Raw genomic sequence first — 57,671 nt, 5'->3', positions numbered from 1 at the left:
GGCGTGCAGCAGATCGAGAGCGCGCGGGAGGTCACGCGGGGAGATGAAGGCCACGAAGCGGCCTTCGTTGGCCACGTAGAGCGGGTCGAGGCCAAGAATTTCGCATGCTCCGCGCACTTCCTCCCTCACGGGCAGGGCGCTTTCGTCGATGTCCACCTGCACGCGGGCGGCAACGGCGATTTCGTTCAGCGCACTGGCGAGTCCGCCGCGAGTCAGGTCGCGCAGGCAGTGGATTTCAACACCTGCGTCGAGCAGCGCCAGCACCGGCGCGGTCAGCGGCGCACAATCGCTCTCAATCGTGCTCTCAAACTGGAGACCTTCGCGCACGGACATGATGGCCATGCCGTGCCGGCCCACGTCGCCACTCAACAGCACCACGTCGCCGGGCACCACACGAGCCGGTGCAATCACGACGTTGTGTCCGACCACGCCCAGCCCCGCAGTGTTGATGAACAGTCCGTCGCCTTTGCCCTTGTCCACCACCTTGGTGTCGCCCGTGACGAGTTCGACTCCCGCAGCAGCGGCGGCTTGCCGCATGGACTGCACCACCCGCCAGAGCGTTTCCATGGGTAAACCCTCTTCGATGATGAACCCGGCGCTGAGCCACTTCGGTCGCGCCCCGCACATGACCAGGTCGTTGACCGTGCCGTTGACCGCCAGCGTGCCGATGTCGCCGCCGGGGAAGAAGAGCGGACGCACGACGTAGGAATCGGTCGTGAAGGCGAGGCGCTGACCGCGCACGTCAATCACCGCGCCGTCGTGACGTTGGTTGAGCAGCGGGTTGCCAAACGCGGGCAGGAACAGCTTCTCGATGAGCTGGTTCATGAGCCGTCCGCCGCCGCCGTGGGCGAGCAGGACGTTTGGGTGGTCGGCCAATGGCAGCGGACAACTGGTGCTGAATTCAGGTTTCATGGCGTCAAGATTGAGCGGCTTGCACACGACGGTAACGATGGTAAGCCGCGCACGCGCCTTCGCTCGACACCATCGTTGCGCCGAGCGGATGCTCCGGCGTGCAGCGTGTGCCAAAGGCCGGGCATTCGTGCGGTTTCCTGATGCCTTGCAGTATCAGGCCGCTGATACATTCGGACGATTCCTCAGCGCACACGTCCGCCACGCCAAACCGCTGCTCCGCGTCGAACCCCGCGTAGGCTGCGCTCAAGCTGAGGCCGCTCTGCGGAATCTCGCCGACGCCGCGCCACTTGCGGGGCACTACGCGGAAAACTTCGCGGATGAGTTGCTGCGCCGGAGTGTTGCCCTCGCGGCGAACCGCGCGGGTGTATTGGTTCTCCACTCCGGCGCGGCCCGTTTCGAGTTGTTCCACACACATCAGCACGCCTTGCAGAATGTCCAGCGGCTCAAAGCCCGTGACCACGATGGGCACGCGATACCGGCGCGAGATGGGTTCATATTCGGTGAAGCCCATCACCGCGCAAACGTGCCCGGCGGCGAGGAAGCCCTGCACGCGGTTGGCCGCCGACGCAAGAATCGCCTCCATCGCGGGCGGCACGAGCACATGCGAGACCAGCAGCGAGAAGTTCTTCAAACCGAACTCGCGCGCCTGCGCCACGGCCATCGCATTGGCCGGCGCGGTGGTCTCGAAACCGACGGCGAAGAACACGACCTCGCGCGCTGGATTCTCCCTCGCCAGCTTCACAGCACCGAGCGGCGAATAAACGATGCGCACGTCGCCGCCGCGGGCTTTCACGGATAGCAGGTCCGCTTGCGTGCCCGGCACACGCAGCATGTCGCCGAACGAGCAGAAGATGACTTCAGGCCGCGCCGCGATTTCGAGCGCCTTGTCAATCAGCTCGACCGGCGTGACGCACACCGGACAACCCGGCCCATGCACGAGTTCGAGGCCCCGCGGCAACAGTTCATCGAGGCCGAACTTCACGATGGCGTGCGTCTGCCCGCCGCAAACCTCCATGAGCGTCCATGGGCGCGTGACGGTACGGGCAGTGGCCACGGCGAACTGCCGAGCGCGCGCGGCGTCGCGATATTCGTCGAGGAATTTCATGGCGCCGATTTGCCGGTTGAATCGGGCTGCAGCTCGGCCAGTTCGCCCATCTGGCCCAGGTAATCGAAAACGCGCTGCGCCTCCGCTCCGTCCACGCGGCTGATGGCCACGCCGACATGCACGATGACGTAATCGCCAACCTCCGCCTCCGGAACGAAGGCGAGGTTCACTTCCTTCAGGATGCCGCCGAAGCTCACGCGACCGGCGCGCTGCAACGCTTCGTCACCAGCGATGCTCAAGACTTTTCCGGGGATGGCTAAACACATGATGATTTCTCCGAAGCCAATGCCCCCACTGCGGCCAACACTTGCCCCAGGGCAATGCCGCCGTCATTGGGCGGCACGCGCTGATGCCAGCAGGGCCGGAAGCCTTCCTCGGCCAGACGTTTCACCGCGCGCTCGGTAAGATGCTTGTTCTGAAAGCAGCCGCCGGTGAGCGCCACGCGCTCCTCGCCCACCACGCGAGCGACGGCCACGATGCCTTCGACGAGCGCGTGATGAAACTTCGCCGCGATGTTCGCCGTCGGTATCTGTTCATAAATGTCGTGCAGGAGGTCGTGCATCATGGGTATCCAGTCCAACACCCCGTTAGACAAAGTGAGTTCGTAGGCTTCGTCCGAAGGGCCGGCGCCGGCGGCGAACTCGACTTCCATCGCGGCCTGGCCCTCGAAACCGGCCATCTGACGCAACCCAAGCAGCGACGCGACGGCATCGAACAAGCGGCCCGCGCTGGAGGTCAGCGGCGCGTTCACGCCGCGTACCAGCATTTGGCGCAACGTCCGCAATTCGGTTTCGGAGAACGCGCCGAGCGTCGGGAGTCGTTTCCGCGTGAATGCGTCTTCGCCTAGACATTCGTAAAGCAAACCCAGCGCGGACCGGCACGGCTCGCGCATGGCCTGTTCCCCGCCCGGCAGACGGAACGGGCGCAAGTGTGCGACGCGCTCGAAACCATTGGCAATCACGCGCAGGAACTCGCCACCCCAAATCGTGCCGTCCAGCCCGTAGCCCGTGCCGTCCCAGCACACGCCGAGTACGGGTGGTTCGAGTTCGTTCTCGGCCATGCACGACAGCACATGCGCGTAATGATGCTGCACGGGAACGAAACGTGCGCCCGGCGCTTGAACCGTGCGCGCCATGGCGAACTGCGTCGAGAGATAATCCGGGTGCGCGTCGGCGGCGATGACTTCCGGGTGAGCCTCGTAGAGTCGCGGCAAGTCGGCCGCGACCCGCCCAAAGGCGGCCAGCGCGGGCGCGGTTTCCAGATCGCCGATGTGCTGGCTGATAAACACCTGTCTCCCGACAGCCAACGCGACGGTGTTCTTCAGGTGCGCCCCGACGGCGAGAGTCGTCGGCAACTCGGTCTGCACGCAGACCGGCAGCGGTGCGAATCGGCGCGCCCGCCGCAGCACCAATTCGCGCCCGGCCATGACACGCAGGATGGAGTCATCCACGTGCCGCACAATGGGGCGGTTGTGGACGAGGAAAACGTCGGCGATGGCGCCGAGACCTTCGAGGGCTTCGCGTTCGTCGGTGCAAATAGGTTCGTCGCTTAAGTTGCCGCTCGTAGCTACGACCGCGAAGCGCAGTTCGGCCAGCAGCAAATGATGCAGTGGCGTGTAAGGCAGCATCACGCCGAGACATGGATTACCCGGCGCGATTGCCCCTGAGAGTTGAGATTTCGGATTTGTAATTTGAGATTCGCGGCGACGGCGCAGCAGCACAATGGGCGCTTCCGGCGAGCGGAGCAGGCGTGCTTCGAGCGGCGACACTTCACATGACTCGCGCACCGACTCCAGCGACGGAAACATCAGCGCGAACGGCTTTTCCTCGCGATGCTTTCGCTCGCGCAGCCGCCGCACCGCGCGTTCATCGTGCGCGGAAACGATGAGGTGAAAACCACCCACCCCTTTCACGGCGACAATCATTCCCCGTAGAATCGCCTCGACGGCGGCCCGCAGGGCCGTGTCGTGAGCCTCAAAGCATCGGCCGTGCGCGTCCCAAAGTTCCAGATACGGGCCGCAGGCCGGGCAGGCGTTTGGTTGAGCGTGGAAGCGGCGGTCGCGCGGGTCGTCGTATTCGGCCTGACACCGCGCGCACATCGTGAACGATTTCATCGCCGTGTTCGCTCGGTCGTAGGGCAGCGATTTGATAATGCTGAAGCGCGGGCCGCAGTGCGTGCAGTTGGTGAACGGGTAGTGGTAACGGCGGTTTTTCGGGTTAAAAATTTCGCGGCGGCAGTCCGCGCACGTCGCGATGTCGGGCAACACGAGCGCGCTCTTCCCGCCGTCGCCGTCGCTGGCGCGAATCTCGAATGAGCCGAACCCCGCCGCATTGAGCCACGCCGCCTCCAGACTCTGAATCGAACTGTGCGGCGGCTTCTCCACTTCGAGGCGCAACAGGAATTCTTCCGCGCGCGCTCGCAGACCCTCCACTTCTACGGCCACGCCCTGCGGCGAATTGTTGACCCAACCCGCCAGCTTCAACTCCGTCGCCAGCCGATAGACGAAGGGCCGAAATCCCACGCCTTGCACCGCGCCGCGAATCGTCATGCGCAGGCGTACGGGCGCTTCGCTTGTCGTCGTCACGGGGTTGGCCGGGGTGCTGGTCATTCACTCCTCCACATCCACACTGTCGAGCAGGATGTCCTGCGCGTGCGGGTCGTTGGGGTCGGGATTAATCACGACCTCAAGCTCCGCCCCGTCGGCCACCGTGGCGACGGCGGCTTCCTCGAAGTGCTCGCGGAAATGTTCGGGCGAGATGTGGCAGAGCGCGCCAAGCACCACGCGCACGCTCGCCACTTTCTTCGCCTGGTGCTGCGCCGCAATGTCTTTAATTTTTCGCATGAGGTCGATGATCAGGGAGAATTCGTGCACGGGATTCCTTTCAATGGTTGAAGTTCGCGAGGATACTTTGGATCTCCTGACGGACGCGGCCCAGCAGTTCGTCCATCGCCGCGGCGACTTCGGGTGAAATCCTTTCTCCGTCGCTGAAGTCTCTGCCCTCAATGCCGTAGAGGATGAGCCGGGGTGGAAGCTGGTTCAGCGCGCGCGCAAGTTCCACTGCCTCTGCCACGCTGAAGGCGTGCGTTGAGTAATGGAAGAAGTTCGCTGGGATGCTCTGCGCCCGCGCGTCGAGCCGATGAATCGTCCCCGGCGCGTCCCCGGATTGGACGGCATCAACGAGTATCACCGAGTCGGCATACTTCCACGCCTCCATCAAGGTGACCCCTTCGCCGCTCTCCTCGCGCACGGTCACACCTGGCCACTCAGTCTGAGCCAGACGCCGCGCAACCACTCGGCCCACACCGTCGTCACCCCGGAAATCGTTCCCTAGCCCGAGGAGAAGGATGCCCGAGCTCGGTTGCGTGAACATGGATCTGCCGTCGAGAGTGAGTGTCATGATGGATATTGTCCTCTCGATTGTGCGACTAACCGGGCGCTCACCTCCTGCACCGAACCCTCCGCAGCTATCTCCACTAGTCGGTCAGACTTCCGATAGAAATCCAGGACCGGACCGATCATCCGATGAAACACGGCGACCCGTCGCCGTATCGTGTCCGGCTCGTCGTCTTCGCGTCGGAACAGTTCTCCGCCACACACATCGCACACACCGGGCCGGACTGGCGGTTGGGCGATTGCATGACAGGTCCACCCGCACACCCTGCACGTCAAGCGACCCGCGAGCCGACGCAGCATTTCATCATCTGAAATGACGAGATGGAGGATCTGGGCGACGACGCAACCGAGCGACGACACAATCGCATCCAAGGCCTCCGCCTGTGCCAGGGAGCGCGGATAGCCATCTAAAACGAAACCCTTGGCGGAAGAATAGCTGCCGAGCATCGGCCTTACCGCCTCGCTCGCCACTTCGTCAGGGACCAACTGTCCCCTAGCAATGAATTCCCTGGCGCCACGACCCAACGGCGTCGCGCGCCGGATGTGGTCGCGGAGATGCTGGCCCAACGACAGATGCTGGTAGCGGAGCGCCGCCGCCAATGCCTGCCCATGGGTGCCCTTGCCCGATCCCGGTCCGCCCAGCAGAACGATGACGCTCCTCGGCGTCGGCAGTGGATCCAGCCGATCCCGTCCTTCAGAGCGGAGAATCCCGGTCGAGGGCTCTGTGCGGGCAGGCAGTCCGGCCTTCATGCTCGCAGACTCTTCGCTCTCACGCTCGATGCTGAGCTTCAGAAAGTGCGTTGCGCAGGAGATGCACGGGTCGTAATTGCGGACGGCCTGCTCGCATTGCCAGGTGAGTTGGTCAGTCGGCAGGCTCGCGCGCGGCGGCACGAAACGGCGGAGGTCGTCCTCGATGGTCTTTTGGTTTTGCGACGTGGGCGGCACGATTTGGGCGTCCAGAATATGCCCCTGCTCGTCCAGGCGGTAGCGATGGTAGAGCAAACCCCGTGGGGCCTCGGTCGCGCTGTAGCCCGTGGCGGCACGGGGCGGGACCTCGACCGAGGGCGCGTCCGGCGGCTCGTAATTCTCGATGATCCGCAGGGCTTCGTCGCAGGCCCAGAGCACTTCGACGGAGCGAACGATGATGCTCCGAAAAGGATTGCGGCACACCGAATCGAGACCAGCTTCGCGCGCGGCGTTCTGTGCGAGCGGCGAGAGCCGGTCGAAGTTGAGGCTGTAACGCGCCATCGGACCCACGAAATAGGCGCCTCGTTCCTTGAGCACCGAGTGCAGCGCGTTGGAGTGTTCGACGTGTTCCTCGGTGAAGTGCTCGTCGTAGTCGCGGGCGGCGATGTCCAGGCCGCGATTCGACGCGATGTGGCCTTCGTTGAACGGGTATTCGTCGGGATGCCGGAGCGCGACGAACTCGTAGTCCTGCTCGAAGTCGGGGAAGCCGAATTGCGCCGTCCAGCGAACGGTCTCGAGCGCGGCGTCGCGCGCCCATTTGAGCCGCTCGGCCAGCGGCGCGAGATCATGTTTGGTAGGCACGCGATAGAAGCCGCCGACGCGGACGTTGACCGGATGCACTTCGCGCCCGCCGACCGTGGACACGATTTGGTTGCCCACTTTCTTCAACTGCAAGCCGCGCTGCACGATGGCCGCGTGGTCTTTGGCCATGTGGATGGCGCTCTCGTAGCCGAGGAAATCCGGCGCGTGCAGCATGTAGATGTGGAGCGTGTGGCTTTCGATCCATTCCCCGCAATAGATGAGGCGACGGAGCGCGCGCAACGGGCCGCCCAGCGTCACGCCACACGCATCTTCCATCGCATGAACCCCGCTCATTTGATAGGCGATGGGACAGATGCCGCAGATCCGCGCGGTGATGTCGGGCACTTCGCGGAAATCGCGTCCGCGCAGGAACGCCTCGAAGAACCGCGGCGGCTCAAAAATCTTGAGCTTCACGTCGGTCACGACCCCGCCCTTGATTTTAATGAGCAGCGCTCCTTCGCCCTCCACGCGGGCGAGGTAATCCACTTTGATGGTTCTAGTGTTCTTCATGCGCCTCGCTTTCTTTGCGGAAGGCTTCCGCGCCGGCGTTATAGGTGCGGAAGGCGCGCACCAGGTCCGGCTCTGTGACGTGCAAGATGTGGCCCATCCATGTCGCAAGCGAACCGGTGTTCGGTGTCTCCTTCGGGCCAAAGCAGCCGTAGCAACCGCGGTTGTAGGCCGGGCAGAGCGCACCGCAACCCGCGTGCGTCACGGGGCCGAGACACGGGGTACCATGCGCGACCATCACGCAGACGATGCCGCGCCGCTTGCACTCCATGCAGACACTGTGCGGCGGAGTGTTCGGTTTGCGCCCGGAGAGAAAGGCGCTGATAACCTCGATTAACTGGTGCTTGTTCACCGGGCAGCCGCGCAGCTCGAAATCGACGAACACATGGTCGGCAATGGGCGTGGACTTCGCCAGCGTGGAGATGTAGTCAGGCCGCGCATAGACGATGGCGGTGAATTCCTTCACGTCCTTGAAATTGCGCAACGCCTGGATGCCGCCCGCCGTGGCGCACGCGCCGATGGTGACGAGGTGCTTCGAGACCCGGCGAATCTGGTGAATGCGCTCGGCGTCATGCGGGGTGGTGATGGAGCCTTCAACGAGAGACAGGTCGTAGGGGCCTTTGACGACTTCGCGCGAGGCTTCAACGAAGTTCGCGATGTGAACCTGTCCGGCGAGCGCGAGCAGTTCGTCCTCGCAATCGAGCAGACTCAACTGGCAGCCGTCGCACGAGGCGAACTTCCACACGGCGAGTTTGGGCTTGGGCGGCGCTTTCATGCTGGTCGGCTCACAGTTCCCGGACATTTAGCAGCGGCTTGACGCGGTCGTAGCGGAACACCGGGCCGCCCTTGCAAACAAACTCAGGCCCATACTGGCAATGGCCACAGAAGCCAATGGCGCATTTCATGTTTCGCTCCAACGAGACGAAGATGCGCTCCGGCGGTACGCCGCGCTTCTGCAATTCGAGCGCCGTGAAGCGCATCATCACTTCCGGCCCGCACAGCATCGCCACGGAGTTCGATGGGTCAAACGGCGCGTGCGGGATGAGCGTGGTGACGACGCCGACATTGCCGCGCCACTGGCCGACGGCGCGGTCCACGGTGACGTGAACATGCAGATCGCGTCGCGCGCCCCACCGCCGCAGTTCCGGGCGGAACAACAGGTCCTGCGGCGTGCGCGTGCCGTAGAGCAGGACGACTTTGCCGAAGTCTCCCCGACGCGCGAGCAGGTGGTAAAGCGCCGGGCGCAGCGGGGCCAACCCGAGTCCGCCTGCCACGAGCACCACATCGCGCCCCACCGCTTCGGCAACCGGCCAGCCTGAACCATACGGCCCGCGCACGCCGAGCGCGTCGCCGGGCTGGAGCTTCCACATAGCGCGCGTGACGGTGCCCACCGCGCGCGTCGTGTGCGTGAGCGGCGACGGCTCGACCGGGTTGCCGCTGATGGAAATGGGCACTTCGCCGACGCCAAAGACATAGAGCATGTTGAACTGGCCTGGCGCGAACGCGAGCGACGGAGTGTCCGCCAGCGGAGCGAGCGCGAGCGTGAACGTATCCGCAGTTTCCTTGCGCACCTGCTCGACGCGCCAAGGCGCGGGCAGCATCGCCTCGGCGGCTCCAGGCAGGACGGGAGTCTGTTCAAGGGTGCGTTCCATACACATCGAGCAATTGCAGGCGCGTGGCCTGGAGGCGTTGCATCATGACCCGGGCGACACGCTTCATCAGGTCGTAGCCCAGCGCGGAGTTTCGCTCGCAGGCGATAAGCAACCGCGCGCCGTCGAAGCAGATTGCTGTGGTCGGTTCAAGCGCCCGCGCGCCGAAATGCCAGACGAACGGCGGGAACAGCCACGACCAGCCGAGCGCGTCGGCGGGGCCGAGCGTTTGAATAGCCACGGCCTCACGGCCCGGCGCGTGTGCGTCCAACACGACCTTGCCGGTTTCAAGGAGGAAGAAATCGCCTGCGCAATCGCCCTCGCGGAAGATCACATCGTCGGCAGCGAACTTCACTTCGCGCGCAGCCTTGACCACGAGTTCGAGGTGCTCCGGCTTCATCCCGTGGAAGAACGGGTGTTCGTTGATGAGTGCCCTGAAGACTTTCATAAGGGTGGTGGGTTAGATGATTTCCTTTTTTGGCGGAGGCACGCGGCGTTCGGATTGGCGGATGACGCGGACTTCCTCGGTGAGGTCAATGGCCACCGGGCACCAGGTGATGCAACGCCCGCAGCCCACGCAGCCCGACGTGCCGAACTGGTCAATCCACGTCGCCAGTTTGTGCGTGAGCCATTGGCGGTAACGCGATTTAACGGACGAACGCACCGAACCGCCCGCGATGTACGAGAAGCCGACGGTGAAACACGAATCCCACTTACGCCAACGCTCGGCGTGTTCGCCGGTCAGGTCGGTCACGTCCTCGACATTCGCGCAGAAACAGGTCGGGCAGGCCAGCGTGCAGTTCGCGCACGAGAGACAGCGGCCTGCCACGCGATCCCACTGCGGATGTTCGAGGCTGCGATAGAGCAGTTCCTTGATTCCCGTGGTGTCAAGAGTGCGGCCCATCTGGGCCGTGGCTCGGGCGGTCGCTTCGGCGGCGGCGGAGAGTTCTGCGGTTTCGGCAGGACGATGGGGCAATTCCGCCAGCACTTGCGCGCCCGCGTCGCTGCCGGACTCGACGACGAAATAGTGGCGCTGGCCGTCGAGAATCTCCGTGAGCGCGAGGTCGAAACCGCTCGTCGCCTTCGGGCCGGTTTTCATCGAGACACAGAAGCAAGTGCCGCCCGCCTGGCCGCAGTTGACCGCGATGATGAAGACGTTTTGCCGCCGTGCCTGATACACTGCGTCAACGAACTGCCCACCGAGGAAGACTTTGTCCTGAATGGCAATGGCGTGCAGTTCGCAGGAACGGACGCCAAGAAAGGCGAGTTTGGGAGCGACGATGTTCTCCGGCAGAACCTCGAATCCTTCCGCCGTCTTGCGGGCGCGGAAGAGCCGTTGCTCCGGTGGAAAGAGATACTTCTTCCACGAATGTGGCCCGACGACGTAGCCGAAGAGCGCGGCGTCATTTCGCTTCTTCAAACGATACTTGCCGCCGTCCTGCTCGTCCGTCCAGCCGAACGGGAGTTGGTCGGAGTCGGCCAGTGTATCATAGACAATCGCTCCATCCCGGACGGTCGGTCCCACGATCTGATAGCCCCTGGCGTGCAGCGCCTCGAACAAGCGCGATAGGTCAGCGCGGTCCAGCGTGGCGGTCGATTCGTTGAGGTCGGCGTTTGGCATCGTTTGGAGTTCAGTTAAGGCGGCGAACTTCAGGCGAATTCCTTCTCCCATTCGCGCACAACGAGCACCGGACACGGGGCGTGGCGCACCACGCGTTCGGCGGTGCTGCCCAGTTGCAAGCGTTGCAGTCCGGTGCGTCCGTGCGTGGCAATGATGATGAGGTCGATGCTTCGCTCCTTGGCGGCGTCACAGATTTGGTGAAACGGTTTGCCGAACAACACGACCCGCTCGGTGCGAACCGTGCGCGGCCAGGCCAGTGACTCGCACGTCCGCTCCAACTGGGCACGCGCCTGCTCGAAGCGCCACTGGTTGGAGTCAATCGCGTCCTTGAGGCCGAACACATAATCGCCGGGATACAACTCGACGACGTGGGTGAGGATGAGTTTGGAGCCGAACTGCTCAGCGAAACGAACGGCGTAGTGCAGCGCCTTGAGCGAACAGTCGGAAAAATCCACCGGCACAAGGACTCTGCCAATTTTCAGCAGCGAAGGCACCAGTTCGATGACGGGCGCGTTTGCCGCCGGCATGGGCGTGAGTGCTTTGGTGAGGGTCGCGGAGGGCTTGCGGCGGACGAGACGTTTGGGCTTCTTGATGGTTGCTTTCATAGTTTGGCAGGATGCGGGGTTTGCGGGCGCGCGGGCGAACGAGCATTCCTGACGCCCGGAGCCAGATACCTTTGCAGTCCCCCCAGGAATCGCGTCGGCTCGTCAGGCGAAAGGACGACGACGCGGTTTTCACTCGGCACAGAACTGCGCTCGCGCCGATGCTGATGACCTTGAGTGTCGTTCCCCACGACGCCCCGAACTCCACGTCTTGGTTCATGCCGTTGGCGCTCCTCACGTCATCGCCTCCGTCTTTGCCTGCGGGCTGGCGCAGTTCTCGATTACAGCGGCAGTTTGCCCGGCCACCAGCACTGACTCATCCACGGCGACAACCCACGCCTGAAGGCGGGAAGTATCGTCGGAGATGCGAGCGTCGGCGGCTAGCGTGGCGAGGTTTCGTGAGGCGTCCAGACGCAGGCCGAACCAAGGGAGGCGTTCGCAGATGCGAGCGCGGACTTCGGGACTGTTCTCGCCGATGCCGCCGCCGAAAACGACCGCTTGCGCTCCGCCCAGCGCGGCCAGGAACGCACCCACGTATTTGCTCACGCGGTAGCAGAACATTTCCACGGCCAGTGCCGCGCGAGTGTCGTTAGGCGCGGTGGTGAGCAACTCGCGCATATCGGCGGAACGGCCGGACACACCGAGCAGCCCACATTGGCGGTTGAGCATTTCCTCCAGCGCCGCCGACGAAAGGTTTTCGTCGCGCAGCAGCGTCATCAGCGCTCCGGGGTCAATATCCCCGGCACGCGTGGCCATCATCAATCCTTCGAGCGGGGTGAAACCCATCGATGTATCCACCGAACGCCCCTCGCGAATGGCCGTGACGGAGCAGCCGCCGCCCAGTTGCACCGTGATGAGATTGCCCTGCGAGGTTGGACTGCCCGTCAGTTCCGAGTAGCGGCGCAGCATGGATTCGTGCGCAAGGCCGTGAAAACCGTAGCGACGGATGCCATGACGTCGCGCGAGTTCGGCCGGCAGCGCGTAGGTGGCGGCGTGTTCGGGCAGTGTGCGGTGAAACGCGGTGTCGAACACCGCCACCATCGGCATGTCCGGACCAAAGACGCCGCGCGCCGCGCGAATGCCGGCCATCGCCGGCGGATTATGCAGCGGCGCGAGGACGTGCAATGACTCCAACTCGAACAGCGTCTCCGGCGTGAGCAGCTTGGGTGAATTAAACTTAGGGCCACCATGCACCACGCGGTGACCGACAGCCGAGATGTCCAGCGCGGTGTCATTCTCGCGGCGCAACCAGCCAAGGAACAGTTGAAGCGCGGCGGTGTGGTCGGGAACTGTTCTCGTCTCCTTCAGCGTCCGCCCAGTATCAGCAGAGAAGTGGAGGCCCGCAGCGGAGCCGAGCTGCTCGAACCGCGCTTGGGCAAGACGTTGTGTTTGACCGCCCGCCGGTGCGATTTCCAGCGCGTCCAGCTTGAGCGTCGCACTGCCACTGTTGATGACGAGGATGTTCATTTACCAGCCCGGCGCGCCTTCCAGCGCCAATTGAGGATTTCCGGCGGGTCAATGCTCATCGTGCGGACGTAAGTGTAATGCTCGGTGAGCTTGCTCTCGTATTTGCGGATCAATTCCTCGGCGAGGGCCGACATGCGCGGGTTGCGCGCGGCCAGCTTCTGCGCAGCTTGAATGACCAGATGCCAGCGGCTGGTCTTGTTGCGCACCTGCATGTCGAACGGAGTGGTGGTCGTACCTTCCTCCCGATAGCCGTTCACGTCGAAGCGTTCGTTTTCGGGCCGCTCCCACAGCAGTTGTTTGATGGCGGCGGTGTAGCCGTGGAAATTGAAGACAACGGGACAGCCCAGCGGAAACAATCGTTGGAAGCGGTATTCGTCCAGTCCGTGCGGATATTTCTGCGGAATGCCGATCACCTGAAGGTCAGTCACGTTGACGACCCGCACTCGCCAGGCCGGTGCTTCTTCGCCGAGGATTTGTGCCGCGGCCATCACTTCCACGGTGAGATTGTCGCCGCAACCGGCGAGCACGACTTCCGGCTCCTCCTCCCCGTGCGTGCTGGCCCACCGCCACGCCGACGCGCCGACGCGGCAGTGTTCGTCCGCCTCGGCGGGACTCAGCCATTGGGGCAGCGGATGCTTGGCGGCGATAATTAGGTTAATGTAACCCGTCGAGCACAGGCAGTGGCGGACGGTGCTGAGCAACGTGTTGGCGTCGGGCGGCAGATAGATGCGGTAGGTATGACCCTTCTTGGTGAGCAGATTGTTGATGAAGCCCGGTCCTTGGTGCGAATAACCGTTGTGTTCCTGCCGCCATGTCTCCGAGGTGAGCAGGTAATTGAGCGACGAAACGGGCACCCGCCACGGGACTTCGCCCGCGGCTTTCAGGAACTTCGCATACTGGTTCATCATCCCGTCCACGATGGAGATGAACGCCTCGTAGCAGGGGAACAATCCGTGCCGGCCCGTGAGGAGGTAGCCTTGCAGCCAGCCCTGACAATTGTGCTCGCTCAACACTTCGAGCACCGCCCCGGAAGGTGCGATATTCTCGGAGTGACGCGGCACGGGCCAGGTGAACTGGCGCTGCGTCGCCTGAAACACCGCGCCCAGCTTGTTCGATTCCAATTCGTCCGGGCAAACGATGCGGAAATGGCGGCGCGGTTCGCTCCGGCGGATGACTTCGGCGAGGTATTTGCCCAGCGTCTCCATACCACTCACGCGCACCTCGCCATGATCACGAGCGTCCACGGCGAAATCCTTCAGCGGCGGAAGGTCGAGCGGGCGCCGCAATTTGCCGCCGTTGGCATGCGGATTCATGGCCATGCGCCGGTCGCCCCTGGGGCAAAGCGCGAGGAGGTCCGCTTGCGGGCGGCCTTGTTCATCCCACAGTTCTTCGGGCCGATACGAGCGCAGCCAGCGTTCGATGACCTTGAGATGGGTGCGGTTGGTTTTACATTCCTTGGCGGGCACCTGATGGGCGCGGTAGGAACCTTCCACCGCTTTTCCGTCCACCGCGACGGGACCGGTCCAGCCTTTGGGCGTGCGCAGAATAATCATGGGCCAGCGCGGGCGTTCCACCGCACTGCCTTCGCGGCTAGATTTCTGCAAGGAACGAATCGCGGCGTAAGCCCAGTCGCACGCCGCCGCCATGTCACGATGGGCGTCGGCGTCGGTCGAGACGATGCGCGCCTGCCAGCCGTTGCCGGCAAACAACGCGAGCAACTCGTCCTCAGTCATCGAAACGAACAGCGTGGGGTTGGCTATTTTGAATCCGTTCAACAGAAGGATGGGCAGCACCGCGCCATCCGTGGCCGGATTCAGGAACTTTCCGCTGTGCCAGGCACCGGCTGTCGGGCCGGTCTCCGCTTCTCCATCACCGACGATGCACGCGGCGATGAGGTCGGGGTTGTCGAACACGGCACCAAACGCCGTCGCCAGCGCGTAACCCAACTCGCCGCCCTCGTGAATGACGCCGGGCAGTTCGGGATTGAGGTGACTGGCGAAACCACCGGGCCATGAGAACCGCTTGACGAAGCGCTCCAATCCCGCGCGGTCGAGCGTGAGATCGGGATACACTTCCCGCAGTGAACCTTCGAGATAAGCGTTGGCCAGATTGGCCGCCGCGCCGTGCCCTGGCCCGGTCAGTAGCAACACACTCGCATCCGTGTTGCGGATGAGCCGGTTCAGGTGTGTGTAGATGAAGTTGATACCCGGACAAGTGCCCCAATGCCCCAGCAACCGTTCGCGGATGTGTTTGTGTCGGAGCGGTTTTTCTAGCAGCGGATTCCCCTGCAAATAGACCTGCGCGGCGGCCAGGTAATTCACCGCGCGCAGGTAGCGGTCGAGAGCATCGTGCGAAGTCGGGGACGCTAGTGTTGATTTAGATTGGACGGGAAGCGCGTTCGAGGGCCGCCGATTTCTTTTCAGCGTCGGACTAAGTTCTGTCAGTGTTGTCATGGAATCGCTTGTTCTCATCGAGCATTAGTTCAATTTTCAAAGCAGCCAGGCTGCGAGCGTGAAGTAAAACAAGACGGTGAAAATGTCCGTCAATGCCAGCGTTACTGGCCCGGCCGCAATCTTCGGGTCGAGCTTGAGCGCGTGCAGAATGGCCGGGATGCTCAGTCCCAGCACACAGGCCGTGCCCAGTGAAAGCACAATGCCACCACCGATCACCAGCGCCGGCAGGGCCGCGCCGCGCCACAGCCAGGCAATTGCCGTCACCGCCGCGCCGCACGTCACTCCCAAGAGCAGTGCGGTTCCGACCTCTCGCTGGAACGCTCGCACATACCAGCGCCAGGTGGGCTGCATGAACCGCAGCGCGTGAATCGTGACGGACATCGACTGCATGCTGACGCTCTCACCCAAGCCCAGAACCAGCGTCAGAAAAAAGGCGAGCACCAGGCTCTTGGCCAGCGTCAACTCGAACGCGCCCGCCAGGAACGCGCAAATCGTGCCGCTGGCGATGGTGGCCAACAACCAAGGGAAGCGAAACCGAAACGCACGCCAGGGTGACGCATCACGCACCTGTGAAACGTGAAAGCCAATCGCCTCAAACACCTCGTCTATTCGCTCTTGCTCAGTAAAGTTGAAAACCTCCCGCGTGAACAAATCGACATTGACCACCCCGACGACATGGCGCTGTTCATCCACCACCGGAAAGGCCAAAAAGCGGTGCAGAACAAATAACTCGCACGCTTCCAGCAATGTCGCCGTCTGGGGGATGGCCAGCACCCGCGATACCATGATTTCCGGCAACCGTTGCTCCAATGATGCCGTGAGCAAGCGACGAGTCGGCACGACGCCAACCAGGCGCTGGTCTGCGTCCACCACATAGAAATAGACAATCTTCTCTCCGATACCTCGCTGGCGAATCGCATCCAACGCTCCTGCGACGGTCATCTCAACCCCCAATACAGCGAAGTCCTTGCGCGCATGGCGCAGGACCGGTTCGGTCAAATGGGGTGCGTCGTGCTTCATGCAATTGCTTGCTAAGACAAACGGTTGGACGATGGACGCACGCCTGAAGCCATCCGGTGTTCGTCCAGATTTTGAGCGGAGCTGCTGTTCGCTTTCATGAAATCGTTCCCGCTTTGCGAGCCCGGCGGCGGGCGAAGAATTTCCGAATCTCCTCGACCCACAGCACGAGGCTGGCAACCGCACCGATGAGGAAGAAGTCTGTCATCGGAATCGGCACGGTGTGGAAGATGCGGTTCATCGGCTCGGTGTAGATGACGAGGAAGTGCAGCACGTTGCCCAAGGCCAGGCCGCCGAGCAGCCAGTAATTTTTGAAAAGGCTGAAGTTCAGTGCCGACTTTAGTTCACTCCTGCAGTTGAGCACGTTGAACCACTGGCAGACCGCCAGCACGGTGAAGGTCTCGCTGCGCACCAACTCGAAGGGCGCGCCGGTCGAAGTCCGCCACACATAGTAGCCGAACGCTGACAGCGCCATGACTGGTGTCATGAGCGCAACGCGCTTGAGCATCGTGCGGTTGAGTAACGGCTCGTCTTGCCGAATGGGCGGACGCTTCATCTCGTCGCCCTCCGGCGGTTCCATAATGAGATTTACCGTCACTGTCCCTTCGGTGACGATGTTAATCCACAGAATCTGCACGGCCGCCAGTGGCAGCGGGTAGCCGAGAAACAGCGCGCTCAACAGAACGAGAACCTCCGCCATCGACGTGGCGAAGAGGTAGAGAATCACCTTCTTGAGATTGCGGTAAACAAGCCGACCTTCCTGGACAGCGTTGACGATGGTCGCGAAGTTGTCATCGGTGATGACAATCTTGGCCGCGCCCTTGGCAACCTCGGTGCCAGTGATGCCCATCGCCACGCCCACGTCGGCGCTGGCCAGGGCCGGCGCGTCGTTCACGCCGTCGCCGGTCATGGCCACGACTTTGTTCTGCGATTGGAAAGCTTCGACGATGCGAAGCTTCTGCGCAGGATGCACGCGGGCGAACACCGAAATGCGGTCCAGGCTTGTTCGCAAATCTTGCTCCGGCATCAGCTCCAACTCGCGACCGTCCACGGCCAGGTCCCCGTCGCGAGCAATCCCGAGTGTGCGGGCGATGGCCAGGCCGGTGATTTTGTGGTCGCCCGTGACCATCACGGGCCGGATGCCGGCGTCGCGGCACTCGGCCACGGCGGCTTTTACTTCGTCGCGCGGCGGGTCCATCTGCCCGATGAGACCGAGAAAAGTGGCTCGGCCCTTGAAAGGCGCGAAACCCACGCCTTCCTCCAACCCCCAATCATCCACTTCGGCCACGGCCAGCAGGCGCAAGGCGCGGGCGCCCATCGCGCTGGAGGCGGCTTCCACATCGCGACGAAACGATTCGTCCACCGGTTCACGCTGGTCGTTTTGGCGCGCGGTGGAACAGAGGTCGAGCACCACTTCGGGCGCACCCTTGATGAAGACGCGACCACGCGGGCCGTGGCCGTGTTGGGTGGCCATCATCTTGGCAGCGGAATTGAAGGGAATTTCAGCGCGACGCGGCATCTGCTGGCGGAGCAGATCGAGCTCCACGCAGCCCTTGATGGCTAGCGTGAGCAACGCGGCTTCCGTGGGGTCGCCCAACGCGCGCCAGCGCGGGTCGCCATCGTCGGGTCGAACGAGCTGGGCGTCGTTGCACAAGGCGACGGCCTCCAGCAGAGCGCGCAGGGCCGCGTCGTCTTTGCAGGTGGTTTCATTTCCTGCGTCGAGCAGCTTGCCTTCGGGCGAGTAACCCGCGCCGGTTATTTCGATTTGCCGAGCACCCGGCAGCCAGAGCGTGGTGACCGTCATTTCGTTCTTCGTCAACGTGCCGGTCTTGTCGCTGCAGATCACACTGGTGGACCCGAGCGTTTCGACGGCGGCCAGACGACGGACAATCGCGCCACGTTTCGCCATGCGCTGCATCCCGACGGCCAGCGCAATCGTCATCGCCACCGGCAAACCCTCCGGCACCATGGAAACCATCTGGCTAATGGCGACCATGAGTATTTCCCCGAAGGGCAGACCGCGCAGCAGTCCAAACGCGATAATGATCGCAAAGAGGCCGCTGGCTGCGCCCACCAGGTAACGCCCAAACTGGTAGATACGCAGTTCCAGCGGGGTCCTTGGGTCCGCAGCGCCTGCGGTGAGTCTCGCAATCTTGCCTACTTCCGTCGCGAGGCCGGTCGCCACCACCACGGCCTTGCCGCGACCAGCGGCGATATGCGTGCCGGAATAGACCATGTTGCGGCGGTCGGCGAGGGACGTGTCTTCAGACAGAGGCTCGGGGTGCTTGGCGACCGGCAGCGACTCACCGGTGAGCGCTGCTTCGGCGGATTCCAGCGCCGCGGCTTCGAGCAGGCGCGCGTCCGCGCCCACGGCATCACCCGCCGAGAGGAGCACAAGGTCCCCAGGCACGAGGGTATGCGCTTCGATGGTTTCCTCATCGCCGCCGCGCAGCACGCGAACCTTCAGCGCGGACAAGCGACGCAATGCTTCCATCGACCGTTCGGCGCGGCCCTCCTGGACGGTGCCGATAACCGCGTTGATGATGACGACAATGAGGATAACGACGGAGTCGTTGCGATGGCCCATCGCGAAGGCGATGACCGCCGCGACGAATAGGATGTAGATAAGGGGGCTGGCGAACTGCCGGAGGAAGACGCTCAGCAGCGAGCGATGTTTCGCTTCAGGCAGAGCGTTTGGCCCATGCTCGGCGAGCCGGCGGGTGGCTTCCTCGCGGCCGAGACCGAGGTCTGCGTCAGTCTGAACAAGCTGAAGCACTTCCGGCGCGGCCAGCGCGTGCCAGTGACTGGGTCCGACCGTTGTCTCAGGTTCCTTCGTCATACCTTGATTCCGTTCAGGAGGCGTGCAGGATACACTCACCCTCAACGCCAGCGCGATGCGCCGACGACGTCCTTCGACCGCCGTTGAAGCATGTGCTTATATTGCTTGTGGAAACCAGGAGTGGCTTCGGGTTTCGCCATTCGATAGCGCAGCACATGCAGCGTCGCGTTCTGCCTCCTGGCCATGCGAGCCGCTTGTTGCAGGGCGGCTTTCGCGCACTCGGAAAATTCCACTCCGACCAGAGCTAAACTGGAACGATCCATCGCGCTTCAGTGTTGTTGGCTCATTTATTCCACCGGCGGGCGAACGACGAGTAACGGACGTTCGCTGTTTGTCATCACTTTCTGGGCAACCGAGCCCATCAGCGCCTTCGACAATCCAGACCCGCCGTGCGTGCCCAGGCAGATGATGTCCACTCCGAACCGTTCCGCCACCTGACCAATCGCCTCAGCAACATCACGGTGTTCGACCACCTCCACCTCTGTGATGACGCCTCGCAGTGCGGCCTCCGCCGGTATCAACGCGCGCAGCTTCCCGATCGCCGCCTGGATGTGTTTGGCATGTTGCCCTTCGAAGCGACGGTCTGAAGGGCCTTGCAAATACTCGCCCCCGGGTAGTTGCTGGGGATGCGCCACATGCACTAGGTAAACAGTGCCCCCGCCACGCACTAGGGAATAGGCGTGGGGAATCGCGTGGTTGGCCAGCTCCGAAAAATCCGTCGTTACGAGAACCCGCCGCACCGCTGGGGCCATGTCGGCTCCGCGTTTCTCAAGGGTGGAGAGCGGAACCACCGCCACGCTCATCGTCGCGCTGTGGAGCAATCCGCGCGACACCGAAGTGTGCCACAGCCTCTCGAAGCCGCGATATTGGTGTGAGCCGACCGCGATGACGTCGGACCCTTCCTCCTTGGCCATCTCAGCCAGCCGCGCATCGGGACGCCCCCAATTGGCCTCCACCCGCAACCGAAAGGGCATGTCACCCAGCAACTCGACCGCTCGCGTTCGCACATCTCGTTCCAATACAGCCTGCACATCGGGCAGATTGCCCACCAAGGGCAACGATCCAGAGCCACCAAGGCGCGTCCGTTGTTCCGGCGGCCAGTCCACGTAACCCACCACCACATCGCACGGGCCGATAGCTTGCAACTCCTTGACCCAGCGCATAGCGGCCTCGGATGTGACCGTGAAGTTGAACGCGACAAACACTTTCAACTGTCGTTGACCTCGCGTCCACGCTTCAAACGGAGCGGGGTCACGCACCACCAGCGTTGGTACAGTCGCCCGCTCAGCCGTCCGCTCCGAAACGCTGCCCAGCAGCCAACGTTCAGAACGCCGCTTACCCAGCGACGACACGACAATCAGCCGGCAAGATCCGAGCTGAGAGCGCTTGACCAACTCCTCATCGGCGTTGCCGTTAAGGAGCGTCTCATGGACCAACGCGCCTGACCGTCGCAGGCGCTCCGCCTCCTCACGCAACTTTCTGCGCAGCGGCGGATACGCCGGAATCACGCTCACGTGAACCAGATCGAGAGACCCGTCCAAGCGTTGCGCCAAGGCGGCGGCGACGTTCGCCGCCGCCTTGGCAGTGGAGGAAAAATCGGTACCAACAAGCAGCACCGGAGCTCTCGTCCCCGATTGTTTGGCTTTCGATGATTTGGTTTTGGTAGTCATGGCTTATGTAGGTGTTCAGTCGGTACCGGGTGATTTCAACACTCACGTTTAGGCATAGCTGGGAGAAGACGGCCATCGGCGAAATCAAGCTCGCACTCGCGCACAACCAGCACCGGACACGGCGCATGACGCACGACCCGCTCGGCGGTGCGCCCGGGGAGCAAAGGCTTTAGACCGGTGCGGCCGTGGGTCGAGATGATGATAGGATCGACACCGTACTCTTGGGGGCGGTGGTTATTTCGTGCCACGGCACGCCCACGCGCTCGCTGGCCTGGCAGAGACGCTTCGCGCCGAGTTACTGCTGGCACAGTTCTGCAAGTTTCTCCAAAGCGCTTCTCATCGCCGTCTACCCGGCGCTCTCTACTTCCGGCGACACGTAGCTGAGCTCCGTCGGCAATGCGCACCGTAAACCCGCTTGGGGGCGTGAACTCGATGAGAACGAGTTGCTGTTTCGACATTCTGGTCTCGCTTCGGCTCACGGATGTGAATTGCACTGACCTGGTTTTCATAGCGTCACTTCGGCTTTCGCGTGGTTCGACTCGATAGTGCAACAGCGACCGCACTTGGAGGACTCCCTGAATCTTGGTCACTCCTCGACATCTTTTGCTCGGCCCGGCTTGACTTGTCCCCGTCACCCCTCAGTCGTCCTGAAGCGGTTGGCAATCTCGGAGCCGCCTCAGGTTCTCAACTATCCAGGCCACTGAGGCGCACGCTCACTTCACCCGTCCGGACCCTGTCCCGCGTCCCCGCCTGCTTCCTGTATCGAGTCGGGTCACCCATCGCATCTCCAAGTTAGCGGGACCATGAACATTCGACCATTACAAGTAGTGTAGCCAACACTTCCATAAAATGGAATTGTTGATCTGACGCCAACTCTACGCGTGACGGTAGGAGTTGTCGGCCTGCCCTTTCAGCGAAAAAGAGACTTCTGTGCCTGCTCCGTCATCAAAATCACCGCCGGATGCGTGAGCCGCCGTTCGGCGGTGATGGCGTAGAACTGGTCAGTACATTTTTCCGTCGCGCCGATGACCCTGAACTTGTATCGCTCCACGGCTTCGTCTGCCACGACGGAGGCCACCGGGATGAATCCTCCCCCTCCCCTGGCCACCGACTTCATCAGCGAACCATCCTCAAACTCCGCCACAATGCGCGGGCGGATGTCGAGGGACTGGAACCATTTCTCCAATGACCGTCGGAGACTGGTATTCTGCGTCGGCAACAGCGCCGGAGCGCCGTTCAGAGATTTCGGAAAACCCTTCTGCAGTCGCTTCGCCAGCTCCGGCATCGCACAAAACGTCACGCCGCATGAACCCAGGAGGTGATTGAAGGTCTTGAACGGCAGCCCCGTCGAGGCAGGTTCATCGGACAGCACAATGTCGAGCCGCACCGCGGCCAGTTGCGAGAGCAAGTCCTCCACCTTGCCCTCGCGACACACCACATGCACCGGGATGGGCAGGTTGAACACCGGTTTGAGAATGGCGCTGGCCACCTGCTTCGGAACGGAATCGGCAACGCCCACGTTCAGCTTCAATGCGCGCTGGGCGGTGCCTTGCTTCACCGCGTTTAACAACTCGCTGCCGAGGGAAAAAATCTCCTCCGCATAACCGAAGACCAACTGCCCCGTCTCCGTCATCACCAGGTTACGTCCACTGCGCCGAAAAAGTTTTTCGCCCAACGCCTCCTCCAGAGATTTTAACTGTGCGCAGATGGAAGGCTGCGAGACGCGTAGCTTCTCGGACGCCATGAGGATGCTGCCTTCCCGGGCGACCTTCCAAAAATAGAGCAGGTGATGGTAGTTCAGCCATTCCATAGGCTTTGAGCCTATTCCAGTTTTCCTAAGAGTAAATTCGGAAATCAGTATTGGTCGAATTCCGCAGGTCCCTCCACGTTTTATCAAGAAACAAACCGTGACTCATAAAAATGAAAACTCAAATCACTTTGAAATCGTTTACCACCTTGTCCTTCGAACACATCGCGGCGACATCTCACCCGCATCCGGGACCGGAGCCTCCGCCGGACCTCAGCCTGCATTGCTCCGTCCGAGCCGGCAGCCTCGCGTTTGTGGATTCCTCAACTGCCGCGCGCGCCGAAACGACGAGGAACTTTCCGATCGCCAGTGAAAAGACCACGCGACTCGTCCGGCTGGGCCGTTGGCTGCTGGTCAGCCCGCCCCAACCTTGCCCAGGCTCAGATTGATTATGGTCAAGCGTATGAAAGGAAACGAAGCCATGAAAACCATCCTAAATGAACGGCTACTTTCCAACTCTTTTACTTTCGACCGCCCGACTACGCCACACGACTCGCGCGGGTTCGATGACCCCAGCAGCACTGAAGACACGCGCCTACAACTGCGTCGCATCCTCGTGCCGGTTGACTTCACGTCGGCGTCGCTGTCGGCGTTGCGCTACGCCACGCGGCTGGCGCGCCAGTTCGGCAGCCAAATTTACCTGCTGCATGTGCTGGAGCGGGGGATGTTCCTGAACGACCTCGACAGCCGACTCATTACGAAACCGGCTGACGAAGTCGCCTCCGACTCGGTGGAACAGTTGAGTCAGTTGGCGCGGCGCGAATTGCCCGCAGACCTGCCGGTCAAGCCGCTCGGGCGCTCGGGCAAACCGGGCCCTGAGATCGTTCACGCCGCCGAGACGCTGGACATCGACCTGATCCTTCTCGCTGCTCACAACCATAGCGCCCTCCGTCGCGCGCTGTTGGGGAGCACCGCCGACTACGTGGCCCGGCACGCAGCCTGCCCAGTCTTTCTCGCCCGGCCGGGCGACGACGACGACGAACTGGACCCCGTGCTGTGGCGAGACACCGAGTCAGACCACGAACCCTCACCAACCAACAGCCCTTTTGAGCGACCGGGCAACCAGTGAACAACGCACAACCGGAAAAAAACCCATGAAAAAAACTGCCTTGCTTGTCACTGAGAGCATTCAAACCCTCGAAAGCCTGGGAGCGCCTTTGCAACTGGCCAACTACGAAGTCCTCCTCGCCCGCAACGCTCGCGAAGCGTCCAACCAGTTTTCCGCGGCCCATATCGACCTCACGCTGGTGGACCTGGACTGGCCCACGGCCAATGGCTGGGACGCCCTCAAGTTGCTGCATGAGGTAATCGGCGGGCGGCCCTATCTGCCCGTCATTCTTATCACGAGTCGCTCGGGTCTGGGTGATGAGGCACAAGCCTATGGCGCACGCGCGCTGGCCGAGAAGCCTCTGGATGTGCCGGCTCTGCTCGCGACAGCCGAAGAACTGCTGGCGGAATCGCAGGCTGAAGGACAGAGCCGAGCCTGCAACCAACGCGCCGATTTCCGGCACCCGCTACCGGAACTACCTGAATTCCGCGAATTGATTCGCCGACGGGCCACGCCCCCTTACGTCAACCCACCCCCAACTTCGCGCTGGGGCTTGAACGAATGAGCCGGAAACCCACCGGAGACAAACCAATGAAAGCTCTCGCTCCACGCTCCACGCGGCCGGTCGAATTTGCACCAGCCCTGACCGGCGAACAGGATGAATCCATTCGCACACTGCCGGGTAGGCCGGAAGATCAAGTCCATTCACGTCTTCCTGGCCCGGCTCTCAAGCTGGGGAAAATTCTCGTGCCGACCGATTTTTCAAATGCTTCGGTCGCCACTTTGAAATGCGCCATCGCACTGGCCAACTACTTCACCGCCGAAATCTCACTGCTTCATGTGGCAGAATTCGACGCACTCGCCCGCGGCTTTGACAGCACCGCCGTCCTTCCCTCGCACGAGGATTCCGTCGAGCACGCCGCCCGCAGACTCGAACGCATCAGCCGGCGGTTTGTTCCAACGCCGCATCGTGGAGAAACCTTGGTTCGGTCCGGGGAACCCGTTCGCCAAGTGATGGAAACGGCCCGGTGGCTCGGCATCAACCTCATCGTCTTGTCCACCCAGGGCCCCAGCAGCATCCAGCAGATGCTCAAGCCCAGCATCGCCGAGCGGGTCGTGCGCGGCGCCCCCTGTCCCGTGCTCACCGTGCGGCAGGAGTTCCTGCTCAACGGCAACCCATCACTGGCGTCAGCGCCAGCGAGTTGGAGAAACATTCTTGTCCCCGTGGACTTCACGCAGTCGTCCCGGAATGCCCTGCGATACGCTGTCACCCTTGCCTTGCCCGCGCGGTCGAAACTCACACTCTTTCACCTCGCCGCCGTTCATGTCGTGTGCGTCGCGCCGGAGATGGTCGAGATACCTCCCGATCACGAGGCGCTGCGGTGCGAAGCGGAAACGCAACTGGCCGAGTGGGCTGTGGCGGACGTTCCCAAGACTCTCGCGGTGGACACCGTGGTGCAAGTGGGCGCGCCGGCCGGGCCGTTCGTCGCCACGGCCGCCGAACGCTTCACCGCCGTCCTCATCGTGCAGGGCACGCATCACCACACTTGGTGGGAGCGGCTGGCCAGCGACCACACCGCCGAACGCATCGTGCGCACCGGGCCGTGTCCCGTCTTGAGTATCCCGGAGTAATTCTTGCCATGAGCAATCTCATCACCCTCCTGCTGAAGTTCGACCTCTCGCGGCTCGTCAGACTCGTGCTGACGAAGATGGGTTTCGTCCAGCGCGGCCCCGAATTCAGCAACGGTCATCCGAGTGCTGAACGCGGCGGCCTGGACGTGTGTGGCCGCTTTCATTTCGTGGGTGTTTTATTTCGTGTGGCATCTGCTGCCACTGCTGACCGGACGGGATCGCCGATGAAACCGCTTCCTACAAATTGGCGGCCCCACGCCATTTCCCATTCGCCCAGGAGAGATGGGCGCCCTTGGCCGACGCGCCGGCCGTTTTCTGAGTCGTGGGCAGACTCACGGCACCGCGCTCTGTCCCTCTCTACGCTTTGATTCACCACAACTAAAAGCAAGATCACACCTATGAACATCAAATTCCGAGTTCGCGGCCTCAACGCGCATGCCAATCTGCGCCGCTGGCTGGAGCAACAACTGGAGCGGTTGCAGAGCCTCATCCCCGTCACCTCCGCTGAAGTGGTGCTGGATCACCAGCGGGACGCTGCGCCCGCGTTCGGTGCGCATGTGCATCTGGCCGTGCCCGGACCGGACATCCATGCGACGGCGCACGGCCACACGATGCAAGCCGCGTGGCTCAAGGTCTTCAAGAACCTCAAAGGGCAAATTGAGCGGCGCAAAACCAAACAGGTCACGCGCGCGAAGACCAACCGGCAACACCCCGCACTGACCAGCCGGTGGTCGGGCGTATCAGCCACGTCCCGCGCTTGAAAAACATGCCGACGAGCTCCGACAACAAGCCGAGCATCCTGCTCATGGCACGCGGCCGCGCTGCCGGCCAATCCCTGCGCCGCGTGCTGAAGCAGGGCGGTTACGTCGTGCTGCCGGCGCGCGACTGCCGTGAGGCTGTCGCGTTGTTCCCCGCCAACCCAATCGACCTGCGCGCGCCCATTCTCCACGGCCTCGCCACGTTCAAACTTCTCCATGCCTGTAATTCGCGCGTGCCGTTCGTGGTCACGGTCACGCCGCCGGTAGACCTGACGCCGTTCGACCGCAACTCCTGCCGCACCATTCTGGAACGGCCCTTCCACACCGCAACCTTGCTCGGTGGCCTGCGTGACATTCCCCGGCAACCCGCACCAAGGCAGACATGACTCGTCCAGTCGCAGACTTGCCCACACACCACCGCGCCCCACCGTCGCCAAACCGCCATTGCCCCATGAAACGAATCCTCATTGCCTACGACAATTCCGGCTGCGCCGATGCTGCCATCGACGAACTCTCCCTCGCCGGGCTGCCGCCTAAACTCGACGCCACCGTCATCACCGTCGCCGAAGTCTGGCTGCCACTCGAAGCCGGGCACCACGACGCTAAATCGCACGACCGTTTACCGCTGGCGTTGCGCCGCGCCCGCGAAGCGGCGTGGCAGGCCGTCGAGACCGATTGCCGCGCCCAGGCCGAGCGCGCGGCGACGCGACTTCGTGCGCTGTTCCCCAAATGGAGCGTGACGGCGCTGGCCGTGGGCGATTCCCCCGCGAGGGGCATTCTGAAAAGGGCCGACGAGTGGAAGGCCGACCTGATTGTCGTCGGCTCGCATGGCCGTTCGGTGATGGAACGATTCTTCCTCGGCAGCGTCTCGCACAAGGTCGCCAACGAGGCGCGCTGCTCGGTGCGCATCGCGCGGCCACCCCGCCTCTCGACGCACCCGCATCCACGCATCATCGTGGCCGTGGACGGTTCGCGCGATTCGGAGGCAGCAGTCAACGCCGTTACGGCCCGTCGCTGGCCGCCGCACACACAGTTCCAACTCGTCACTGCAATTGATTCGCGCCTCAAGACGGCGGCAGCGTTGCCCACGCATTGGGCCAAGGACTGGATTCAGCAGCACGACGCCGATGGCGGTGAGTGGGTCTGCCGCGCCGTTGAAAACCTCGCGACGCTGATGCGCAAAGCCAAACTCGACCTCGAAACGCACATCTTCGACGGCGACCCGAAACAGTTGCTGCTCCAACACGCCGAGGATTGGAAGGCCGACTGCATTTTCCTCGGCGCGCACGGACTGGAGCACGGCGAACACCGCACGCTCGGCAGCCTCGCCTCCGCCGTGGCTACGCGGGCGCACTGCTCGGTGGAAATCGTGAGGATTCCGGTGTAGCAACCCCGTAGGTTCCACAAACTCGAACGAGCCTATTTTCATGCGGCTTGTCGGTAGTAGTAGTTCAAGAGCCCGCCGAGCCTTTTGCGACGATGCAGCGATCCTTCCGCTGGGAACTGCGCGAACTCAGGTCGGATGATTTTGTTCTCGAGCCCCTGGTGGTTTCTTTCCTGGTGATAGTGTTCAACGAACTGAGAAACTGCTTCTCGCAAGGACGACTCGCCAAACAGGATAATGTTGTCCAAACACGACTCCTTGATCGTACGCACGAAACGCTCCGCATAAGCATTCAAGTTGGGTGACCGCACGGGGAGGCTCAGGGACTCTACTCCAGCGGTCTTCAAGGTCTCTCGGAACTGATCAGTTAAGAGATAGGAGCCACAACATGGTCGAGGAGTCCCTTCGTGTCAGTAGAGGAACATCCAAGGATCTTGCTGAGGCCATTGAAATCGCCCGCTGCTCGAAGCACGGCAGCGCAGCGGGTGATTTGAATTCCTGAGAGACGGACTCTGGAAAGATTTTCAGCAACAGACTTCTCGGTGAGAGCGGATGAACCAGTGAACACTGCTATGCCTACACCAAGACCGCAGCAAAGGACAAAGGTGAAACCGCCAGCCAGGCCACGGCCGACGACGCCTGCTTTAACGATTCAGGAGACCTCTGCAGGTTTCGGGAGTTCAGCGTAGCCCGCCTTCGCCAGTGGCTATGGCGCGGCAAATTTTCGCGTAGCGAAAATTTGGAGGCGAGGGTCGGAATCGTCCGCCTACGACCTTCGAACCAGGTCACAATGCCTCATTTTCCTCAGCAAATCAAGCTAACTCATCTGAACTCAACCTAACCCAACTGAACCGTTTGGTGCCCGTTTTGGTGCCCGTAAATTGAGTCTTTAGAAATCTAGGGACAACGCCTTCACTCGAAGCGCCGGGAGTAAGGAGGCAAGAGAAGCACACGGTCCTTCGGCGCTGGGGATCCTTAAAGGGAGGACGTTTGCCCAATTGCTCCCGGAGAATTCGTAACTCTTCCTGCAGGTATTCGATGGCGGCTTGCTGTCGGCGGTGGCGGTTCATCCACCCAGCAAAGTAAAACAGCAGAAACGACAACGGATTCATCGCAATACTATCCCTCTATCCGCCGAGAGCGACAAGCTCATGCCCTCTCCCAAAACCCACAATATCAACGAATTCGGTTCGATCGACTTTTAGGACACTACGAGGTTTCTTCGGACGTCCGAGGGCTAAATGCCCATCCCGGCAGGCACTCGAACAAGATTTGCGGCTAAGGGGACGCTGAATGCCGTTTTCACCCCACTACAGAGGAGTAGAATGAACTCTATCTCACATGCATTAGCTGGAAAGGCGTTCCTAAGCTTCTCCTGTGCGGAGTGGTTGCCCCTGATTCTGCTGCGACTTCGGTCTTGCCGTTCGATACTTGGATGTCAGTCTATTTCCTTCCACGTGTCCGCACCGTTGCTGCCTTCGACATTGACGCAATTCCTTCCCGTCAATGTTGGCATAGCGCAACCTTGGCAGGGTATTGGTATGAGCTCCTTAATTCGCGACGCCGTGTCGGACGCGCTCGCCCGTTTCGGGCCGAGTGAGGATTTTCCCCCCACAGTCGTCGATTCGCTGGTCTTGCTGGTAGCTGAGTTTATAGGTTCCACTGCCTATGAGCGATTTCCCCTTCAGCGATTGGCGGACGATCTCGTTATCGCTTACGGCGTCGGTTGGCACCGAGTGCTTGATCAAGGTTCTGGTTGGCCTTCTATATGGCCGCTCGCACTTGCCGAAGTCGAACGTCGAGTTCGTCAGGCACTGCTTCGTTCTGACTCCTGGCTCTTGACTCTCCCAGTATTCGGCCTGGCAGAAGTGCTCTCCGGCCGAGCCCCATCCTCGTTATCCCAGTCTGATCGAAAGTTAAGCCAATCAACCCCAGGCTGCGATTTGATCGATTCTCTCTCGCTAAGGGCCTCCGAAATCACCAACTGGCTGATCAACGGCAGCTGCATCTGTTATCGTCGGCGTGTTTGTGATCCTGACCAACCCTTAGATCCAGCGGCCAGAACGATGCGTGAGCGCTGTTTGCACCAACATCCGTTGACTGGATGGGATCCTACTATCGCTACGCTGCAGAACCGCATCCTGAACGCGGTTAAAGGTCCCATCCGGGCCGAAGGTCAACTATTTGGCGGCAACCAGTTCTATCAAGGCCTATACTCCACATGGCTGTATTTAAATTGCGGCGTTCGCCTTGGGAGCGTCGCAGGCTGGCTTTGCCCATGTTGCGGCAAAGAGCGTGACGGCGCTCTTTGCCGGAAGTGCGGGGTCGTTTTTGACCCTGCAGCGCATAAAGTTATCTCGCTAGAGGCTCGCCTGTATCTCGCCACACATCATTATGGCGCATACGAAGCTGCGGGTTTCTACAAGTGCAAGGCAGAGGGATGCGGCAACCTCTATCCGGATACGACTTCAGCATGCCCTCTCAGCCACTGCAGAACCCCGCGCAAAACCTTTTCCTCTAGAGCTCTGACACTCCAAATCCTAACTGGCTTTGCGAAGGTGAGTATCTCCAGCCCGTTATCCGCAAATCTCGAAGACGTAAGCAACCATGATGACATCAAGCCACCCTTATTCTGGGACGAGTCCTGCGAGATCTGGTGTCGATCCAATCCGCTGGATAAAGACAAGGTCGAAGCACTGTCGAATGGACTTTATGGTCCGGCGGGGGACCAACGGTCCATAGGTGGCATCGCACATGCACACCAGTGGTGCGAATCGGAACTTGAGGACCTGAACATATTGCTGCTCTGGAGGGCATGGAAACTTCACTGGCAGAGCATCAGACCAGCTGAACCGGAGGTTAAATCCTTTCGTTCCGAGTTAGACTCTCGGCACAGCAAGCATGCGCCCTGCCCCGACTTTCCACATATATTTGATGAACTGCAATTCTTCTTAACATCACTTCAATCTTTCGTACCAAATGCGTTCCGATCAAGCCGCACGACTGCGGAATATATCCTCCAAGACTTTGTTTCCTGGGTTCACCGCCACCGAGCTGGCTAACATCCATATAAAATAGAGTAACACGCGATCTTTTCTTATGGGACACCAAGAAACCACTAGCATCCACTATCTGCTTGGCCAAGAGACATTGCAGGCACTTCTTACAACCCCCACCTTCGCCGTTCAGGATGGGTACTTTTGGTCTTCTGCGTCTGTGGCATTACAGGTGATACCGGTGCCTCATAGTCGCTGCCAGGTTACAACCAAAACACTCTACACCTTAAGGGCTCGCATATCATCCACTGCGGTTCCACCAGCGATGGATAACCTAGACTTGGAAGGGGCCAGGGACATGCAGAAACTTTGTTTTCGGGATCTCTCGGCTCAGACGGAATTTCAACGTGCAGCAGCCTGCCAGCGATTGGGTCAACTTGGCCTCCCAGACTCTGAGCCCAATCTGCGAAAGATTCAGCTGGAGGATGATAGCTCTTGGGTACGTCAGATGGCGAATCAGGCCATTTCGCTAATACACTCAACTAGGATTCCAGCAGCCTGGTTCGTTGGTTTGCAGTTTGGTCTCATGTCCGAAAGTGGTGCCTTTGATCTCATCGAACGCGTCGCCGATGCCCGGGGGGAATTCGTGTTTCCTGCTCTCCCAGGTGATGTCCGGTGCCGACTTTGCTTGCTTTCCACGCCTGAGCTCGAATTGCGGTCGCTGCTCACCAATATTCAGGTTACCTCCCGCGTCGAACTCTCACATGAGATTCATGGCCGTCACTGGCAAGTTCGCTGCAGAGGCAGCAGTGCCGACAACGTCGACATAGAGATTGAAGCCATCAGTGCTGAGGCCGCGAGCAAATGGGTCGAGCTGCGGACAGGAAGATTTCGATGCCAGCCAGCCCTCGACTTGAATGATAAAAGAGATCGAAAACACCTATTCAGCGTTCCGTCGTTGGACTGCGAGCCGCTGTTTGCGGAACTTGGCGAAAGCGCGCACCAAAGGTCCTTCTCCGCTGCTCCTCAGACCGAATCATTCTTCGTGCAACCGGCAGATCGGAGACTTCAAGTCGCGACGATCTCAGCCGACTCCAGTGGCATATGTGTTAGTCTTTCAGCCTTATCGCGTGACATGGATCAAGCCAAGGTAAGCATTCACTGCGGCGGTAAGACCGCCTCATCCGCGCTTGCTTACATAGCCGATCTGAACGCCTGTGTTTGCAAGGTCATTCTGCCGGTGTCCGCGATAGAGGCGAGCCAATGCCGAATCGATTTCATCATCGAGACCAATACTTAGCCGCCTAGTACATGAATTTTGAAATCCTGATGTCCATCTGGGAAACTTGCGGCAAACCCAAGAATGCCGCCGCCGCTGATCCTATCACCGACGCTTATCTTCGAAGCCCGATCGACCGAGTTTGGTTAACGGCTTGTGTAGAGTGGCTACGGGACGAAAAACGCGACCTATTTCAGTTGCCAGGGAATGACTTCCTCCAAGCCTACTTTCCCAACATCCAAGTAAGGGAAGCTGCGACCGCCTTCCTCGAAGTTGCACGAATTATCCACACGGGCGCTTCGCCCGAATCTGCTCTTCCTGAGGTAGCGAATGCCCGTCGCCTCCCACTTGGGCAGGTATACGACATTCACCGAGAACTTACAGCCCTCCGTTTGGATGCCACATTGCTCTCCTCCGTCGAGCCCAGCACCATTCAAAGCAAACTGAGCGTTAGCGGCCCGATTCTTTTCACAGCCGCAAGCGGGGACATCGCTGCGATGCTTACGGTTGACTTTGTGCCCAGGCCAAAGGGCTCTGCTGCCCGGCTGAACATCGCTCATCAAATCTGGCGTGCTCCTGCGTTACTTCTACTCGGCACCGATGTTCGGTGGAACGAAGCAGAGAAGCTCGCGATCCAATTCCTTGCCGATTCCAACCTGCTACCAAGCGACTATGACTTTCGATATCAAGTCACCCTGCCACCAGGTGTTGAATGGGAGAGGTGCTTGGCGGGTGATTCATGGTGCGGCCAGCTCCAGTTGCTACTTTTACGAGCAGTAGGTAAAATCGACCGAGATGCGGTTCACCACCAGTTCCCTCAATTGCGGCGCATCGATTTTAAAGGAGTGGCTGTCACAGCTTGCGGCCTCGATCAGCAAGGGAACCACGAAGGTAATCGCTTCTACCCAGTCGCATGCTTCTTCCGCAAGTTTGTGACAGGCATCAGGAAGTCCAAAGAATTCTCACGCAGCCCCACCTTGGCCTCCTCATCGCTGAAATTTGTTGCGCCGAGTTCACTGAGGTCTGAGCCAGGTCATTGTGTAAACACATTCGTCGTGGCGCTTGGGCAATCATTCGACACGCTCACATATCCGAAGGATAAACCGAATGTTAATATCTGGAGAGAACCTATTACGCGGGTTCCGATTGTGAAAGCTACCGACCTCCGCGAAGCGCTAATGCTTCTGGACTTACTGCAAAGGCCTCAGAGGATCATCAGAAACCTGCTAGCAGTCTTCGTTTTCGGTCTCGCCTTGGCCGTGCTCGCCTACAACCTTCGGCCAACTGCTACTCCCGACTTCAAACTCTTGGCGAACATCATCCAGACGGAGGAAGCCAAAACCCCCGGTACAGGCGGCATCGAAAGGGCGCTCGCAAGCTGGAACTCACAATACCGACTTTCAAGGCTCGCAGGCCTCAAGAAGATTCGAACCTGGGCGAACCAGGTGGCCTCCTCCGCCTGGAATGTTAACTCTGCCACTGCGAACATCACCGACTCCAGTGCGAGCCAATTAAGTACGAAATTGAAGACTCAGCGAGAGTTGGAATGTGCGCTATTCCTAAGGGACAAAATGAAGCAAATCGACTCCGAGGATTTCTCCCCCACGAACGAATGGACGGTTGAATCAAACCAGCTATCCCTGGTACGCATCCCTGCCGGAAGCCTTCATATGGGGAGTTCACTCGCGGACACCAACGCCGCTAAGAACGAGATCCCGCCGATCAAAGTCGACATCCCGAGACAGTTCTGGATGGGTAAGTATGAGGTGACCCAAGGAGAGTATCGGGCCATCACCGAGCAAAGGCGAGCCCCTGGATTCTATTACGGAAGACGGTGGATTGAGCGTCTCCGACAAACAATTGATTACGGAAAGCTTTTATCCCGACCGGTCGAAACCATTACCTACAAGGAAGCGATGGCCTTTTGTCGCCGCCTCACGGAGCTAGAACGAGATCGAATCGATCACGAGTTGGGTGAGGATTACGAGTTCCGCCTCCCCACTGAAGCTGAGTGGGAGTATGCCTGTCGAGCTGGCACCGACGACATTTACAGCTTTGGGGACTCTCCAGAGGAACTTCCGACTTATGCGTGGGTTAACGTGGCCGCTACTAAGCCGGTTGGACTTAAGTTCCCCAACATCGCAGGCCTGTATGACATGCATGGCAACGTAAATGAAATGTGCATCGATCGGGAGGGCGATAAGTACGTCGCACGAGGCGGTTCGGCCATCGATCAGGATCCCGCGCGGTTCCGCTGCGCGTATCGATTTGGCTGGGTCCACACCCAACCAGGGAACACATTCGGATTCCGTGTGGTGTTGGCGCCTAGACTCGCAGGTGATCCGGCACCCCTGAGAAGTCTCAAAAAATGACTCTTTGAAGTATGGCACGCTCCTTTACCTCTGAGATCGGCCAAATGGGGTATGAGGGGTGCTCACGGCACTACAGGGTAAGTGTACAAACTAAATCGGCATCTGGGTGGCTGAGTATTTGTGGCGCTTCCGCCGAGTCACCCGCTGCCAGAAACACTTAAACCGTATGCACCGAAATCCTCCACTACTTTGGCCGCCTTGCTGCCTAAGGACGTCGTCTGTTGCGCTCCTCCTACTGACTCTCCTCACCAACCTCGCTGCAGCCCCACGGGCAGAAGGGGTTACGGGGTTGTTTCATCCGGGTATCCAAGTGGATGGCGCTGGCCGCAAGGTAGCCCTAGCTGATGTAAACGGAGATGGCCACGTGGATGTCATCACCGGCACGGGAACGAATGTGGTCCGGTTTAACGACGGACGGGGTAATCTGGTTTCCTCTGGGCAAGATTTTAACGGAGCGTCTACCCTCGCCGTGGCTGCGTTCGACGCGAACGGCGATTCCTATGCGGACGTGCTACTCTACAAGGACTTCGCGGCACAGCTTTGGCTGGGTGACGGGCATGGAAGGTTTCAGGATTCAGGAGAACACCTAGGGTTTGGCATCGTCCGCCACATAGTCGTCGCGGACATGAACGGCGATGGCTATACCGACGTGGTGATTGCCCAAGAACTGGCACCAAATTTGGTTTATCTAAATGACGCGCGCGGCCACTTTTCCGACAGCGGCCAGCAACTTGGGTCTACCTCCAATCGCAGTTACGGTGGTGCTGCTCTCGATGTTGATGGCGACGGCGATCTAGATCTTCTGTTCGCAAATTATCACATGGATGACCCGTCTGCCTTCCCTCTCCATCTCTACATCAATGACGGCTCGGGGATGCTGACGGAAAAAGGGGGGGGATTCGGGCGTCCAAATGTTTGGTATCGTTCGGTTTCGATTGGTGACTTGGATGGCGACGGTCGTGCTGATGCTTGCGTTGGAAATTCCTACGGTATCGAAATTTGGCACAACGAATCCGGTAACTTCGAAAAAACTCAGGAACTCCCAGCCTGGTCATCAACGTGGGACACTATCCTTGTGGACATCGATCAGGATGGCGATCTCGACGCCGTCGCTGCCGAATACTCCTCCCCTGGCAGTATCAGCGAAATCTGGGTAAACGACGGGGCCGGTCGCTTGCAAAACAGTGGTCGCCATCTCTGCTGCGGAGGTAATCTAGGCGTAGCCGCAGCCGATTTGGATGAGGATGGAGCGGTTGATCTCTTTCTTTCGGGTACGACCGGTAAGGTTTGGCTCAACCAGTCCGCTCCGCCACAGCTTAAGATCACCTCGATCGGCAAGAGCAGCGTTAGTGGCGTAGTCCTTGATCCGCATCTTCCCAGCTGGAGCACCCACTTTGGAGTTTATTGCGCAGCGTTCGTTCCCGGATCAGGCTGGTCAAGCTTCCAAGGGTGTGAAGAGATCCCAAGGCTGGCTGGAACCGGGAGCTTCACATTCGAGGCTCTACCGTCCAACATGAGTCGAATAATGCTTGCTCTGGCCCCGACTGGTGGAAACGTCCATCATCTTCCGTGCCTCGATCAGGCCGAAAGCTTGCCTCCGGAATTGGAAGTCCTCGGTTTTGCTCAAACAGTGATCGAGCTCCCTGTGATGACGGTAACCCGAGAAGCAGGAAGTACCTTCATAAGGTGGCCTACCAATCTCTCGAACGTAAGACTGGAGACGGCACCAAATCTGGAGAGTCCATGGACAGCAGCAGCGGTGACAAAAGCAGGAGAATACGAAGTTGGTTTGGCACTACCCCGCGCGTTCTTCCGCCTTCGTTAACTTGTTCGGTCTATCTAATATCGCATCTACAGCCACATGCAACCGGGTGCTCCGGCCCTACCATTATCAGATGAGCCATGAAAATATGCCTTTCCATCGGCTACAGCACTTTCGAGCATCACAAAACATGGTCGCCTCCCGAAGGTTCCAGGACGCCTACCCGGGTTATTCGACTCGGTAATTTTAACCTTGGTGCCTTGGCCGCGAATGGGGGACGGGCCGTGGTAGGCCTGCAGCTCAATGGTCGGACGGAGCACACAATAACAAGCCTCAAGAAAACTCTGCTCCAGCCCGCCAGGGTGATTCTCCGCGGCGAAATAGGGTCGCGGACTTTCCCGCTCTCCCATTGACTAATTCGTCGTGAATCTCAAACCACAAAAAGTGAGGACAAAATGTATGAAACGGACGCCATCGAGTGATCGGAGCTTTACGCTGATGCTTCTAATGCTAACGTTTAATAGCCTTATTCTCCTGCCGGGATCCGCACCTGGTGCCAGCGGTATCCTCCGAATCAAGGATGGATACTTTTGGGACTCCACCCGTGCGGAGTACTTCGTTCCGCGAGGCGTCGCCTATCAGATCTGGAACCCCCCGGTGGGAGCTAATCAGACCTTTGCACAGGTGACTTACGACCTTACTGAGTTCCGAAAGATTTACGCGAATTCCGTTCGATGTGAATTGGTTTGGAGCCAATTGCAGATTCAGCCAGACCATTATGACTGGTCCAAATCAGACTTCCTAGTAGGGGAGGCAGAGCGGCTTGGACTGCGGTTGTTCGTCCTGATTGGCTTCCAGTATCCACCAGAGTGGTTCCCCAAGGAGTGGAGAGGTCTCAACGATCGAGGGGAGGTTTCCGATGTGCTCAACTATGAGCATCCGGACGCTCAGAAAGTGTATCAAGGCCACATTGCCGCTGTCGTAGAGCGCTATAAAAACAGTCCAGCTATTGCAGCCTGGATTCTCGGCAACGAATTCGCCTATTTCGACCTGTGGGAGGACCCCGCCAAATATCCAGTTCATCGCTTCTTAGGTTACGATGCAGTGTCGCAAAGCAGTTTCCGGCGGGTTCTTGCTAAACAGTATAACAACGACATCCAGCGCCTTAACACAAATTGGAAGACCAACTTCTCCAGCTTCGACGCCGTGAAGATGCCGATTCGCTATCCCACGGATCGGCACCTCCCTGGCTATCACGATCTGATACAATGGCGTAAAACGAGTATCGGTAATTTCGTAGCTGGGGCAGCAAGAGCTGCAAGAGCGGCGGATACAAACCACCTTATAACATACTCCATGGTTGGGGGAATTTTTAACGGCACCGACGCGAATAATTCTGCGGAAGACGCCAAAGCAATCGTCGACGCGTGCCGTAGCCAAGGAGCCCCACTCGACTTTTGGGCGGTGAACAATTACGCGTGGGCATCATACGGAAGCGAGATGCGCTCGGCGGACTTCGGGATTGCGAAGTATCAGGAGCTCGTAGGGCTTCCGGTGTTGATCTCTGAAACCGGCCACAGCAGCACCGAGAACATCCTGGGGCCCGGTGCAGCAGAACGTCAGCCCAACGCATTACCTAGCCAGCTATGGGAGGCATTGATGTCCGGAGCAATCGGGGTTCATTTCTTCCACTGGAACGACAGAAACATGTTTACCACCAACTATTTTCTGCGAGAAAAGGGCTTCGGTATCGTCGACGAACACCGCATTCCTAAGCAGCCGGTCTACTCAAATGTTGTGGCCATCCTGCGCAGAATGGAGGAACTGAAAATCGAAGACCTCCTGGGTGGCTCTATTTCACCGCCTCGCGATGTCCTTTTCTACTGGAGCCAGGATAGCGACATGGGCTGGCCTCGAGCCAATCAGGAGAATGCGATGATATGGGGAGCGCTCAGGCGCTTGGGATATCAGCCAGGCATCATCGACGACGAACAATTCAACCGCGGTGACTATACCAACGCTTCAGCGCTGCTGCTCTCACGCGCTTATCAGCTTTCGCCCTCCACTCTTGAGACTATAACCAACCGACTGTTTCCCAGGGGGATTCACCTGCACGCTAACGCGGATCTGCCGGGGCAGTTCGATGCTTACCATCAACCCAATCGGAATTGGCCCGGATTGATGAGGGGAATCTTCGGCCTCGAAGTCGCATCCGCGGCTCCTGGCTGGGACGGAGGTTCGACCGACAGCCCGGCGTCGACTCGGGCCGTCTTCCTCCGCGGAGCTAGTGGAATTGGGGATATCACTCCAGCCTACTTCGCCGAATTCGTCACTTGGAAGATTTGGCACGGCATCACCGCCTCTTCCGGCAAAACGATAGTCACTCACACCGGCGTCAACGGAAGTCAAGGTCCCATGCCCGCCCTGCAATTTAAGGACCATGGAATCGCCAGGGCAGCGGTGAATACGTTTGCCTTGGGCGACACGTACGGCGCGAACGCCATCAAACTTTGGGACTATCGGGCCAGCGTTCTTCGTGCCATCTATCAGGACTACTTTCGGATCGAACCGCCGATTCGATTGAGTGGGGCGGGAGAAGGTTATGTTATGCCCGACTATCGAGTTTGCCGGGACGGATCGGTGTTGATCTCCCTGATGAATGAGCACACGGCGCAGGCGGCTGTCGTTGTGTCGGCGCCTTCGCTCTTACACGGCCGAACGGTGAGTGACCTCACTGCAGGCGCGACGATGCTAAAACCTGACGCCAGCGGTCGCATCCAGCGAAACCTCAGCGGGGATGGATTTGCCTTGCTCCACGCAACTAGTGCCGGGACAGCTTCCTTGGTTTCGGACCGATCGCAGATCTTATTCAAATCTGTTCCTACCGCCGTCTGGCCGAATGGATCTCCCGCGCAGGTGCAGATTGAACACCATGCGAAGGAGCCCGGAGATTTGCGTTTGCGCCTCGAGCAGGTTCACCCGATTCTCCAGGTTCGCACGCAGTCCGGTCCGATCCCAGTCGTTGGGGATGGCATTCAGCAGGTCGAGTTGGTGGTCCCGGATGCGGACCTCGCCGACACCAGCTTCGTGTCATCGCACGACGGTGGATTGTATCGATGGGTAATCTCGCTCGAGAAAGCAGGGGTGATCGTCAACGAGGCTTCGTTGCCGCTCCGCCTCCTTTGGCCGGTGGTCTTGCGAGGCGTTCCCCAATCCCCCGTCTCCGGGCAAACCTATCAAGCAACGTTGGAATGGCAGGAACTCCCGTCCTATCTGGCCGTAAGTCAAGGCACACCGCTAGATCGGTGGTCTGCGTGGGATAACAGGAATGTGAATGCCGAGCACTACGTTTTGGCCATCAACTTTTATTCCGGCGGCCGACCCGTCGCGACTAATGCCTATGTGGTCTCGACCGGCTCAGGAAGCATGCCCATCAAGATTCGGGTTCCGACCGGCGCGGGACCGATCCAATGGGATGCCTCGGTTCGACAGGCACCAGTGGTGCGGTCAACCACGGTTGTGCAAGGCTTCGAAGGTATGATGCGCGGTGCGCAATGGTCGTCCAATGCCCCGCCGCGCACCAATCTCCCGCCGCTCTTCTCACCTTGGTTCAGCTATGTCTACGCGAACCCCTCGGACCAATCGAAATGGCAAAATGAAGGCGTTAATTTAGAAGGTCGGGGCGGAGGGCAAGCCGCTTTTCTAGTCGTCACCAACAACCGCCCAAAAACATTTGCAGGATTCGGACTACAATACGACTACTCAACCACGTGGGTTTTGCCAGCGGACCGTCGCGCCTGGAGCAACTATGTTTTCTCAGTCGACTTTTACGAGCAAAATAGGCGAGCGGCGCTGGTAGAATTACAGCTAAAGAACAAAGGCACCACACTTCGCATGGTGCATGTCATTCAGCCCTATCAACCAGGGCCAGACGGCTGGTGTCATCTGAGTGTAACTCTCGACCGATTCGCCACACCCAGCTACTCAGCTCCATTCGACCCAACTGCGGTTAGTTCGCTGGTGGTCAACGTCCAAATGTTTGAACAGACCGCACAGTACGTCGCGTTCTTTGACAACATCAGCTTCGTTGGCCCGACAGATGCACTCGTGCTGGGTTCTCAGGCGGGCTATTTTTCATCCCGCGACGACCGCGAAACTGTCGACGACAATTTCGTTCTCGAAATAGCCTCGATCCAAAAAAACTTGGAGAACCGCATTGAACTATTCTGGCGGGCTCCGACAAGTCGCAATTATGGGATTTACGTCAGCGACGATGTTTTGTTCTCATCGCCGCGTTTGTTGTCAAGCGTATCGATTACTCGCCGCCAACAAGGTGGAGAGGACTACCTTGAGGCGCTTGATCTGAGCGCGCCACTTCAGCCACATCGGTTTTATCGTCTGAGCAGTCGGCCACTCCGTTAACAGAACTCCCCATTGCTTGACGCTCGGGGAACCTGGTCTCTGCATAAAGACCACCCCAAGGGGAAGGCTCTGGACAATCCCGCACTGCTATGGATCGCGGGACCTGCCGGGGCTGCTAATGCTCGGGATTTTCTGCCGGGAATGGTCTGATCTCCACATCTCCTAGACGGTCACGGAGGTTCTGTGCCGCTCAGAGACATATTACCCAATCCCATGTGTGTGGATCGGAACCGAAATCCTGATGCATCTCAGTCAGGGTTCGAGCCACTACAATTATTGAAACAACGCTACCTCGATGGCCAATCGGCAGGTAGCAGCCATTTATCCAAGAGACTATGAAACACCAATTTGCACCTTCAATTGCTCGCGTACCCTCGGAATTGAGTCATTCCGTTCCCGGCGGTGGCACCCGTCCCTTTCCCAGCAGTGGGCAGGGAATACTCTCCTGGTTCCACCCATTCATCAACCGCTTACTTGCATTGTTCTGTCCTGTAGCTCTTATCTGGCACTGCCTTCATGCTAAGGCCATCGACCTCGGTCTGGCGTTGGACGCGCCGGAATTGACTTGGACTAGCGGAGGCACGCCCGTTTGGAGCGGCCATGGGGGCGTGTCCTTGGACGGAGCCTCCGCAGGCTTCAGCGCCGGAGCCTGGGCAAACCAGGGATCATTCTCATGGCTGCAGACCACAGTGAGCGGCCCCGGTTCACTGTCCTTTTACTACGCAACAACCTCCTCACAAGGCCTGTTCTTCCTCCTCGATAGTCAGATAATCGGACTCGGGGCTTCTCCGCAATGGGACGAGATGGTCATCACCATTCCCCCCGGTGTCCACACCGCACTCTGGAGGCTAGGGCCCTGGCAGACCCGTTCCAACGCCTGGGTGGATCAAGTCCGCTTCTCACCGGCTGGTTCTGCCCCGTCGTTCACAGGCCACGCGAATACCAACAAGATCATTCTCGGATCCTCGCTCACCCTCCGTGCCTTCGCAAAAGGCACACCTCCGCTCAGCTATCTATGGTTGCGAAATGGTTTACCCATAACGGGAGCAGAGAATTCAGCACTGACGATCAACAACCTCCATACTTCAGACCTGGGTGCATACAGCGTAGTGATTTCCAACTCATTTGGCACCACAAGCGCCTTCGTCTCGTCTGTCGAGGGCCACGACAACACTTTAGGTGCTGTTCTCGACAGTGATAACATCACCTGGACAACCTCTGGATGGATACCTTGGACTGTTGTTGGTGAGCCGGTAGTTATCGGTTCCAACTCTCTAGCAATCGGCTGGAGTGGCGAGTTTCCGGTTAGCGCAGGAAGATGGTCAGACCCTTTACGGTTAAGCACCGTCCTTACGGGGCCAGGTACTCTGCAGTTCTGGTGGCGGATGGAAATGCCAGTCAATTCGCTGATCTCGTACCTGCCTTCGATGAACATGACACTCGTTGATAGCGATGGAAACGAGGTGGCGAGGCGATCTCTCAGCAACAAGGTCCCGCATCCAGGCGGTGCCTGGATTCACGAATCGGCCTTTGTGCCTGCTGGTACCTATGCACTAAGTTGGGACTACAATCCGAGCGAGCGAGATGGTCCAGGCTTTTTTGAGAATTTCGGCCCGAAGGCCTGGTTGGATGGTGTGAAGTTCAGCCCCGGGGCAACTCTTCCGTTCATCAGTCAGCAGCCCTCACCATCAGATCTCACGGTCTTGCCTAACGTTGATGTGAGCTGGGCAGTGACAGCAGACGGAACTCCTCCGCTGTCCTACCAGTGGCGCAGCAACGGCACTAATATCACCGACGCAATCGGTACCTCCTTCGCGATCAATGCCGTTCAGCCACATCAACAAGGCATCTTGGATGTCATCGTCTGGAATGCCTTTGGCTCCGTCACCAGCGCCCCGATTCATCTGGGAGTTTTGCCTAGGCCAACCAATCCGCAGGTCCGTGTCATCGAGATGCCTCCATTCGGCCAGGGCGGCGTTGTCTCGGGAGTGGTATCGAACGTCACTTTCACCAACTACGCGATCGCCGCCTACCTCAAGGTGGGATTTAATGGATGGTGGACTAAGCCTTCGTTTGCCGCTCCGTTAACGCAATTGAATCCAGCCTCTGGCACCTTTTCCTTCTCAGCCGTCACCGGAGGTATTGATGCTTTGGCCAGCCAGTATGCGGTATTTCTTATCCCTCTTGGATGGTCTCCCCCCGCCTTGTCCGGATCTCAAGTGCTGCCAGACTCACTTTTTACTCACGCAGAGTCTTACAGCATCGTCACGCGGGACACCACGACACAACCCACGATCACGGTCAGTCAGCCAAACCCGAGCACAAGGAGAATTGAAATCAGCAGCGGACAGATCTGGATGTATTACGCTGTCGAGGCGACGGATAGTCTTACAAATCCGAATTGGATCACACTTACCGAAAGCACCAAATTATATGTGACCTCGTATTCGTATGACGATATCGCACCTTCGCCAACCGATAGTCGGTTCTATCGGGTAGTATACATACCCTAATGAGGCCCGAAAACCGTCTCGATTAAACCAGGCGAAACTCCTGGTAAGGATCACCGCGATTTAGTCGCCAAAAGATTTAGGCACTGAAGCTTCGCCTCCGCCTCCGCTCGGCCATCCAGCTCGACTCTGGAGAGATAGGACTTATCGAACTCCCACGACTCTGTCGAATCATAGAAAGCTGTAAGGGGCTACGAGGCAGAACTCGCGGCACTACATCTAGAGCGAGCGGCATTCTGGTTGTCGCATCAAAACGAAAACCAACAACAACCACATCGACTATGAATCGTTTCCTTCAAAATGGTGTCCTTCTCCTGCTGGGATGGCTTACTGTCCAGCCCATCTGTGGGCTCGCCGGTGGCTTCCCACCGAATCATCTCTTGGCAACCGACTCCTCAGCGCTGTATCTCATTGACCCTGCCACAGGCAATCAAACTCCAATCGCCAGCTTCACAGACGCGGGAGATGTGGTGTACAACCCCGTCTCTGAAAGCGCATTCGTTGTAGCTGGCAATGATATCGTCCAGGTGACTTCGACTTCAGCAGGGTATGTGAGCTCGATATTTGTTCATGACGTCGCAGACCTCCAATGCTTGGCAGTCGATGGGTTTGGTCGGGTCATCTTCAATGAAGAAGATTTTGTTCGTCACCAGCTTTGGCGAGCCAACCTTGACGGGCAGGTCACAGCGCTTACTACCTCTGATTTTTTTGTACCCAGGCATATGACTTATGGGAGGGACTATTCCAAACTCTACGTTTTTGAAACGCCTGCGAACCGTGTCTCTATCGTCGATTCGAGCTCCGGGAAGATCTCATCTCTGGCTGGTGGCCTCGATTTTCCACCGGGTGGGGATGTCTCCGGCGGAGGTGACCTATTCGTGCTAGAAGATTTCTCATCCGCTAAGGTCACCAGGATCACTCCGGACGGCGCGCGAACTACTTACGCCTCCCAGAGCTGGATGAACTTCACGAGTTTCGACGATCTCGTGTATGATGATGGGTCGGGGGTGATTTACACAACCAGCACCAGCGGCTTGTATGCACTGAATCCCGACCTTACTAGTCGGAAGATTTCCCAGGGTAATGGCTGGTACCGAGGCCTGAGTATGATCCGACCGGGCTTGCCAGTTCTTGGTGACCAACCGCGCAGCCAGATTGTAGCCCTCGGAACTCCGGCTCTCTTCTCGGTTACCGTAAAGGAAGATGCGGGAACCAGCTACCAATGGCGAAAGAATGGAACGGATATCCCTGGGGCGACCGAACGATTGTTCTCGATTGCTTCGGTGGAAGCTCAAGACGCGGGCCTTTATTCGGTACGGGTCATCACATCCGGGGGAGCCGCGATCAGCACCGAGGCTTCATTGTCCCTGCTCCAGTTCTCTGTTGCCCCGGTGGTAACTCTCGTCGGGCCAGTCGGAGGAAAGTTTAGAGTGGAGTTTAAAGAGCATGTGGCTGAGCCGAATACCTGGCAATTCCTGACCGATATTACGACGACATCTACTTCCACAGATGTGGTTGACCACACCGCAACCAACGCACCTCAGCGATTCTATAGAGTTTTGCCAATGCCATGATGAGTAGGAACTGATCCAACGAGAGACCGGGGAGATAGCCCCGGTCTCTCGAGTTTAGACATCATGAGTCGGACTCCTCGCGAGGCTGTTGGATCTCAATCGGCGGCTCGAGCACGATAGGTGCAGAGACGGAAGCTGCACGAGGCTGAAGGGGAGAGCACTAGCTCGTTGCGTGCAGCGCCTCGGGACTGACCCATCAAGTGCCTGTCCGCGCTTTCGGCCCAGGCGTAGCAGTGAAGCAACGAAACCTGACGACTCAAGGACACATCCGTGCGGTCGGTTTTACTAAAACCGCAGCGACACGGACGCATGGATCTGCCAGTTCCCCTTCACTCGCCAGGATCCTCAGCGGCGCAGCCCCCCCGCCACTCTGCACCAGTCGATCTGTGGCCTACCCAGCTCAATCCGATCCCAGGTCCTTTGGCGGCATTGGAATCCATCGGCTTCAAGGAGCTCTACACGTCCACATAACTGCGAGTAGCGGTAGAATCGTTCCATCGACTTGACTGCCTAAGAAGCGGGAGTTGGTGGTCAAAAGGATCCACTCATTTGACGACCAGTACATCCTCGGGATCGGGTATCGGAGGATGATAGCACACAACCATTTCCATGACGCCGCCTATCTCGTTCACAGCAGCAGGTCAAAAGTGGATGGCCAGGGAGAATGTCACCGAACTAACATTCCCGAAGAGAGCGCGGCCTTCTAGGTCAATTCTGTCCGACACTCTCACAGACACTGTGGGGCCGAGACCATATGTCCACTGCCATTTCGCCGCCTGGACATCCAAGCTGGAGTAGCGATCATAGCCCGAAAGGATGAGCAAGCCGCCACCGCGAGCTTCAGCACCGACACGAACCCGGCCCAGATTGTAGCCCACGCCCAGGCCAACATCAGCGAGCCACAATGGCCATGAAAAGACGAACGCCCCAGTTGCAGGCGGCCTGGGATCATTCGCATTCTGGCGCTTATCCATATTCACACCGACCCCAAGGTCGAGCGATGACCAGGCCACGAAGTTCTGCGGGAGACTGAAGTCACGGCCCAGCCCGAACTGGACGACATGAGCCTCAGACACATGGGTCGTGCCAGCCGACCCCGGCAAGTTCCCGTTTTGTAGCCAACGATCATCGGGATGAGTATCATGCGAATGCGTGTAGTCGATGCCGGAAACATATCGATAACCGAAATGTCCCCACCACGGATTTTCTGCCGCGATTGCTTTGGACCAAGGAAGTAGCCCACCGAACGAAATAAGAAGGAATAGACGTTTCATAAATGAGATGGAGGGTATCAACGAGGTTAGGCCATTTTGGGATATAGCGGAACTGGCCCGGAGAGCAGGCCAACTGCCCCGCATCTAAAGACTAAGTAGTGTCGCGGATAAGGCTCGCACTTCAGATTCGCCAAGGCGTTCCGAAGTCAGCCGGAGAGATTCAGTGTGCCCGAGCACAGCGCGCGGCGGATAACCCGCTAATGGATCCTGGCTTCTTCACAGAGAACTTTCCCACACGATCATTGGTACCTCTTGGGCACGAGCACTTTGAGACCACGAGTGGATCTCTACTAAAGTGAGTGGGGCGCGCGAAACTGTCATGGCATGCACTCGAGGACACGATAAAACCGTCTCGGCTTACTCACTGGTTGAGGATCGAGGTAAAAGTGCGTCGCACCCGTAGGGGTGAAATTGTCCAATGAGATCCACCCGGTTGCATCCAACAGATTCGTGGAGTATTCGACGCTATAGAAGCGCCCTGGAGTCAGCATGCTGAAACTCAGCCCAGCATAGAGTGCAATCGACGTACATACAGGGCTGACCTGAACTGATGCGAACGAACTCTTAATCGAATCGCATGGGCTTGCTACAACAACATGGTAGACTCCTGCATCTGCTGGCTGCGCATTTGATATAGCGAGAGTCGAATTGGTCGCACCACTGATAGGCGAGTTCGTGTTATGATACCACTGGTAACGCAAAGGAGACGAACCGACAGCGACAACGCCAAGGGCGATCGTCTGTCCACTGCAGGTCACGACGCTTTGCGGTTCACGCCCGATTGAGAGGTCGGTACATTCGCCACTCCAACTGCACCCGCCCGGACCGCCATGCGCTCCCATGTCGTTTCGAGCTGTGCCCATCGAAGGCGGGAAGCAAATGTCGTTGTGCCGAGGGTCGGGATTCCCAGCATCGACAGCAGGAGAACCCAGCACAATCTCATACTGGTCGTTAACGATTGGGTTCAAGTCAATGTTTCCTTGCCCAGGGGCACTTCCTTGAACGTCACTGAAACTGACAATGCAGTTCGCGGATACCTGCTGCCGGCTGCCGTTATTGAAGTACAGAATCGAATTCTGAATCGAGCAGGTCGCGGCATTGACACATGCCACTCCGAGCAATGTATTGTCCATCACCGTGGAGTTCAGGACAGTGACAGCTGCCCCGTCGGCATAAACACCTCCGCCCTCAGAACCGTGTGTCGACGAGGCGGTGTTCGCACAGACGATGGTATTTGCTAGCGTCGCATTGCCGCCGGACTGATAAAATCCACCTCCGTACGCAAAGCCTCTGTTTCCGGACATTCCACCCGCAGCGGTGCTATACGCAACATTGTTAAGCAAGGTAGAGTTCAGCAGCCTTGTTGTTCCCTTCGCGGCGAACATTCCGGCGCCACGGGCGGCTGAGGCCCCGCCAGGGATCGCCTCGTGAGCATCTGCACGGTTCCCACGGATGACACAACGGACTAAGTCTGCATTCCCTTGCACATTCATGCCTCCTCCGGCTATCGCTCCGTCGGTGATAGAGGCCGAGTTTCCTCCTACGAAACAGTCTGAGAGAATGAGGGTACCTGTTCCCATGATGGCCCGAATCCCACCGCCGTCAGCTCGGCTGGCAACATTATTGGTAATCGTGCAACCGATGATCTCAAGGTTGGCGGAGCCCATGTTGATTGAGAACCCGCCTCCACCGGCCGTTGAGGAGTTGTTGGCTATCACGCACCAGCGGAACGAGGGCTGACTATCGTTGATTCGTACTCCGCTATTGCCCGAACCCTCGATCCGGCAATGCTCCAGTTCGCTCCCGGGTCCTGAGTTCTGAAAAACAATTCCCCCCCATTTCGCAATCGAATTGGTCCTGGTGAAGACGATGGGATCGCTCTCAGTGCCGATCGCTTTGATGATGCCCGGAACCGAAAAGGTAAACGGACCAAGAAAAACAATGTGGACACCAGGTTCGATAGCGAGGCTGCTCACGGTGATGTTGTTGGTCACGTAGAATGGAGAGCCCCCGGTTCTCCAAACTCCGTTTACTATACCGCCAACAAGTGTCCCGCCATGGCCATACGGCACTGCGACCCAAAGTGTTAGCATAAAGATGATACGAAGACTGGCGAGTATGGTTCTCATAGATTTCGTGGTTCATGTGGTTTCAGTCTATTACCTCGCAGCACCGAGGTCTCTGATCGAGAAAGTCGGCCGTGCGTTGGCTGTGACTTATGAGTAGTGGCGCGAATTCTGGATATAGAAACCGCTAGGTCAACGGACTATGCTCGCCCTGAGTTAAGAACTGGTCGCGAACCACCCAACGGATTGCTCGGTGCAAGGAGATGGTTGGCCCTACTGTACTTAGGAAGACTCCAGAACTCTCAAGGAGGTGTTGAGTGAGGACTGGCGGTTTGCTGAGCCTGTAGCCCAGTGTCCACAAATTCGAACGAGGCGATTTTCATGCGGCTTTTCGGTAGTGGTAGTTCAAAAGGCCGCCGAGCCTTTTACGACCGTGCACCGATCCTTCTGCGGGGAACTCCTCGAACTCAGGCCGGATGATTTTATTCTCGAGTCCCTGGTGGTTTCGTTCCTGATGATAATGTTCAACGAGCTGAGAAGCAGCTTCTCGCAAGGACGATTCGCCAAACAAGATCAGGTTATCCAAACACGACTCTTGGATGGTACGAACAAAGCGTTCCGCGTAAGCGCTCAAGTTGGGCGACCGTGGAACGAATTTCAGAGACTCAACCTCAGCACATGTCAGGGCCTGCCGGAACGGGTTGTGAACGGGTTGTGAACGGGGTGGTCCGGCCCTGAATCAGATACCGATAGCCGAGCAGGAAGCGATCGGCGGTTTATCCAAACGTTTGCAGGAAGAAATGAATGCAACACATTCTGGGCTGACTGCGGATTATCCTGTAAATGAACAATGCGATTGCGGAGAACTTCGGGAAGGTTGGAGGCGAGCAGGGTGCTGACTCGGCTCAGATCTACTCTGAGAATCGAACGTTCCGGGCGGGCAGGGAGATGTCTGTTAGCAGTAGCGACGGAGACAGGGAAGCGAGCTTAGTGGCTTGGAATGTTGGGGGTGGGGAGGGACCTTGCTAGCCCGCTTTCCCTTCGACAAGCTCAGGGCAGACTCAGAGCTAAGGCGTGGCGAATTTTTGCGGAGGGGATATGGGCTGAGGTAGTCCGCCTGGACATTTCCGCAGTTCCGAGTAGGTAGGGGGGATCGGAAGCCCGCCTTCGCGCTGAAGCTTCGGCGTGGCAAATTTTCGCTCTGTGCGAAAATTTGGAGGCGAGGGTCGGAATCGTCCGCCTACGACCTTCGAACGAGGCCAAAATGTCTCATTTTACTAAGGAAATCAAGCTAACTGATCTGAACTCAACCTAACCCAACTGAACCATTTGGTGCCCGTTTTGGTGCCCGTAAAATGAGTGTTTAGCAATCGCTGGACAACGAATTAGCTCGGAGCGCTGCCAGGTAGGAGGTAGGCCGAGCGCACGATCCTTCGGCGCTTAATGGGAGGGAGTTTGCACAGTTGTCCTTGGAGAACTTGCATGAGATGAATAAAGGCATCATGAGAATGTGATCGCATTCGCCCGTTCAGATTCTAAAGATCCTTCTATGCACCCCACGCGCACTTTCTTTCCACCAGAGCCCCTCTGAGGAGCAAATATGTCCGAAGTGACACGAATTCTGGGCGAGATCCGGGATGGTAAGCAGCAATCCGCGGAGCAATTACTCTCACTCGTATACACGGAGCTGAAGCGGATTGCCGCCCAGAAGATGGCAGGAGAGGCGTCGGGGCATACGCTGCAGCCGACGGCATTGGTGCACGAAGCTTGGATCCGACTGGTTGGTGACGGCGATCCGAACTTTGAGAACAGAGCGCACTTTTTCTCCGCAGCTGCCGAGTCCATGCGCCGAATTCTTGTAGACTCAGCCCGCCGGAAGCAGGCGGCAAAGCGTGGCGGTGGGGCCTCAGCTGAGCAGCTTAAGGAAGACCACTGGGTCGATCAGGGTCCTTCCGAAGAACTACTCGCAGTTGACGAGGCTCTCCAAGCCCTGTCAAAAGAGGATCCAACTGCGGCGAATCTGGTTAAACTGCGCTATTTTGCGGGTATGACCATGACCGAGGCCGCCTCGACCTTGGGAATCCCCTTGAGGAGCACCGAGGCAATCTGGACGTATGCGCGAGCATGGTTGAGACGCCAAATCGGCCGACAGATTTCCATGCCCGCGCGCCGCTAAAAAGTTTGCGGGCCGGGCTTTGCTTTTGCGCCTGTTATTCCGGCTTAATACCGAAAGCCATCAAATGACTGAGGAACGCGAAATCTTTCTGCAGGCTTTAGAACAGCCAGTCGAGGCTCGGGCCGCTTTTGTGGCTCGCTTGACTGCTCACGACCCGAAGCTCAAAGAATCAGTGGAAGCCCTGATGGCCAACGACCAGGGGGACAGATTTCTGGAACAGGGTGTAGCTACGCTTCTGCGGGATTCCATGGAAACCGACGGGACACTGATCTCGGGTGAGGAGCGCATAGGCGACTGCATCGGACGCTACAAAATTGTCGAGAAAATCGGTGAAGGAGGGTTCGGCATCGTTTATCGCGCAGAGCAGACCGAACCCGTTCGCCGCCATGTCGCACTCAAAGTGATCCGTGTAGGAATGGACACCAAGAGCGTTGTGGCTCGATTTGAAGCGGAGCGGCAGGCGTTAGCGCTTATGGATCATCCGAGTATCGCCCGTGTGCTGGATGGCGGCGCGACGAAAATGGGTCGTCCTTTTTTTGTCATGGAGTTGGTTCGTGGCGTTCGGATTACAGAGTATTGCGCTGTGAATCAGGTGCCTCTTGAAGATCGCCTGAAACTTTTTATCCAACTCTGTCACGCGATTCAGCATGCGCACCAGAAGGGGATAATCCATCGTGATCTCAAACCTTCGAACATCCTCGTAACCATCCAGGATGGCCAAGCCGCTCCCAAGGTAATTGACTTCGGAATTGCGAAGGCGATCGAGGAGCCCCTCACCGAAAAGACGGTTCTCACCAACTTCCATGCGTTCCTCGGAACTCCGGCTTACACCAGCCCGGAACAGGCGCAGATGACAGGGTCGGATGTGGATACGCGCAGCGACATCTACTCGCTCGGAGTTTTACTTTACGAGTTGTTAACAGGTGTGACGCCGCTGGACGGAAAGGAACTGACTCACTCCGGCATTGATGGGATGCGACGCATGATTCAGGAAGTCGAGCCTGCCACCCCTTCGACTCGGTTGCGACGCATCGTCGCTGAAACCCCAACACAACCGGCTCCGATGCGTGTGGAACGCGATCTCGATTCGATCGTGATGAAATGTCTCGAGAAGGACCGCACCCGACGTTACGCGACTGCACAGCAACTTGCCGAGGATCTCCAGCGGTATCTCGTTCATGAACCTGTCATCGCACGTCCACAAAGTGTTGCCTATCGGTTCCAAAAAGCTTTTCGACGCCACCGCACAGCATTTGTGACTGCTGCCGCAGTTTTCCTGGTGGTGGTCGCTGGAACGCTGGTCAGCGGATGGCAGGCGTTACGAGCGACAAACGCAGAACGGCGCGCGGAGGACGGACGGAAGCGTGAAGCAGTTCTGCGCATGAATGCCGAGCGGGAGCGCGAATCCGCTATCCAACTGAAGGCTCGGGCTGAGTTGAATGAGTATGTGGCCGATGTCAATCTGGCCCATCAATCAATTCTCGGTGGAAACTTGTCTCGGGCAAAAGAGCTCCTCGCCAGGCACCAACCCGAAGGGAAAAAGCGTTTTGAATGGAGATATCTCTGGAATGCCGCGGAGGACGATCACCACCAAGTTATTGCCAGAGAGACGTCGAGCGTCCTTTCACTCGCCGCCTCGCCGGAGTTGATCGTCGTGGGTCTGCGAAATGTAGTGAACATCTACAGTCCGAGAACTGGCGAGCGAATAATGGCTTTGGCGAAACCTGGGAATTCCGTCGCCTTATCCTCCAGTGGGTTGCTTGCAACCTCAGGAAAGAACAGTGTGCGGGTGTGGCGATCTTCAGATTGGACTGAGACACTTTCCTTAACAAACTGCTCGGCGCCGGTTGGTTTCTCCCGCGACGGGCGTTTGCTCGCGGCAAATTCACGGGGAGGGATCCGGGTTATGGACAGTTCCACCGGCAAACTCGTTGCCGAGATTCCTAACAGCATGCCGCCGTTTGCATTGAGCCCAACTGGTAATGCCATTGCGGTAGATACCCGTGAGGGGATTCTCCTATGGGATTTGGAGACCCTTACAACCCTTCGCTTGTTCAAGGATTCTAAGGGCGTCTTCAACCATTCCGGCTACTGGATGCGCGACCGGACTGCTCTAGTCTTCTCTCCAGACGGACAATCGGTCGTCGCCGCTCGAAACACGCTTAAGAACGACAGCGTGTTCGTTCTCGACGTTTGGGCAGCCGAAACAGGAGAAAAAGCCACCAGCATCCCACCCCAGTCGAACACCATCGAACACACGGGTACCATCGCGGAGTTAGCGTTTGCTCCGGGCGGAGAACTGCTGGCGTCTACCAGCTGGGATCACTCCGTGCGCATTTGGTCCTTCAAAACCGGGCAGCGCGTGAAGACGCTCCACGGGAACCCTTCCGAGATCTGGACTTTGGCCTACGCACCCGATAGTGCGGCCGTGATCACGGGCGGTAAAGATGGCACAGTTCGGCGGTGGCCAATCAATCCAGTCACGAAGGAGACCTTCTATGAAGGCGACTGGATGCCCCTAAGATTCTCCAGCAACGGTGAAACTCTGGTTGCCATTGATGACGATTCAAAGGTTGTCGCATTCAATCTCCAAACCGGGGAGCCCGAGACGCTGCTGCAATTGGGCAAGGTTTCCCCAGGAAAATTGGCTCCGGCAATCAGTGGAGACCTCCGTGTGCTGGTCGAACCAATCGCGAGTGGATTTCGTATTTGGGACTTACAGACGACGCAATCCGTTCACGTGGCCAATCCAGACATTGTCAGGTCATGGGCTCTCATTTCCCCGGACGGTTCAAGCTTCGTTGCCGCCGGTAAGAAAGATTCGCTTTTGTGGTGGAATTTGCGCGAGAGCGCAGAACCACCCATGCGCCTTCCTGGAAAAGCGGCGCTCTTTTCTGGGGACGGCAGAGTAGTCGTCACACTGCTTGATAAGTCATTCGAACGCTGGGACGGGAGAACACGCACAGGAAATGCGGAGTTCTCAATGGGGGTTGCCTATAGTGTTACTGCCGCACTAGCGCTTTCGCACGATGGTGGCGTTTTGGCCGCCGGCTCTGAGGCGGTCAACGACCCGGAAAATGCAATCCGGCTTTGGGACACTACAACCGGAAAACTGCTCGGTATTTGCCGGGGACACACGCAAGGAATTCGTTGGCTGGCGTTTGCACCGGAGGGTGAAACCCTCGCTTCAGTGAGCGACGATAGCACCCTGCGCTTTTGGAACGTGCCTACCCAACAGGAACTTATCTCATTCCAACGCCTGACCAATCCGGCCCGAGAAATACGGTTTTCGCAAAACGGAAACTGGCTGGCGGTAAAAACGCTGAAAGGTCTGGAATTGATTGATGGTTCCATCATTCCGTGACTAACTCCGGTTGAAGCACTTGCATGGTACCTGCGGCGGTATGGCTGCCTCCAAAAGGTCGAGGTCGTGGCGGAGCGGCTTTCGAAAAAAAGTTTGCGGGCTCAGCCTAAATCCGCCGCTTGTTACTAAGGATCAATTATGAATACACGAGCCAGCCTTTACCTAGCCGCAAGTCTCTTTGCATACAATGCTTTGGCCGACGACTGGCCACAGTGGCAAGGACCAGACCGCAACGCACATTCCAAAGAAACCGGACTGCTCAAGGAATGGCCCAAAGAAGGTCCGCCGCTCGCTTGGAGAATTGCTGGGCTGGGTGGTGGCGACAGCACGCCGTCGATTGCGAACGGGCGCATTTACGGCATGAGCACCCGAGGCGAAGACGAGTTGGTCTGGGCGCTCTCGGAAAAGGACGGAAAGGAAGTCTGGGCGGCCAAAGTCGCACCCGCCCTACGCCAAAATTTTCATCAATCACAAGAAGGCCCCAGTGCCACCCCGACGGTGGATGGGGATCGTCTCTATGTGGTTGGGCTCGCGGGCAACGTGGCTTGCCTCCAGACGGCCGACGGCAAGGTGCTTTGGCAACGAAGCCTCGTCACCGATTTCGGTGGAGGTAACCCCATGTGGAACTTTCGCGAATCACCGCTGGTTGACGGCGACAAAGTCATCTGCACACCCGGAGGGCAAGACGCGATGCTGGTCGCGCTGGACAAGCTAACGGGCAAGACCCTTTGGAAAAGTGCGTTGCCAGCCAGCACGAACAGCGGAACGAATGTGCCTGCCGCACCTAGCGGAGGAGGCGGAGGGCGCGGTGGTTTCGGAGGGAGTTCGATCGCATCCAACGTTGGACCCCAAATGTTCTCCCAGGCCGATGCGAACAAAGACCAGAAAGTATCGCGGGCCGAGTTCACGGCTTTGGCGGATATGTGGTTTGATCGCCTCGATCCGGAAAAGTCTGGCAAAGTAACCGCAGCGCAGTTCGCGGAACGGTTTTATGATGCTGTCCCGAGGGCCGAGAACCCTCCCGGGGCGGACACTTCAGCGCAACGGCGTCCCAGTCGCAGCACTGCCCCGGCATTCGTTACGACGACCGATACGGACAAAGACGGTGCCGTGACCCGTGTTGAGCTGAAAGACACTTTCACCAAATGGTATGATCAATGGGACGCCGAAAAGACCGGAACTTTAACCGAAGAAAAACTCCGTGCTGGTTTGAATGCCGCTTTGCCCGCACCTCAATCTGGCGGTGCCGGCCGTGGCTTCGGCGGTAGAGGCGGAGGAGGGAACAACGCGGGTGCCGGCTATTCATCGCCTATCGCCATCGACTTTGAAGGGCAGCGGCAATATGTCCAATTTACCAGCAAAGCAGTCGTGGGGGTCGCGGCAGCTGATGGGAAGTTCTTGTGGCGCTATGATCGTCCGGCCAACGGCATGGGCATCAACATTTCCACGCCGCTCTACCATGGCGGCCGCGTGTTCGCCGCCTCCGCGTATGGCGCAGGCGGTGGCGTGGTCAAGTTGATCAAAGAGGCAAATGGAGGGATCAAGGCCGAGGAAGTATGGTTCTCACGAGATATGGAGAATCATCACGGCGGCGTGGTGCTGATCGATGGCGCCCTTTTTGGCGCGAATGGCGGGAATGGCGGTGGCTATCCTGTCGCACTGGACTTTGAAACTGGACAGGTCCTCTGGAACGAAAAGGATGCTGACAAGAGGCGATTGAGGAAAGGTTCCCTGGCCGTGGCTGACGGGCGGATATACTATCGCGCTGAAGAGGGCCCAATCGTTTTGATTGAGCCTAGTCGCAAGGAATATCTGGAACGAGGTCGCTTCGAGCAACCCGATCGTACCCGCCTTCCCGCGTGGGCTCACCCGGTCATCGCAAATGGCAAGCTCTACATCCGCGATCAGGACACGCTGTTCTGTTACGACGTGAAGGCGAGATAATGCTGTATGAACACGAAATTGATAACAAATGCCTTGGTTTTGCTGGCCCTGCTTTCGAATGCGATAGCCGCACAACAGTCTTCTGCCGGGAGCGGGACCAATGGTTTGCAGCCAAGCGACATTTTTCGTTTCACGAATGTTTGGACCGTTCATCTGAGCCTCACGCCGGAACAATGGGAAGCCATGGAGCCTAAACAGAATCGCCAAGCCGGTGGACGCCGTGGAGGCAGTTTTCTCCAAGGCCCGGAGGGAGGTCGAAACGGAATCGCCGCCGCGTTTGGATACGTTTACGACTACGTGCGAGCGGATTTGGAGTTTGGCACGAACAGGTTCAAAGACGTGGGGGTGCGCTACAAAGGCAACGGCACATTCCTAAGTTCACGTGAAAGTTTGAAGAGATCGCTCAAACTCGATCTAAATCAGTTCGTTAAGGGACAAAAGCTCGCCGGCATGTCGCAACTGAACCTTCACAATTCCGTGCGAGATCCAAGCGGGATGAACGAAGCGATTGCTTATCGACTCTTTCAGGACGGCGGCGTTCCCGCGCCCAAGACAGCCTACGCGAAGGTTTACGTTACGGTCCCGGGCAAGCACGATCGACGCTATTTGGGGCTCTACGATTTAATCGAGGATGTCGGCAACACGTTCGCTGAAGAACGTTTCGGCGTCAGAAAGGGAGCTGTCTTCAAACCCGTCACACCCAACCTCTTTTCGAATCTCGGTGACGAGTGGAAAAGCTACAACCAGACTTACGACCCGAAAGGCGAACTCACCGAAGATCAAAAACGGCGGGTCATTGAATTCAGCAAGTTCGTGTCGGCCGCATCCGATAGCGACTTCGCTGCAAAAGTCGCTGACTACGTGGATCTCGACAACGTCACCCGCTACATGGCGCTGACGACCTGGTTGGTGGACATGGACGGCATCCTTGGCCCTGGTCAGAATTACTACCTCTACCTCCATCCCAAGACCCAAAAGTTCCATTTTGTTCCGTGGGATCAGGATCAACCTTTTGGCCAGTTCCCACGCGGAACTCAGGAGCAGCGCGAAAATCTGAGCATTCACAAGCCATGGACGGGCCAGAACCGATTTCTGGATCGGCTCTACAAGTGCGAGTCATTCCAGAAGCTTTATCTTGCAAGACTGGCAGAGTTTAACAAAACGATCCTCCAACCGGACCGCATTCATCAGCAAACGGACATGTTGGCCGCCATTCTTCGTGCTCCAATTCAGGAGGAATCGCCAGCGCGTCTGGCCGAATTTCAAAAAGCAGCCAGTGGTGAAAAAATGACCGTCGCGATGGGACCGGGATTGGGTGACACACCGGTGGTACCGCTGAAGTCCTTCATTAAGGCGCGTGGCCGATCGATTGCTGATCAGCTTGAAGGCAAGCTGGAAGGGAAGACGATTGGCACCGGCTTTGGACGCTGACATTAACCCAAAACAGGACAATCGAGCGGTGTCGAGATGTGCAACAGCTTGGACGGGCATGGGTTGGCGTGTGGAAACGAACAGTGCGAGCAGTACCACCTGCCCGAAGTTGGGACCCAAGGGAAAACCCATCTCCCATTGTCAGATCACAATAACTCAGGATAGCCCTTTGGTGCCCGTATTCCCCCCACAAGATCGGTGAAATGCGATCAGCGGACATTTTCGCCGACTCAAATAACGGTTACGAGTGTTTCCACTACTCCGCCAGTAACCTTGCAAACAGCCGGCACATCACGCTGCCGAGAATCTCCGGACGCGGGACGATATCGTAGCGATGTCGGGTGAACATTTGCGGCAGACACTCGGCGGCACGTTTCTCCACCGCGAAGGCATGAGTTCGAATCCCCTGGGCCTGGCCCGTCTCGATCGCTTTGCGCACATCCATGAGTCCATATTGGCCCTCGTAGCGGTCGTAATCGCATGGCCGCCCGTCCGTGACGAGGATTACAATCTTGCGACTAGCCTGCGTGTTCAAGAGCTGCTCCTGAGCATGACGAAGCGCCGGTCCCATGCGCGTGTAGCCGCGTGGTTCGATGGCGCCTAGCCGCCCTCGCGTTTGTCGCCACGGCGCAGCGAGGGGTTTGATGAATTCGAATGAGCACGCCCTCCGGGTGTTCGAAGTGAAGGTCGCGATTCCAAACTGCTCGACATAATCCTCCAAGACCTCTCCCACGCAGAACACCGTTTCTCGAATGACATCCAACACTCGGCGGTTGTCGATCCAGGCGTCGGTGGAATAGCTGACATCCAGCAAGACCAGCGCCGCAATGTCATGCAGGTCGCGCTTTCGGTTGAGATAGATAGCTTCGACCGGAGTGTGGCCCGATCGCCGCTCGGTTTCTGAGTCGACCACCGCGTCGAGATCGAATTCCGATCCGGATGTTTGGCGTCGTTGCCGCAGCCAATCACGGGTCAATGAATAGAACTGACGTCGGAGTTTGCGGATGAGTGGCTCGTGACTTTGTTCTACCCGGTGCAACCAATCCGGCGCCTCGCGGGTAAGCTCGGTCTGGTCCACGAAACACCAA

Annotated in this window: 43 protein-coding genes (1 of these 43 running past the window's edge); 18 read left to right on the top strand and 25 right to left on the bottom strand. The window is 58.7% G+C overall.

Features of this window, described 5'->3' with window-relative positions:
• The 20 genes from hypE to JNN07_13835 all read right to left on the bottom strand — a co-directional run.
• Positions 1–912, bottom strand: partial view of a hydrogenase expression/formation protein HypE gene (hypE, locus tag JNN07_13930; GenBank protein ID MBL9168833.1) — the 5' portion only. 138 nt of this gene lie to the left of the window's left edge; the window shows 912 of its 1,050 coding nt (coding positions 1–912); its start codon is at positions 910–912; its stop codon lies beyond the left edge, outside the window.
• 4 nt (positions 913–916) lie between these two features.
• Complete coding sequence (gene hypD, locus JNN07_13925; GenBank protein MBL9168832.1) at positions 917–2,017, bottom strand: hydrogenase formation protein HypD; 1,101 nt, start codon at positions 2,015–2,017, stop codon at positions 917–919.
• Positions 2,014–2,283 (bottom strand): HypC/HybG/HupF family hydrogenase formation chaperone, encoded by a 270-nt coding sequence (locus JNN07_13920; GenBank protein ID MBL9168831.1) that lies wholly within the window; start codon positions 2,281–2,283, stop codon positions 2,014–2,016. Before JNN07_13920 ends, hypD begins: the two co-directional genes overlap by 4 nt.
• Positions 2,274–4,625, bottom strand: coding sequence for a carbamoyltransferase HypF (gene hypF / locus JNN07_13915; protein ID MBL9168830.1), 2,352 nt, complete (start codon positions 4,623–4,625; stop codon positions 2,274–2,276). The genes JNN07_13920 and hypF overlap by 10 nt, the downstream gene beginning before the upstream one ends.
• Positions 4,626–4,889: a hydrogenase maturation nickel metallochaperone HypA gene (locus JNN07_13910; GenBank protein MBL9168829.1), complete on the bottom strand. Its 264-nt coding sequence runs from the start codon at positions 4,887–4,889 to the stop codon at positions 4,626–4,628.
• 10 nt (positions 4,890–4,899) lie between these two features.
• Positions 4,900–5,415 carry a hydrogenase maturation protease gene (locus JNN07_13905; GenBank protein MBL9168828.1) on the bottom strand — a complete coding sequence of 172 codons (516 nt, stop codon included), beginning with the start codon at positions 5,413–5,415 and terminating at the stop codon, positions 4,900–4,902.
• Positions 5,412–7,469 carry a nucleoside monophosphate kinase gene (locus JNN07_13900; GenBank protein ID MBL9168827.1) on the bottom strand — a complete coding sequence of 686 codons (2,058 nt, stop codon included), beginning with the start codon at positions 7,467–7,469 and terminating at the stop codon, positions 5,412–5,414. Before JNN07_13900 ends, JNN07_13905 begins: the two co-directional genes overlap by 4 nt.
• Complete coding sequence (locus JNN07_13895; GenBank protein ID MBL9168826.1) at positions 7,456–8,241, bottom strand: oxidoreductase; 786 nt, start codon at positions 8,239–8,241, stop codon at positions 7,456–7,458. The genes JNN07_13900 and JNN07_13895 overlap by 14 nt, the downstream gene beginning before the upstream one ends.
• Positions 8,242–8,251: 10 nt before the next feature.
• On the bottom strand, positions 8,252–9,067 hold the full coding sequence (locus tag JNN07_13890; GenBank protein MBL9168825.1) for an FAD/NAD(P)-binding protein: 816 nt from the start codon (positions 9,065–9,067) through the stop codon (positions 8,252–8,254).
• 34 nt (positions 9,068–9,101) lie between these two features.
• Positions 9,102–9,563 carry a cyclic nucleotide-binding domain-containing protein gene (locus tag JNN07_13885; GenBank protein ID MBL9168824.1) on the bottom strand — a complete coding sequence of 154 codons (462 nt, stop codon included), beginning with the start codon at positions 9,561–9,563 and terminating at the stop codon, positions 9,102–9,104.
• A 12-nt stretch (positions 9,564–9,575) separates the two neighbouring features.
• The gene (locus tag JNN07_13880; protein MBL9168823.1) at positions 9,576–10,736 is read right to left on the bottom strand and encodes a 4Fe-4S dicluster domain-containing protein; all 1,161 of its coding nucleotides are present in this window, start codon (positions 10,734–10,736) and stop codon (positions 9,576–9,578) included.
• A 29-nt stretch (positions 10,737–10,765) separates the two neighbouring features.
• Entirely contained in the window at positions 10,766–11,341 is a 576-nt protein-coding gene (locus JNN07_13875; GenBank protein ID MBL9168822.1) for a universal stress protein, read from the bottom strand.
• A 231-nt stretch (positions 11,342–11,572) separates the two neighbouring features.
• Positions 11,573–12,805 (bottom strand): acetate/propionate family kinase, encoded by a 1,233-nt coding sequence (locus JNN07_13870; protein ID MBL9168821.1) that lies wholly within the window; start codon positions 12,803–12,805, stop codon positions 11,573–11,575.
• Entirely contained in the window at positions 12,802–15,258 is a 2,457-nt protein-coding gene (locus JNN07_13865) for a phosphoketolase family protein (GenBank protein MBL9168820.1), read from the bottom strand. The genes JNN07_13870 and JNN07_13865 overlap by 4 nt, the downstream gene beginning before the upstream one ends.
• 36 nt (positions 15,259–15,294) lie before the next feature.
• Positions 15,295–16,278, bottom strand: a complete 984-nt coding sequence (locus tag JNN07_13860; GenBank protein MBL9168819.1) for a magnesium transporter — start codon at positions 16,276–16,278, stop codon at positions 15,295–15,297.
• Between the two features lie 94 nt (positions 16,279–16,372).
• A complete protein-coding gene (locus JNN07_13855) occupies positions 16,373–19,114 on the bottom strand; it encodes an HAD-IC family P-type ATPase (protein MBL9168818.1) in 2,742 nt (913 codons plus the stop codon).
• A 41-nt stretch (positions 19,115–19,155) separates the two neighbouring features.
• On the bottom strand, positions 19,156–19,377 hold the full coding sequence (locus tag JNN07_13850; GenBank protein MBL9168817.1) for a universal stress protein: 222 nt from the start codon (positions 19,375–19,377) through the stop codon (positions 19,156–19,158).
• 24 nt (positions 19,378–19,401) lie between these two features.
• The gene (locus tag JNN07_13845) at positions 19,402–20,784 is read right to left on the bottom strand and encodes a universal stress protein (GenBank protein ID MBL9168816.1); all 1,383 of its coding nucleotides are present in this window, start codon (positions 20,782–20,784) and stop codon (positions 19,402–19,404) included.
• A gap of 35 nt (positions 20,785–20,819) precedes the next feature.
• The gene (locus tag JNN07_13840; GenBank protein ID MBL9168815.1) at positions 20,820–21,242 is read right to left on the bottom strand and encodes a universal stress protein; all 423 of its coding nucleotides are present in this window, start codon (positions 21,240–21,242) and stop codon (positions 20,820–20,822) included.
• Positions 21,243–21,694: 452 nt separating this feature from the next.
• Entirely contained in the window at positions 21,695–22,594 is a 900-nt protein-coding gene (locus tag JNN07_13835; protein MBL9168814.1) for a LysR family transcriptional regulator, read from the bottom strand.
• Between the two features lie 110 nt (positions 22,595–22,704).
• Here JNN07_13835 and JNN07_13830 point away from each other — a divergent pair, with 110 nt between their 5' ends.
• The 7 genes from JNN07_13830 (at position 22,705) to JNN07_13800 (ending at position 27,416) form a co-directional block, all read left to right on the top strand.
• Positions 22,705–22,980 (top strand): hypothetical protein, encoded by a 276-nt coding sequence (locus tag JNN07_13830; protein ID MBL9168813.1) that lies wholly within the window; start codon positions 22,705–22,707, stop codon positions 22,978–22,980.
• A gap of 32 nt (positions 22,981–23,012) precedes the next feature.
• Positions 23,013–23,660 carry a universal stress protein gene (locus JNN07_13825; GenBank protein ID MBL9168812.1) on the top strand — a complete coding sequence of 216 codons (648 nt, stop codon included), beginning with the start codon at positions 23,013–23,015 and terminating at the stop codon, positions 23,658–23,660.
• A gap of 25 nt (positions 23,661–23,685) precedes the next feature.
• A complete protein-coding gene (locus JNN07_13820; protein MBL9168811.1) occupies positions 23,686–24,204 on the top strand; it encodes a response regulator in 519 nt (172 codons plus the stop codon).
• 26 nt (positions 24,205–24,230) lie between these two features.
• A complete protein-coding gene (locus JNN07_13815) occupies positions 24,231–25,271 on the top strand; it encodes a universal stress protein (GenBank protein MBL9168810.1) in 1,041 nt (346 codons plus the stop codon).
• A gap of 398 nt (positions 25,272–25,669) precedes the next feature.
• Complete coding sequence (locus tag JNN07_13810) at positions 25,670–26,032, top strand: ribosome-associated translation inhibitor RaiA (GenBank protein ID MBL9168809.1); 363 nt, start codon at positions 25,670–25,672, stop codon at positions 26,030–26,032.
• Positions 26,029–26,415 (top strand): hypothetical protein, encoded by a 387-nt coding sequence (locus tag JNN07_13805; protein ID MBL9168808.1) that lies wholly within the window; start codon positions 26,029–26,031, stop codon positions 26,413–26,415. The genes JNN07_13810 and JNN07_13805 overlap by 4 nt, the downstream gene beginning before the upstream one ends.
• Positions 26,416–26,480: 65 nt before the next feature.
• Positions 26,481–27,416, top strand: a complete 936-nt coding sequence (locus JNN07_13800) for a universal stress protein (GenBank protein MBL9168807.1) — start codon at positions 26,481–26,483, stop codon at positions 27,414–27,416.
• 38 nt (positions 27,417–27,454) lie between these two features.
• Here the strand turns inward: JNN07_13800 and JNN07_13795 are convergent, their stop codons facing one another.
• Positions 27,455–27,760 carry a transposase gene (locus JNN07_13795; GenBank protein ID MBL9168806.1) on the bottom strand — a complete coding sequence of 102 codons (306 nt, stop codon included), beginning with the start codon at positions 27,758–27,760 and terminating at the stop codon, positions 27,455–27,457.
• A gap of 1,194 nt (positions 27,761–28,954) precedes the next feature.
• On the opposite strand from JNN07_13795, the gene JNN07_13790 reads away from it, so the two are divergent.
• From JNN07_13790 to JNN07_13760, 7 genes are all read left to right on the top strand, one after another.
• Positions 28,955–30,475 (top strand): hypothetical protein, encoded by a 1,521-nt coding sequence (locus JNN07_13790; protein ID MBL9168805.1) that lies wholly within the window; start codon positions 28,955–28,957, stop codon positions 30,473–30,475.
• Positions 30,476–30,917: 442 nt separating this feature from the next.
• Complete coding sequence (locus JNN07_13785) at positions 30,918–31,709, top strand: hypothetical protein (protein ID MBL9168804.1); 792 nt, start codon at positions 30,918–30,920, stop codon at positions 31,707–31,709.
• Between the two features lie 29 nt (positions 31,710–31,738).
• Complete coding sequence (locus JNN07_13780) at positions 31,739–34,060, top strand: SUMF1/EgtB/PvdO family nonheme iron enzyme (GenBank protein ID MBL9168803.1); 2,322 nt, start codon at positions 31,739–31,741, stop codon at positions 34,058–34,060.
• A gap of 625 nt (positions 34,061–34,685) precedes the next feature.
• Positions 34,686–35,885, top strand: coding sequence for a VCBS repeat-containing protein (locus JNN07_13775; protein MBL9168802.1), 1,200 nt, complete (start codon positions 34,686–34,688; stop codon positions 35,883–35,885).
• A gap of 396 nt (positions 35,886–36,281) precedes the next feature.
• On the top strand, positions 36,282–40,244 hold the full coding sequence (locus JNN07_13770; protein MBL9168801.1) for a beta-galactosidase: 3,963 nt from the start codon (positions 36,282–36,284) through the stop codon (positions 40,242–40,244).
• Positions 40,245–40,933: 689 nt separating this feature from the next.
• A complete protein-coding gene (locus JNN07_13765; protein MBL9168800.1) occupies positions 40,934–42,757 on the top strand; it encodes an immunoglobulin domain-containing protein in 1,824 nt (607 codons plus the stop codon).
• Between the two features lie 278 nt (positions 42,758–43,035).
• Positions 43,036–44,328, top strand: a complete 1,293-nt coding sequence (locus JNN07_13760; GenBank protein ID MBL9168799.1) for a hypothetical protein — start codon at positions 43,036–43,038, stop codon at positions 44,326–44,328.
• Between the two features lie 641 nt (positions 44,329–44,969).
• Here JNN07_13760 and JNN07_13755 read toward each other — a convergent pair.
• The 3 genes from JNN07_13755 to JNN07_13745 form a co-directional block, all read right to left on the bottom strand.
• Positions 44,970–45,602, bottom strand: coding sequence for a hypothetical protein (locus JNN07_13755; GenBank protein ID MBL9168798.1), 633 nt, complete (start codon positions 45,600–45,602; stop codon positions 44,970–44,972).
• 317 nt (positions 45,603–45,919) lie between these two features.
• Positions 45,920–47,731, bottom strand: coding sequence for a right-handed parallel beta-helix repeat-containing protein (locus JNN07_13750; GenBank protein ID MBL9168797.1), 1,812 nt, complete (start codon positions 47,729–47,731; stop codon positions 45,920–45,922).
• Positions 47,732–48,047: 316 nt separating this feature from the next.
• Positions 48,048–48,302 carry a transposase gene (locus JNN07_13745; protein MBL9168796.1) on the bottom strand — a complete coding sequence of 85 codons (255 nt, stop codon included), beginning with the start codon at positions 48,300–48,302 and terminating at the stop codon, positions 48,048–48,050.
• A 966-nt stretch (positions 48,303–49,268) separates the two neighbouring features.
• Between JNN07_13745 and JNN07_13740 the strand changes: the two genes are divergently transcribed.
• From JNN07_13740 to JNN07_13725, 4 genes are all read left to right on the top strand, one after another.
• On the top strand, positions 49,269–49,844 hold the full coding sequence (locus JNN07_13740) for a sigma-70 family RNA polymerase sigma factor (protein ID MBL9168795.1): 576 nt from the start codon (positions 49,269–49,271) through the stop codon (positions 49,842–49,844).
• A 64-nt stretch (positions 49,845–49,908) separates the two neighbouring features.
• The gene (locus tag JNN07_13735) at positions 49,909–53,208 is read left to right on the top strand and encodes a protein kinase (GenBank protein MBL9168794.1); all 3,300 of its coding nucleotides are present in this window, start codon (positions 49,909–49,911) and stop codon (positions 53,206–53,208) included.
• Between the two features lie 138 nt (positions 53,209–53,346).
• Positions 53,347–55,152 carry a PQQ-binding-like beta-propeller repeat protein gene (locus JNN07_13730; protein ID MBL9168793.1) on the top strand — a complete coding sequence of 602 codons (1,806 nt, stop codon included), beginning with the start codon at positions 53,347–53,349 and terminating at the stop codon, positions 55,150–55,152.
• Positions 55,153–55,158: 6 nt separating this feature from the next.
• Positions 55,159–56,583 (top strand): CotH kinase family protein, encoded by a 1,425-nt coding sequence (locus tag JNN07_13725; protein MBL9168792.1) that lies wholly within the window; start codon positions 55,159–55,161, stop codon positions 56,581–56,583.
• Between the two features lie 256 nt (positions 56,584–56,839).
• Here JNN07_13725 and JNN07_13720 read toward each other — a convergent pair.
• Positions 56,840–57,671 (bottom strand): VWA domain-containing protein (locus tag JNN07_13720; GenBank protein ID MBL9168791.1); only part of this gene is annotated, 832 nt, incomplete at its 5' end.

The organism is Verrucomicrobiales bacterium, assembly GCA_016793885.1.
Classification (GTDB): domain Bacteria; phylum Verrucomicrobiota; class Verrucomicrobiia; order Limisphaerales; family UBA11320; genus UBA11320.
This window is presented reverse-complemented; position numbering and strand designations above follow the sequence as displayed.

Coding starts and splice junctions, on each gene's coding strand:
- JNN07_13900 (MBL9168827.1), bottom strand. CDS start 7,469: ATGAAGAACACTAGAACCATCAAAGTGGATTACCTCGCCCGCGTGGAG.
- JNN07_13760 (MBL9168799.1), top strand. CDS start 43,036: ATGAATCGTTTCCTTCAAAATGGTGTCCTTCTCCTGCTGGGATGGCTT.
- JNN07_13835 (MBL9168814.1), bottom strand. CDS start 22,594: ATGGAATGGCTGAACTACCATCACCTGCTCTATTTTTGGAAGGTCGCC.
- JNN07_13750 (MBL9168797.1), bottom strand. CDS start 47,731: ATGAGAACCATACTCGCCAGTCTTCGTATCATCTTTATGCTAACACTT.
- JNN07_13865 (MBL9168820.1), bottom strand. CDS start 15,258: ATGACAACACTGACAGAACTTAGTCCGACGCTGAAAAGAAATCGGCGG.
- JNN07_13780 (MBL9168803.1), top strand. CDS start 31,739: ATGTCCATCTGGGAAACTTGCGGCAAACCCAAGAATGCCGCCGCCGCT.
- JNN07_13775 (MBL9168802.1), top strand. CDS start 34,686: ATGAACGGCGATGGCTATACCGACGTGGTGATTGCCCAAGAACTGGCA.
- JNN07_13855 (MBL9168818.1), bottom strand. CDS start 19,114: ATGACGAAGGAACCTGAGACAACGGTCGGACCCAGTCACTGGCACGCG.
- JNN07_13895 (MBL9168826.1), bottom strand. CDS start 8,241: ATGAAAGCGCCGCCCAAGCCCAAACTCGCCGTGTGGAAGTTCGCCTCG.
- JNN07_13800 (MBL9168807.1), top strand. CDS start 26,481: ATGAAACGAATCCTCATTGCCTACGACAATTCCGGCTGCGCCGATGCT.
- hypF (MBL9168830.1), bottom strand. CDS start 4,625: ATGACCAGCACCCCGGCCAACCCCGTGACGACGACAAGCGAAGCGCCC.
- JNN07_13820 (MBL9168811.1), top strand. CDS start 23,686: ATGAAAAAAACTGCCTTGCTTGTCACTGAGAGCATTCAAACCCTCGAA.
- JNN07_13725 (MBL9168792.1), top strand. CDS start 55,159: ATGAACACGAAATTGATAACAAATGCCTTGGTTTTGCTGGCCCTGCTT.
- JNN07_13735 (MBL9168794.1), top strand. CDS start 49,909: ATGACTGAGGAACGCGAAATCTTTCTGCAGGCTTTAGAACAGCCAGTC.
- JNN07_13875 (MBL9168822.1), bottom strand. CDS start 11,341: ATGAAAGCAACCATCAAGAAGCCCAAACGTCTCGTCCGCCGCAAGCCC.
- JNN07_13905 (MBL9168828.1), bottom strand. CDS start 5,415: ATGACACTCACTCTCGACGGCAGATCCATGTTCACGCAACCGAGCTCG.
- JNN07_13815 (MBL9168810.1), top strand. CDS start 24,231: ATGAAAGCTCTCGCTCCACGCTCCACGCGGCCGGTCGAATTTGCACCA.
- hypD (MBL9168832.1), bottom strand. CDS start 2,017: ATGAAATTCCTCGACGAATATCGCGACGCCGCGCGCGCTCGGCAGTTC.
- JNN07_13870 (MBL9168821.1), bottom strand. CDS start 12,805: ATGAACATCCTCGTCATCAACAGTGGCAGTGCGACGCTCAAGCTGGAC.
- JNN07_13785 (MBL9168804.1), top strand. CDS start 30,918: ATGGCGAATCAGGCCATTTCGCTAATACACTCAACTAGGATTCCAGCA.
- JNN07_13860 (MBL9168819.1), bottom strand. CDS start 16,278: ATGAAGCACGACGCACCCCATTTGACCGAACCGGTCCTGCGCCATGCG.
- JNN07_13845 (MBL9168816.1), bottom strand. CDS start 20,784: ATGACTACCAAAACCAAATCATCGAAAGCCAAACAATCGGGGACGAGA.
- JNN07_13730 (MBL9168793.1), top strand. CDS start 53,347: ATGAATACACGAGCCAGCCTTTACCTAGCCGCAAGTCTCTTTGCATAC.
- JNN07_13840 (MBL9168815.1), bottom strand. CDS start 21,242: ATGTCGAAACAGCAACTCGTTCTCATCGAGTTCACGCCCCCAAGCGGG.
- JNN07_13770 (MBL9168801.1), top strand. CDS start 36,282: ATGAAACGGACGCCATCGAGTGATCGGAGCTTTACGCTGATGCTTCTA.
- JNN07_13920 (MBL9168831.1), bottom strand. CDS start 2,283: ATGTGTTTAGCCATCCCCGGAAAAGTCTTGAGCATCGCTGGTGACGAA.
- JNN07_13880 (MBL9168823.1), bottom strand. CDS start 10,736: ATGCCAAACGCCGACCTCAACGAATCGACCGCCACGCTGGACCGCGCT.
- JNN07_13790 (MBL9168805.1), top strand. CDS start 28,955: ATGAGCTCCTTAATTCGCGACGCCGTGTCGGACGCGCTCGCCCGTTTC.
- JNN07_13825 (MBL9168812.1), top strand. CDS start 23,013: ATGAAAACCATCCTAAATGAACGGCTACTTTCCAACTCTTTTACTTTC.
- JNN07_13850 (MBL9168817.1), bottom strand. CDS start 19,377: ATGGATCGTTCCAGTTTAGCTCTGGTCGGAGTGGAATTTTCCGAGTGC.
- JNN07_13755 (MBL9168798.1), bottom strand. CDS start 45,602: ATGAAACGTCTATTCCTTCTTATTTCGTTCGGTGGGCTACTTCCTTGG.
- JNN07_13885 (MBL9168824.1), bottom strand. CDS start 9,563: ATGAAAGTCTTCAGGGCACTCATCAACGAACACCCGTTCTTCCACGGG.
- JNN07_13830 (MBL9168813.1), top strand. CDS start 22,705: ATGAAAACTCAAATCACTTTGAAATCGTTTACCACCTTGTCCTTCGAA.
- JNN07_13810 (MBL9168809.1), top strand. CDS start 25,670: ATGAACATCAAATTCCGAGTTCGCGGCCTCAACGCGCATGCCAATCTG.
- JNN07_13740 (MBL9168795.1), top strand. CDS start 49,269: ATGTCCGAAGTGACACGAATTCTGGGCGAGATCCGGGATGGTAAGCAG.
- JNN07_13890 (MBL9168825.1), bottom strand. CDS start 9,067: ATGCTGCCCGCGCCTTGGCGCGTCGAGCAGGTGCGCAAGGAAACTGCG.